Source organism: Paenarthrobacter sp. RAF54_2 (assembly GCF_052113945.1).
Classification (GTDB): Bacteria; Actinomycetota; Actinomycetes; order Actinomycetales; family Micrococcaceae; genus Arthrobacter.
The window spans coordinates 168,939-225,634 of sequence record NZ_JBFRDV010000004.1 but is presented as its reverse complement, the minus strand read 5'-3'; the positions used below and the strand labels follow the sequence as shown (position 1 = coordinate 225,634).

Below are 56,696 nucleotides of genomic sequence, written 5' to 3'. Positions count from 1 at the left end.
GTTGGCTGAAGATCGCGGGCGGCCTGTACTTGCTGTACCTCGGCGTTTCTTCGTTCATCAAGTCCCGTAAAGCTGCCACGGCAGGCGGACCATCTGAGGAGGCGCCCCTCCCGTACAGCCGGCTTGCGGCACTGGGGGCAGGAGCGCTCTCCACCCTGCTCAACCCCAAGGTGGGCCTGTTCTACCTGGCTGTCGTCCCGCAGTTCATCCCGCACGGCGGTGACACTATGGGCACGTCACTCATCCTGGGCATCGTGGTTGCCGTCATTGCCTTTGCCTACCTCTCGATGATCGCAGTGGTGGCGTTCAAGGCGATGCGGTGGCTCAAGCGCCCCAAGGTGAGTACCGCCGTCGAGCGTGTCAGCAGCGGGGTTATCGCCGGACTGGGCGTCGGCGTGGTGGCATCAGGCGCCACCAGTTAGCTAGCCAGCCAGCAACCTCAGATAGTTGTCCAGCTGCCCTTCAAGGTCCTGGGCAAAGTGCTCTCCGGGCGAAAGTGCTGCCACGATCTGGGCGCCCAGCATCATGTTGAGCAGATGATCGGCGACGGCGGCGTCCCCAATGGGGGCGGCAATCTCGCCGGCCGCGCGGGCTGCTGCCGTATGTGCCTTGATGGTGGTGTGCCACTGGTTCATGGACTCGCTGTGCAGGACCGCCATCTCGGCGTCGTTGAGTGCCTTCTGCCAAAACGGAATAACGATGCGGGCTTCGTTGACGCGTTCCTCGTCCAGTGGCAGGACTTCGGCGCAGAAGGCGCGGAGGGCGGCGATGCCGGATAAGCCCGAGGTCATGGCTGCGATGCGCTGGTTGGTGCGGTTGAAAACGTGCCCGAAAGCTGATGTCAGCAGCAGATCCTTCGTGGGAAAGTAGGGTTTAAGGGCGCCATTGGCGAAGCCGGCTTCTTCGGCAATTTCCCGCATGGTGGCGCCTTCAATGCCCAGCCTTGCAATGATCCGCCAGGTTGCGTCCACCAGTTCGAGGCGTCGTTGATCGTGGTCCACAATCTTTGGCACTTTACGGGGCTCCCGGAGAAATATATGGCAGACAGGTCTTGGGTCTCATCTTACGTTTCAGGCGGGCGCCCACTGAGCGTCAAAGGTGCGTCTGTATTCCGTGGGTGTGATGGCAAATGCGCTGGCGAAGTTCTGTCGGAGGGTCACGGGGCTGCCGAATCCGCAGTCACCAGCAATCTGATCTACGGACAAGTCTGTGGTTTCCAATAATCGCCGGGCAGCATCGAGTCGTCGTGTGCGTATCCATGCCGACGGTGTCGTTCCTGTTGATGCACGGAAAGTGCGGACGAATGTTCGGCGACTCATGTGGGCCTGGGCTGCGAGACGATCGACGCTGAGGTCCTCGCCGAGTCGGCCCAGGGCCCACTCCAGCAGGCGCGCCATGGGATCACCCGATGAGCGTGGTGGAAGGGGATGCTCAATGTACTGCGCCTGTCCGCCCTCACGGTGTGGGGCGATGACCAGGCTGCGCGCAATTCGATTCGCTGCCTCCGCCCCCAGACGGCCCCGAACCAGGTGGAGGCAAGCATCCAATCCGGATGCTGTCCCCGCGGAAGTCAACACGTCTCCGTGATCGATGTAGAGCACTCTTTGATCGAGGAAGACATCTGGGTGCCGGTTGGCGAGGGTGTCAAAGGCCTGCCAATGTGTGACGGCAGAACGTCCGCTGAGGAGGCCGGCATCCGCGACGGGGATCGTGCCAAGGCAAAGCCCCAGGATAGTTACGCCGCGCTCGTGAGCCTGTTGAAGGATCTTGCGTAGAGTCTCGCTGGTTTCACGTCCGTCCGCGAACCACGACGGCACAACCACAACGTCTGCCTGCTCTGCGGCATCCGGCCCCTGGATTTCCCCTAATTGATAACCCTCGGTGGTTCGAATATGACCCGCCTCGTCCGAGAAGAGCACTGTGTCCCACTCAGCCAGGCCTTGCCGTGTGACTTCGTCGAAAACCATCTGCGGAACCGCCAGATGAAACATTGTGACGTCATCGAATGCGTAGACAGCGATCCGCATGCAGCCCTCCTTAGTACTTTGGCCCAATTCCATCGTATATGGGCATTTGTGCCACTGGTGGTTACTGACTGGGGCGCCAATGATGGAAGGGTCGCCGGTTGGCGAGCAACGATCCGCTATTTGGGAGAAAAGTATGAGCACCCCCCGCCGCGCCCTTGTCCTTGTCGATGTCCAGCAGCAGTACTTCAGCGGACCCCTTGAGATCCAGTACCCGAAGCACCAGGAATCACTTCCGAAGATTGTGAAGGCCATCGATGCCGCGGCCGCCGCAGGGATTCCCATCGCGGCGATACGGCACAGCGAAGGAGAAGGCGCGCCGGTCTTCGCCCCTGGAACGCCTGAATTTGATCTCCACCCGGACGTCGAAGCGCGCCGGACTCCTTCATGGAAAGAAGTCATCAAGCGTTACGGCTCTGTTTACGCTGGCACGGACGTCGCTGGCTGGCTGCGGGAGCACGACGTCGATACCGTCACCTTGGTGGGTTACATGACGAACAACTGCATCCTTGCCTCGGCCGTTGAAGCCGAGTTCCTTGGCTTCACCACTGAAGTCCTCTCAGATGCCACTGGCGCCATCAACCTCGTCAATGATGCAGGTGCGGCGGACGCGAAAACCGTGCACACCACGCTTATGGCGCTGTTGAACTCCAACTGGGCCGCTGTTGCATCGACGGATGTATGGGCAGAGGCACTCCAAGCCGGGCGGGCACTGGAAATGAGTGATCTGGGGACGTCGGCGACGGCGGGGAGTGCTGCAGTTTCTTAGAAACAATATGTGGACCAGGCCTTGTGACTGAGCTAACACGTCAGTTATTCTCTACACCTATAGAAAATAAATCCTGACCCATCACAGGTCCCTGACAAGAGGCAGCTATGACGCCCACATCAACCCAGACAGCAACTGACGCAGCCGCCGTCGAGGAAACCCAGTACCGCCTGGCCAAGGGCGCTGAAATTTCCGAGGTGAAGCATGTTCTGCAAGCCGCCGGTCACCTCGGAGACACCAATCGGATCGCCTACCTGGGCCTTGTGGATCCGTCCCGTGGGCAAGAAAAAGAAGACCGCCGTTTCCGGGTTTTCATCCATGACATCTCCGGCGGGGCTCCCACAGACGTCCTCGTCTCCGTGACTCGCGGCGAGATCCTGTCCGCAACAGAACTGGACACCAAAGTGTCCGGGGAACTTCCCGTGCTGGAGGAAGAGTTCGAGGTTGTTGAGACGCTGCTTGCTACGGATGAACGGTGGCTCGCCGCCCTGGCAGCACGGGACTTGGATGTGGCCAAGGTGCGGGTCGCTCCGCTGTCCGCCGGCGTGTTTGAGTACGACGACGAGAGGGGCCGCCGCATCCTCCGTGGCCTGGCATTTGTGCAGGAGTTCCCTGAGGACAGCGCTTGGGCGCACCCGGTGGACGGTCTGGTGGCGTATGTGGATGTGGTCAACAAGGAAGTCACCCAGGTGATTGATCTTCGCGTCATGCCGATTCCGGAAGAGCACGGAAACTACACCGATCCCGAACTCACAGGCCCGCTCCGGACTACTCAAAAGCCCATCAGCATTACCCAACCCGAAGGCCCGAGCTTCATCGTCACCGGCGGTAATCATGTGGAGTGGGAAAAGTGGAGCGTGGACGTCGGCTTCGATGTGCGCGAAGGAGTGGTCCTCCACAACCTTGCCTTCAAGGACGGAGACCGCCTTAGGCCCATCATCAATCGTGCCTCCATCGCCGAAATGGTGGTGCCGTACGGCGATCCATCACCTATCCGGTCCTGGCAGAACTACTTCGACACCGGCGAATACCTCGTGGGCCAGTACGCCAACTCCCTGGAACTCGGTTGCGATTGCCTTGGTGACATCACGTACCTCAGCCCGGTCATCAGCGACGCCTTCGGCAACCCGCGGGAAATCCGCAATGGCATCTGCATGCACGAGGAAGACTGGGGCATCCTCTCCAAGCACTCGGACCTCTGGACCGGGATCAACTACACCCGCCGCAACCGTCGCCTGGTGATCTCCTTCTTCACCACCATCGGCAACTACGACTACGGCTTCTACTGGTACCTCTACCTCGACGGCACCATCGAGTTCGAAGCCAAGGCCACCGGCATCGTGTTCACCAGCGCCTTCCCCGAGGGTGGCTCTGACAACATCTCGCAGTTGGCTCCAGGACTCGGAGCCCCGTTCCACCAGCACCTCTTCAGCGCTCGCCTGGACATGGCAATCGACGGCTTCACCAACCGCGTCGAGGAAGAGGACGTAGTCCGTCAAGCCATGGGTGTGGGGAATGAGCGCGGCAACGCCTTCTCCCGCAAGCGGACGCTCCTTACTAAGGAGTCCGAAGCCGTCCGGGAAGCCGACGCTCGTGCAGGCCGGACATGGATCATCTCCAACCCCGAGTCCCGGAACCGACTCGGCGAGCCGGTTGGCTACAAGCTTCACGCCGAAAATCAGCCCACGCTGCTGGCCGATCCAGGTTCCTCCATAGCGAAGCGTGCCGCTTTCGCCACGAAGGACCTCTGGGTTACGCGTTACTCCGACGAGGAGCGGTACCCCACTGGCGACTTCGTGAACCAGCACTCCGGGGGAGCAGGCTTACCGGCCTACGTTGCCCAGGATCGCGACATCGACGGCCAGGACATCGTTCTCTGGCACACGTTCGGCCTCACGCACTTCCCCCGCGTGGAGGACTGGCCGATCATGCCGGTGGACACGGTCGGCTTCAAGCTGCGCCCCGAGGGCTTCTTCGACCGCAGCCCCGTACTGGATGTGCCCGCCAACTCTTCAGGTTCGAGCTGCCACAGCCCGGCCACCGCCACTACGGATGAACACGGCGAAAGCCACCATGAGCACGGACACTGCCACTAAACGGACATCCGGGCACATGACCACGACGACGGGAGGGGTCCAGTCAGTCGGGCCCGTCCTCCATCCCCGGATCTGCGCAGCCCTCACGGCTGTCTCGTGCCTGGTCCACCTTTGGGTGGCGGCGTGGGGACACCATGGCGCATGGCTCGGCGTCCTCATGGTTGCTTTGGCGGCAATCTGCATCCCCTGCACCTTTCACATCTGGCGCCACAGCCGCGTGGGGGCGCTCCACCAAGTCACGGTTTCGGCTGTGGCAATGATTGAACTTCATTCCGTCCTGCTGCTGGGAGCGGGAGGTGCCGGACACGCGCACGGTGGGGGACCGGCGTCGAGCGTTGTTGATACTTCCGGCGCTGTTTTTTCATCCGGGGCTGCCGGACTGCTGTTGGTGATCGGACTGGAAATCACGACGGCGCTACTCGCCGCTACCTTGGTGGCACGGCTGCGGCGTCGGGTACAAATGGCCGCTGCTTCCTGACCCTGTTTGGCGTCCGCCAAGTGGATAATCAGCCCTTTTGGGTTGCACAGCGCCCGCCCAAAGTCCAAAGAAGGTCAGGAACCACGAGCCCAACAGGAATTCGGCAGGATATTGCCCCGAGCAGGCAGTTTTCCCGCTTGTTGCATCTGACCCGAACACTGTTCAGTAGAAGGGTGGGTAAAGCTGTTAGTAATTCGGGTCTTGGCTTATTCAGGGCCACAGGAATTTATGTAGGTGCCATTTTGGGCTCCGGCGTGCTGGTTCTGCCGGCCATCGCCGCCCAAGTTGCCGGACCGGCGTCGTTATTGGCCTGGGCGTTGCTGTTGGTCTTCTGCACCCCGGTGGCGTTCAGTTTTGCTGAAATGTCCAGACAACAGCCCGACGCCGGCGGGATCGCCACATTCGTGACCCGCGCTTTCGGGCAGCGAGCCTCAGTTGTGGCCGGCTACCTCTTCTACTTCGCCATCCCGTTCGGGGCGCCCGCCACCGCAGTGATCGGCGGGGAGTACATCGCGCACGCCATGGGCGGTGGGCGTGAAACAGCCCTGATCGCGGCGGGGCTGATCCTTGCGGCAGGTTTCCTGAGCAACGCGGTGGGGATCCGCGTCTCGAGCAAACTCCAACTCCTCCTCATGGTGTTGCTCGTGGCGTTGCTTGCGCTCGCCGTAGCCGTTGCAGCGCCCTACGCCAAGGCAGAAAACTTCGTGCCCTTCGCCCCGAACGGCTACTGGGCAGTGGGCGGTGCAGCGAGCCTGCTCTTCTTCTGTTTCGCCGGGTGGGAAGCCGTAACGCATCTGGCCGGCGAGTTCCGCCACCCTGAACGCGACCTGAAGCGGGCCACTTGGCTGACGCTCGTGGTCGTGGGTGTTGTCTACATCGGCTTGGTGGCGGCGTGCGTCGCCGTCCTCGGTCCCGAACTCGCGGGCAGCAGCGTCCCGGTGGCCGAACTGCTGGCGAAAGGACTGGGACCAGCCGCGGCTCCCGTGACGGCTGTTGCGGCAGCCGTGTTGACGTTCGGACCACTCAATACGTTCGTGGCCGGGGCCAGCAAGCTTGGCGCCAGGTTGGCGTCCGACGGCGTGCTGCCGCGGACTTTGGCGCGTGGCGTGGCTGCAGGGGAGGTGCCTTGCGTGAGCCTGGCGGCACTCGCTGTCATGACTTTCCTTTCCTTTGCTCTCGCAGCTGTGGGGTTCCTCAGCATGGAATTCCAGATCGGCGCCGCCTCGGCCTGCTTCACCGCCGTGACCGCTTTTGGTCTGGCCGCCGGGGTACTCCTGTTGCCCCGCAGAACCGCGGCCTGGTACGGAGTCATCGTGGCCGCCGTCGTGATGCTCGTGGTCTTGCTCTACAGCGGCTGGGCGCTGCTGGTCCCGGCCGTGCTGGGTGCTGCGGCATTGTTGGTGGGGCGCTTGTATTTGAAACCCCCGGTGCCACAATTGAGCCATGGCCGCAGCGTGGTCAATTCGTGAGGGGTTCCGCCGCGGGCCTGACCCTGATGCCCTGCGCCGCCCCTTCTTCATTGCCGCGGTGGTTGTCTTTGCCCTGGTCGTCCTGGCCGAGGTGGGTATGTCGCTCCTGCTGGGGCAGACCGCCGTCGACCCCGTCTCCGCAAGCGATGCCAACAACCTTGGCGTTCCGCTGGATGTATTCCTCAAGACGCAGCGAGCCGATGCCGAACCGCCGGGCGCGGGCATTGGATTCCTCGCGTTCCTGGATGGCTTGCTGTTGTTCACGGCGGTCATGCTGGGGCTAAGTCTGATCATCGATCTGCGGACATATGGCCGTATCCAGGGCCTTACGACGTTCATCGTGACGCTGCTGTGGGTTGTCGCGGCCTTCCTCACGGCGATGTTGGCCTTGGCGAAGCTGTTCCTGATGATCGGGTTGTTCGTAGCCACCCCGTTTGGAACCATCGCGTATCTGGCCCTGTGGGGGAGCTTTCCGAAAGGGCAGGCGGCGGCAATCCTGGGTTTGCTGCTGGTCCTGAAAATCGTGTTCGCGGTGTTGCTCATTCTCAGTCAGCCCAAGTTCCTCAAAGTCACGGGACTGGTGGTGCTGCTGGCGGTGTCCGTGCTGCTTCAGGTGATCCTTGGATTGATCCACGGGTTCGTGCCAGGTCCGCTGGTGTCCATTGGAGATCAGTTCTGGGCGTTGATCACCGTGGTGGTGGCGCTCGTGTGGGCGCTGATTATGCTGATTGCGTCCATTCCGGCGATCATCAATGCCCTGCGTGTGAGTGGTTCGGCGGGAGACTGAGTCAGCTGCGACTTAACAACGCGGCGCCTTACGGTTCGCCCAGCGAAAGCCGGGTCAGCTTTTCCGGATTGGCAACCTGCCGCAGCTCCCTCACGCGCCCGTCGAGGCCGCCGTCGATCAACAGAACGTCGCTGCGGCCCTGATGCCATAGCAACACGGCAGCTTCGCCGTTGACCTCGATGATCCGGGTCCGGACGGGCTGTACGGGATCGAAGGTGGCTGCTTTGCCGAGGATGCCCGCGAAGAACCGCCCGATCCGCTCCGCCCCGAATACAGGATTCATGGCGCTCTTGACCTTGCCACCGCCGTCGGCCCACAGCACTGCGTCCCGATCGAGCATCGCCACTACCGTGTCAATGTCACCCTGTTCGATGGCGCGAACCAGCTTCTCCAAGGCCGCGCCATCCTTGGTCCTGGGAGCGGGAGCGTCCGGGTCTATGTCCAAGCGGCGCTCAGCCCTGGAAATCATTTGGCGTACGGCTGCAGGGGTCTTTTCCAGGATGTCCGCGATTTCCGGCGCGGACATCCCAAAAGCGCGGTGGAGCACCAGTGCGGCCCTCGCCTCCGGCGCCAGTTGCTCAGCCAAATGAAGCAAAGTCAAGGACAGCAGCTCACGGTTGGCCACGGTTTCCTCCGGAAGCCTGGAGGTGTCTACCGGCTCCGGCAACCAAGGCCCGGTGTAGTCCTCGCGCACAGCGGCGAGTTGGCGCACCCGGTCAACCGAGCGCCGCACGCACACTGTGGTCAGCCAAGCCGGCCAGGATTCCACGCGGTGGCCATCGGCCTTGCGTTCCTGCCGGACGGCATCGATGGCAACCTCGGAGACGACGTCCTCGGCATGGCCGAAATCTCCCAACATCCGGTAGGCGATTCCCAGCAAACGATTCCGTTCGCTCTGCCACGCAGCAGTGGCCGATACCGCAAGACTCATGCCCTCCACGCTACCCCTCAGACGATCGGGTTCTTCTCATCCACCGGCGGCTCCATCTGCGTGCTGATGGCGATCCTGTTCCACACATTGATCGTGGAGATGGCCAGGACCAGGCCTCCCATCTGGCTGTCGTCGAAATGGGTGGCAGCCGCATTCCAGATCTCATCGGTAACTGTGTCCGGTCCCAACTGGGTTATTGCGTCGGTCAGGGCGAGTACGGCCTGCTCGCGGGCATCGAAGAACACTTTGGAGTGTTGCCAGGCGGCGACAGCATGCAGCTTTCGTTCCGGGATGCCGCGCTTCCGGCCGTCAGTCGCGTGCATGTCCACGCAGAAACCGCAGCCGTTAAGGATGGAGGCGCGGAGCTTGATGAGCTCGTACAAGTCGGGATCCACCGACTTGCGGGCGTAGCCTTCCAGCCCGATGACAGCGGCATAGCCGAGTTTGTTGCTGTGGCCGATATTGATGCGGGTCATGCTGTTTCCCTTCTGTGGTGGTTCCTTACATCAGGGATGTCGTAAGCGGGGATGGAAGTGTGACAGCTTTCAGGACCTTGCTAGAGTCGGTGCGTGCGAGCAGTGATATTTGATGACGTCCGGGCCCAGCCTGAAGTGCGGGAAGTAACTAGGCCGGAGGCCCCAGCCGGTGGAGTGGTGGTGAAGGTCGAGGCCACGGGCATGTGCCGCAGCGACTGGCATGCCTGGGCGGGACACGACGACATCGCTTTTCCCCACGTGCCCGGCCACGAGCTCGCCGGCGTCATTGCAGCAGTGGGCGAAGGTGTCCATGGCTGGAAAATCGGCGACCGGGTAACTGTTCCGTTCGTCTGCGGATGCGGCAAGTGCGAGTGGTGCCTGGCGGGTGAAGCCCAAGTCTGCCCGGAACAGCAACAACCCGGCTTCACCCATTGGGGATCGTTCGCCGAATACGTGGCCCTGCACGCTGCCGACAGCAACCTGGTTGCCCTCCCGGAAAGCGTCGAATTTACGACGGCGGCAAGCCTCGGCTGCCGCTTCGCCACCGCATACCGCGCGTTGGCAGCCCGTGCGCAGGTGAAAGCCGGTGAGTGGGTGACAGTTGTAGGTGCCGGAGGCGTCGGGCTGAGCGCTGTGATGATCGCCAAAGCCATGGGCGCCAGGGTCATCGTCGTGGACCGGAACCCGGAGGCCCTGGCTGTGGCTGCACGGTTGGGTGCGGATCACACAGTGCTCGCCGACGGCGCGGACATCCCCGCCGCAGTCAACGTCCTCTCCGGCGGGGGCAGCCACGTGGCGGTGGACGCCGTCGGAAGTGAACAGACCTGCGCCGACGCCATCCTCAGCCTTCGTCGTCGTGGAAGGCATGTCCAGATCGGTCTGCTGCCGGCCATCGACGGAAACCCGCAGGTGCCCATGGCCAGGGTCATCGGGTGGGAGCTCGATCTTCTCGGCGGCCATGGCATGGCCGCAGTTGATTACCCAGGCATGATGGCGCTCATCGAACAAGGCTTGCTGCAACCGCAGCTGCTGATTGAACGCACCATCGGCCTGGAAGAAGCAGCGTTATTGTTGCCGGGATTCGACAAGGCAGCCCCTGCAGGCATGACGATGATAGACCCGAACCGCTAAGGGCACCTTGCTGGGTCAGTTCAACGGGACATTAGTCCACCGGGCGGTTCCTGTAGGCGGCGAGGAAGTGTTCGATCCTGCGCACGGCTTCCTCGATGTCCTCCACGGTTGGCAGGATCACGAAGCGGAAGTGGTCCGGCGTGGGCCAGTTGAAGGCCGTTCCGTGCGAGACGAGGATCTTCTGTTCCTGCAGGAGCTGCAGGACGAACTTCTCGTCGCTCTCGATGGGGTAGATCTCTGGGTCCAACCGAGGGAACAGGTACATTGCGCCGGCCGCGGGAACACACGAAACGCCTGGGATTGCCGTCAACAATTTCAACGCCAGATCCCGTTGTTCACGCAAGCGCCCGCCGGGACGGATGAGGGCCTCGATGCTCTGGTATCCGCCCAGACAGGTTTGGATGGCGTGCTGCGCGGGAACGTTGGAGCACAACCTCAGCGAAGCCAGCAGCTCCAAGGATTCCCGATAGGCAGCTGTGGCGGTCAATGGCCCCGTCACGGCAACCCAACCAGCCCGGTAGCCGGGCATGCGGTAAGCCTTGGAAAGTCCGCTGAACGTCAGCACCGGGATGTCGTCTGCCACGGACGCGGTATGGATGTGCGGCGCGTCGACGTAGCGGATCTTCTCGTAAATCTCATCGGAGAACAGGACCAGATCGTGCTTCCGCGCCAGCGCTGCGAACTGCTCAAGGATGTGCCGGGGGTAAACGGCGCCCGTGGGATTGTTCGGGTTGATGATCACGATGCCCCGTGTCCGCGCGGTGATCTTCGCTTCGACGTCGGACATGTCCGGCCACCAATTCTCGTCCTCATCGCAGAGGTAGTGCACGGCTTTGCCACCCGTGAGTGTCACGGTCGCGGTCCAGAGCGGATAGTCGGGAGCCGGGACGAGGATCTCGTCACCGTTTTCCATGAAGGCCTGCAGGGTCATGGAAATGAGTTCGCTGACGCCGTTGCCAATGAAGACATCCTCGACGCCGATCGTCATCAGCCCGCGCGTCTGGTAGTACTGCGAGATCGCGGTCCGGGCGGAGAAGATGCCCTTGGAATCGCTGTAGCCCTGGGCCCCACGGATGTGGTGGATCATGTCAACCACCACGGACTCCGGCGCTTCCAACCCGAACGGCGCCGTGTCCCCAAGGTTCATCTTGAGGATGCGGTGTCCCTCGGCTTCCATGGCCTTGGCGGCCTGGAGGATGGGACCACGGAGTTCGTAGCGGACATTCTGGAGTTTGCTGGAGTGCTGCATGGGACGCATGGTTGATCTTTTCATGGCAGCTGCCCAGGCAGGCAAACGTGTCCGGAAATAGTCACGGGTTCAGCCGCACCTCGCAGAGTTGGGGGTTGCTCAGGCAGATGTTTACCGGATCAAGGATGATGCTCGACCTCAACTCGGTTCGCACCAAAACGAGTGCGTTGACGTTAACTTTCGTGCCGACGTCGGGATTGACGCCCACCACTACGCACCTCATCAGGGAGAGGGGAGGCGAGCTTTGGCAGGCGGAACCCTGAGTGAAGTCCAATTGCAGTTGTGCGGCTTGGAAGGCGTTGCGGGCCGTTTCAATCCGCGAGCCCAGGACACTGGGCACGGTGGCCTTCACGGGCACGGCAATTTCCAGGTTGACCGTGCTGCCGCGCCCTACTTTCTCGCCGCCGGCGGGACTCTGGTTGACTACGGTTCCTTCAGGCGAGGCGCTCTCGATTTCCGTCGTAGCCGCTTTGAAACCGGCGTCCGTCACGATCTTGACCGCTTCAGCCTGCGGTTTGGTTTTCACGTCCGGAACGTTGGCGTCCTTGAACATGAAGTACAGGATCACGCCGATAACCGCCAGCAGCACCACACCTCCGATGATCACCCACAACCACGGGAATCCTGGCTTGGGCTTCGGCTGCTCGGCCGCCGGAACAGTCAGCGTGACCACATGCGCCTGGTCCGCGTAGTCCTCGGGTGCGTCGTCGGCAGAGTAGGCGATCAACTTCACCGGGTAGCTGCCCGCGGAAGCCCCGTCGGTGTCGAAATTGACCACATACTGTTCGGTGGCCCCCGCGGCGATGGTCCGCAACGGGTTGGGGATGGTGGTGTACGTTTTCGACGGCGGATTGGTCACCTGCCCGGGAAACGCGCCGAGCACTACGCGTTCCGAAGTGGTGGAGCCGTTAGTGACGGACGCTGTCAGCGATCCCTTCCCTTCTTTAAGGACCACGTCCGGGGAGCTCAACGTCATGGTGATGGCAGTCATGGCACAACAACTCCTGGGATCGCGGTTTGTAGTTTCAGCGCACAGCAGCACATCTCAGCCTCCGGCTTCCTGGATCAGCAACACACAAGTCCCCAGGCCGGGACACAAGATTCCCAGCTGTCCACCCGAGGTCCCGAAGGTCAGGTCCACGGTTTTCCCCGGGCCTGAATTCTGTTCAGCCCGCGTGCCCTGCACCAACAGGGAGACGGTGACCGCCTGCTGCGGTGCAAGCCTTGCCCGCTTGGTGGGAGGTCCGAAATAGAACAAACCCCCGCCGAATTCCTTCACATCGAACACGCACGCACCCGTAACCACCAGCTGGGTATCCGATGCCGAACACGAACCGCCCCGGGCAGACAGGTCTGCTGAAGTGAGTTTCGCGCCCGCTGCTGCGCCGGAGAATCCGCCCTGCCAGTCCCGTGCTGCATCGTTGTTCCCGCCGCCGCAACTGACGCCGAACACCAGCACTAACAGCGCGATCACCCCACAGGCAATCACCACAAGAATCGGCGTGCGGTTCTCCTTATTCATCTGCCCGCACCTCAAGCTCATCCGTCACGTGCGCGGGCTTCATGCCTTTGACGATCCGCCGGATCAACTCCAGCTGCCCACCCGCTTCCGCAGGAACCAGCACCTTGATATGGAAGGCGCCGGGCACGGATTCGACGTCGAAACCGGGCACCCCCGTGGCCAGGTGCAGGAAGCGGGTGAGCCCGTCCACAGTGCCACGGCGTGCAGAGAGCTGCGCGGCGGCTGCGATGAGGTCTCGCTGTCGGGATATGGGAATGGCGCCGGTCGCGGGCAGGCTGCCGGGCCCTGTACCACCGGATCCTGTACCACCGTATTGAGCGCCGCCCTCCGGACCGGGAAGCGTCAGCCAGTCCAGATCTACCCAGCGCGAGAGAAAGGGAATCAACGACGACGGCGCGCGGCCGGGATCGGGAACGGTATGGATGCGGTCCAAGACCTGCCGGACGGGCCCATGCATATCCTCGGCTACGGCAAGAAGGGCCTGCAGGGGAGAGCTGGTATCGGCGGCCACTTGGAACACTTCCGGCAGGACCTTCAGCAGCTTGGACTCGGACGGCCCCATGGACTCAGCCATTGCCATGGACCACCTCGATCCTGTGGTCGCCGGAGCAGAACAGCCAGGTGTCGGGCAGCGTCACAACGTCGTCCACCACGCGCCGGGTGCAGCTTTCCCATAGAACGGCGTTGTCTGTGCTGCGATAAACGCCTTTGGGACCGGCAGCCAGGACCAGAGGCTTGCCGTTAAGGATCGCCCCGGACACGGAACGAACGGGCTCGAACCGGGTACGGTCCCTCAGCGGCAGATTGCAGTTAACGTCCGGCACGCTCCACTGCGCCGACGCCTGGCCCAGCTGCAGCCGTAACACCCCGCCGCTCTGGGTAGCGGCGTAGGCAGCGTTACCCATCACGTGGACACCCCAGCAACTGCCCCCGGTCCAGCCACTACTGAACTCCTCCCACGAATTCATGAACGACTCATCAAGATCCGTGCGGCCCAACTCATCGATCTTCAGCCGCAGGCATCCCGTCCCGGTCCCTTCCGGCACTGCGCGGCCAAGCCACACATAGCTTGCACCGCCGTCGTACTGGATGGTCATGCAACGGATGTCCTCGCCGGAGGCCTTGACCTGCTTGAAGCTGTCGGCGGTACCGGCGTCGGGAGAGAGCCAGACGCCGGCCGAGGCCTCGGCGGCCACCACAACACCTGTTCGCCCGCGGACGTCCACCAAGGCGTCTACGGCGTAAAAACCACGATCCGGCTGGGACGTATCCACCACATTCTGTACGGGAATGGCACCCTGGCTCATGGGAAGTTCGTAGAGGCCGCGCTCGCCTGCAAGCAAGAGCAACGGCTCACCCTGGCGGTCCACCCAACACAAATCGGCGACGACGAACCCCAGTTCGGCTGCTTTGCGCCAGGATTCGCCGAGGTCCTCGCTGATATAAATGCGGGACCCCGTACCGGTCAACGTGCTGACAGCCACCATGCCTGGGTGCCGCTCTGGACCCACCCGGCCGGGTGCGGGGGAACGGAACGGGGCGATGGCGCGGACGGTTTCTTCCGCATCTCTGGAGGCACCGTCGTCGGAGGCATCTCCAAACTCCGCACAGGCTTCCCAGCCGTCGGCGGCGTTGGTGGTGCGGAACAGCGTGCCGCCCTGAGCCACGAACCACGTTCTGTCCTGGCCTTCAGCCTGTACCAAGGACACGGCATCACTGTCCGGAACTTTGTCCACTTCCAGCCTGAYCCGGTCCACATACTGAACGCCGGGCTCGGCCTCCTCCATGGCACGGTACAGGTTGGAGACACGCAGTGGCTTCCCAAAGCCGGATCCGTAACTGGACGAATCCGGGCTCAGAGGACTGATCCCTTCAGACAGGCGGCCCACGATCCTGGACTTCACGGCGTCGGCATCCTCATCGGGACGAACAACGATCCGCGCATCCACCAGCACCTGTTTGTAGAGGCCCCAGCGCACTACAGGCTCGGCGCCAACCGTGGACCGCCTGCGGAGATATTGTTCCACTTCAATCCGCACTTCGTCGCGTGCGTGTGACATAAGGTCCGCTGCGCGTAATGGTTCGGCCGCCCCTGCTCTGCCCCCGGGAATGAACGGCACCAGCACAATTTCCACTTCCCCCGGCCGGGCAAACGCCCACAGATCCTTGCGCGTGAACGCGCGCGCACGGCCCACGCCGCCGTGCCGACGCGCCAGCACCTCGTAGTCCCGGACAGTAACGGCGCGGTCGCGGGCTTGAAAATCCTGGGGCGCGCGCCTCAGAGCGTTCTCCAACGACTCGCCATCGCGGCCCCCCGTTGCCGGCTCCGGATTAGTGACCTTGGCCCCCGGAACAGGGGAACGCAGCACCGTGAGCTGACCCGCGCCGACATTACCGCCCGAACCGCCACCGCTGCGGTACCAAGCGCGGACTTCGGCGCCCGCTCCCGGTACTAATGGCCCTTGTCCCGTTTCAGTCCGCGTTCTGGACTCTTCGTCCCACCAGGCGAACATTGCGACGCCGGCACTTCGGTCGATCCGCACCGGCATCTCACCCGGCCTTGCGTCGGCGAACGCCTCCACTTCCTTGCAGTACCGGAACGGCTTTCCGTCTACGAGCACTGCCTCGCCGCTGCTCAGCCGCGTCCCTGCCGGAACTTCGACGGCGATCGCCAGCCCTGCGCCCGAGACGATCGGCGCGTTGGGGATCACGAAGCTCTGGCCTGGTCTTCCAGTCCCGGTACCAATCGGTACGGCGTCGTACATGGTGACATCGGCTGCGGGGACCAGGACGCTGCTCATGCCGGGAGCCAAAGTGGCTGCCGCCGTCGTCGTAAATACAGGCTGGGGTGAACCGGGAACGCCGGGTGGGCAGCTGACCTGCGTGCCGCGGGGGATCCGGATCTCCTGATCGCCCACACTTGAGCGACTGAATTCCAGCATCGTTTCGGCCGTGCTCGGCGGGTACAGCGACGTGCCCAGAAGGTTCAAGTAGACGGCGTAAAGCTTGTCCGGCACGCGGTTCAGCCGGTACATGAGCGTGTCCGTGAGGTAGGCGAAGGCCTCCACGATGGTGATGCCGGGATCGTGGACCGAGAGGTCAGTCCATTCAGGTGCGATTTGTTGGATGCGCTCGCGGGCGCCGGTCACGAGGTCCGCGAAGCTGCGATCATCCAGGTTGGGCACGGGGATACTCATAGTGCACCTCCGGATTCCACGGGCAAGGCGATGGCGATCTCGTCCTCAAGCTGGGTGGTCCGGACGCGGTATCTCAGCCGGACCTCGAGAACTTCGGGGTCCTCCGGCGAGCGTGACGCATCCAGGGAAAGGACTGTGATGCGCCGCTCCCACTGTTCCACCGCTCGGGCCACATAGTGGATGGCGAGCCCGGCGGTGGTGTCATCAGCCGGCGCGAATGCCAAACGGAACAAGTGGCAGCCGTACGTCGGTCGGTTCACGCGCTCGCCGGGCCTGGTGCTGAGCAGCAGGAGGAGGGCTTGGCGGATGGAGGCTGCGTCCGTAACAGTCGCCAGCCTCCCTGCGGGGGTGACTCGCAGACCCGGGACGCCGGCTGCGGCGTCGAAATCCGGATGGATGAAAGCGATCGATGTGTAGCGTGGCGCGCTCATGACTGTCCCCTTTTCATGAACCCGACCCCACGAACGTTTGCCCAGGCCGGCGCACGTTGTACTTCACGCCGCCCGGGGGGGTGCCGTCGGTGAAACCCTCCACACTGTCCAGGCAGACGGCCTTGCCCCCGATTCTGATGAAGGTGGAATAGCCCTTGGCCACCGGCAGCGTCTTATTGCACGGTTTGATGTTGATGCCAACATTCGGGCACATGCTGATATCCCTGCCCTGGGGATCGTTGTCCACGAGCACCGGCGATCCTTTGACACGGACCCACTCCTGCGATGGCACGTTCTTGACTTTGCCGTCGTGCCCGCAGCGCAGGATGGCCTCCTCGACCAGAATCCTCATGGCTTAGGCCTCCTCGAAGTCGACGGATTTCGCACGGATTTTCATGGCTTTGCCCGGGGCTTCCAGCACCAGGTCCGTGGCAGCGGTGATGCGGAGCTTGTCCGGCCCCAGCTCCACCGACGAGCCGTGGCCATCCGTGAAGCTCAACGTGCGGGCACCGCCGTCGAGCACTATTTGTTGGCCATCCGCACTGCGGAACGTGTAACGGCTCTCCCGGGGAGTGTTGACGCGGTTGTCGGGCGTCTGTTCGCTGCCGTACAGGCCGCCGAGGATGATGGCCTGGGCCGGATCCGTGGCGGGAAGAATCACCAGGACGTGATCGCCGGGAGCGGGCGGGGTGACCATCCCCTTGCCGGGACCGGCGGCCGCAGTAAGCACGGGAGCCCACGCTGTCTGGAGGTCCGGGTAAGCCGGTAGTTGCACACGGGCACGCCCCCTCGCCTCGGGATCGTCCACGTCAGTGATGATCCCGAGCGTGAAGACGTCCGGACGCCTTTCCGGCACCGGGCTGGGTGGGCGCGTGGTGAGGGTCGTTTCGTAGCCCGTGCTGTCCAAACGGTGAGAGGCGCTCGCGATCAGGTACGTTCCCTCGATGGACGGCGCTACCCCCTTGATTTTCACGCGCCCACCCGCCCTGAGCCCGGGATTGCCCTCGGCCACGAACACCGCCGTTACCTGCCCGGCCATCCGGACGTCCAGCTCGGACTGCGCCAATCCGTTCGCCTCCTGCGTGGATTCGAGAAGTTCGTTGTCTCGTCGGAGCTCGCCGCCTGCACCCACGCTGGCCAATGTTGGGTCGGCCGTGACGTGGGCTTTCGCGCCGCTGCTGCTCGTTTCGGCCTGATGGACTGAAGCGTCCTCGACACGCCAGCCGTTGATTGTTGCGGAGGCGTACGCCGGTTCCTGGCTGACCTCGATCTCCGCCGAATGAAGGGATGCCCCGAGGCTGAGCTCCAGGGGTTCGCCTTCGCCGTCGAGTCCTGTGAGCCTGAGGGCTCCATCATGGACCACGGGGTAGGCGCCCACGCGGGCGCTCTGTTCAACCAGGAGGCTCAGGTCCGTGCGGGCGCACTGATACACAAGCCCGAGTTTCTCCCCGCCGCCCACTACGTCCAGCCCGGTGCCTTCGCAGAGTGTCCTTGCCAATGCAGCGAGATCGACGTCCTCGTGCAGCCTGGTGAATTGGCGCTTCCTCAGGCGGTGCAGGGCATCGTAGGCCCTGATGCGGATTTCCTGACCAAGGTTCGCTCCGTAGCTGTACTCCACTACCGTCACCTCACCCACGAAGAGCGGGGTCCGATGACCGCCGAGCTCCACCCTCAGGGCATCACCGGGGGCCGGATCCACGCCACCCCTCGCCGCAGCAGTCCTGCCAGGACCGGGCCGCCAGCTGATCAGGCACTGGGCTGGGCGTGCGAGTGAAGTGATCACCTGGACTGAAACGATGGCCGCCGTTTCAGCCGTGCTTAATCTGCGCCGCCCCAAGGTGACGATGAGTTCGGGGAGGCCCTGGACTTGCCTCATGGTGCTTCACCAACCGGTGGGACGGCGAGCGGGCCGCTGAAGTGCGCCGGGTCGTCGATGTTGTTGTATTCCAAGAGAAGCTTCCACAGCAGGGGTGTCCCGAAGGCTTCCACGGAAAGTCGCCCCAACTCAGCCGGTGGCACCTCAGGAAGGAGCTCGCCGCCGTCGGGCATTGCTACGTCCCTGTCCGTGCTGCCATCGCCCGTGACCGCGAGCGTGTCCACGGGTGGGGCCGTCAGATCCACGGCAGGGAGGCGCTGGGCAAGCTCGTAATTCTCGCCGCCTTCCTCATCCGCGGACTGGCCCACACGCACGAATACCATCCGCATCCAGGACCTGAGCGGTGAACCGTCCGCGGCGAAGCGGTCAAAGCGTTCCGCCACCTCCGTCACGATGCCCGGCACATTCCACGCGCGGCCCCACACAAACCGGACCGACGGCGGCCTCCGCTGGCGCTCGACCTCCGCACTGTTCTCGGCGAGCGCCCAGATGGGCCTGGTCATTTGCCGAACGTCCTGCACATGGAGCGACGCCGGCGCGAGGTCGACGTCGAAGAGGAGATCCAGTCTCAGCTCCGTGTGGCCGCCTCCCGTGAAGAGCAGGGGGTCATCAGCCAGTCCGCTGCCGCTGAGTTTGCCGCCCGCACTTCTCCGGGGTTCCACACCGGCGGAGCGCTGCATCACGACCGTTTCCGGGTTGAGCAGGCAGCCAAGGTGTTCCCCGGTGTCCTCGATCAGGAAAGCGACACGTTCCATGTCAGACCGCCAAGTGTTCGTCGGTGAGGCGGGCTTGGCGGGCGATAGCTTCGGTTAGCGGGGTGGTTGCCGGGCTTGATTGGTTAGCGGTGGGGGTGGGCCGCGGGGCGAGCTCCGGCCAGTCCCCCTTGAGCGTTGGCGTGGGGGTACGGGGTGTGCTCGTGCTGGGGTGGCCCTGCGGTTGTGGGGTGTGTAGAGGGGCCTGCTTTGCGTCCCGATTTTGGGGTTTAGCAAGCAGAGTAGGCCCCGCAATGGGAGGCGTCGTGTTGGGGGTGTGTTGTGGGGCCCGCTCTGCGCCCGAGTCTTGGGTTTTTGCACGCACACCGGGCCCCGCAATGTGGGGTGTTTCGGGCCGATCGGTGCGAAGGGGGAGCATGGGTATGTGTTGTGGGGCCTGCTTTGCGCCCGAATCTTGGGTTTTGGCACGCACATCGGGCCCCACAATGTGGGGTGTCGTGTTGGGGGTGTGTTGTGGGGCCTGGTCTACGCCCCATGTTGGCTCCGAAGCACTCAGATCAGGCCTCCCAACGAGGGACGATTCAGATCGATCCGTGCGAAGACGCAGCCTAGGCGTTTGTTGTTGGACCCGTCCTGCGTCCCATGTTGGCCCGGAAGCGCGCATATCGGGTCCCGCCATACGAGTGGGCGTGCGTTGTGGGGTTTGCTCTGCGTCCCACATTGGCCTGGAAGCACGCACATCCGGCCCCTCAACGGGAGGTGTGGCTGAGCGATCAGGGCGAAGGCGCAGCATGGGGGTATGTTGTGGGGCCTGCTTTGCGCCCCAGTTTTGCCCCGAAGCACGCACATCGGGCCCCGCAACGGGAGGTGTCGCCGGGCGATCCGTGCGAAGGCGCAGCATGGGTGTGGCGTGTTGTGGAGCCTGCCTTGCGCGCCAAGAGCGCCCCCAGGCACGAAGAGTGGGCCTCACAACGGGAGGGGTGTTGGTGGCAGCGGCGGGAGGAACCAACCCGGCGTCGCGCAGCAACTGAACCCAGTGCTCGGGTGCGCCTTCCACGTTCAGGCCTCGCACCGTCGTCGAACTTTCCGACGAATCAGGTTCCGAAGCCGAAGGCGGCAACGCGCCTGCTCCCGGAGAACCCGCGCCCGGAGAAGCCGACCCGCGATCCAGCCACGCAGCCACGTCCCTCAATCGCCGGGCAGCTGCCCGCCGCCACGAAAACCCAGGCTCAGGCGACGGGAGCGCGGGCATCGTCGAGCTCCAGGCGGTCGTACGCGATGCTGAGGGATTCGATGGCGAGATCCTTGCCCAAAGCGTCAAGGGGTGCGCCGAACCAGTCGCACGGCCAGGCTCCCAGGAGGTTCCAGCGGCGGACTTCCACGGAGCCGGCGTCGTTGAGCATCGCGATGGAGACGTTCCGGCGTTCCACCTTTCCGTCAACGGCCTTGAAGAGCCATTGCAGCATTTCGGTGGAGTCGGTGAGCCCATACTTCAAGGTCACTGGCGTGTATTCCACTTGCCCGGGTATGACGCGGACTGTGCTGTTTTCGCCGCCGGAGCGGTAGAGGATCCGGTCGATTTTCAGGCCGAGGCCCTCCACTTTGGTGAAGTGGCCCTGAACCACTCCTTGGATCACGAGCTTGAAGTTGTAGGCCCGGTACGGGTCCACCACGTTGCCCGGCTGGGCGGCAGGTGTTGGGGTTGTCATGTCAGGCTCCTGCGCTCTCTGTCTCGCTGGTGTTGTCCGCCGACTGCATGAGCTTGAAGATCACAAACTCGGCCGGTTTCACGGGTGCGATTCCGATCAGCGTGACCACTTGCCCCGCGTCGCGGACCTCTGGAGGGTTGGTTTCTTCGTCGCACTTCACGAAAAATGCCTGTTGAGGAGTGGTCCCCAGCAGGGCGCCGTCCCGCCACACGTTGGTCAGGAACGCGCCGATGTCGCGCCGGATCGACTTCCACAGCGTGTGATCATTGGGCTCGAACACCACCCAGCGCGTCCCGTCCGCCACCGACTCCTTGATCATGTTGGTCAGGCGCCGCACATTCACGTACCGGTATTCGCTCGCCTCGGGAGCTTTGGTTCGGGCGCCCCAAATCCGGATGCCCTCGCCGGGGAAATACCGGATGCAGTTCACGCCGGCCGGGTTCAGGACCTCCTGCTCACCGCGGCTCACCCGCCGCACAAGGTCGATCGCGCCCTGGATGGGCTCGTTGGCAGGCGCCTTATGGACGCCGCGAGTCGCGTCGACACGCGCCCACACGCCTGCAATATGGCCCGACGGCGGCTGCGTCACCTTTTTCCCGGACACGGGATCGATCATCACGATCCACGGGAAATACAGGGCTGTGTAACCGCCGGGGGATTGCGGGGCGCCGAGGTCCTGCTGGTCGCCGGCTTCCGTATCCGGATCCGCCGAGCGGGCCGCCGGGGGCCGGGTTGAGTCGGGCCAGTCCGGGTGGTCGGAGGACACCGAGGATGCAGACAACGGCGTGCTGTCGCTGGCTTCTGCGCCTAAAGGTTCGTCAGATGCGTCTTCGGCTTCGTCGGCGTCACCCGGGCCAGCATCCCCACCCGAGTCAGCGTCCGCCGTCGTCCGCTCCTCTTCCGGGCCCGCATCCCGCGCACCCTCCGGAACGCCCGACGTCGCGGCCCTGGTGAGTGCCCCGACGTCGTCCACTTTTTCCACCGTGTCCATGATGGCCATACGATCCTGGCGGAGCGGGTGCTCCACATGCGCCGCCAGTGCCGCGTAGGATTCAGCATCTGCAAATCCGGGCGCTGCCACCATGGAGATGTCGTCCACGGCCTCGAAAAGCGTCAGGCCGGTGGGCTTGGTCGCCGTGCCCGTGAGGCTGCCGTTGGCCCCAATGTTCACCACATAACAACGGCTTCCTCCGTTTGAGAAGAAGCCGTAAACAGCGTTGGAGAGCGGTGTACCCGCTGTCGCGTTGCCGACATATTGGTCCACGAACTGCGTCCAGTTGTCCAGCACACGGAGCTCATCCACCAAGGCGTCCCGGTCCGGAGCCACGCCTACGAACGCTGCGATACTGGTGTTGACCTGCCCGATGGCACGCGCGCCGCTGGGCACTTCCTGAACATAAACGCCTGGCGCCTGATAGTTCGCCATGGTGCGCTCCCTTTCCTGCCCGCGGTTGTCCGCGGATTCACACCCACCGGATGATGACCGGCAGGCTGCTGGTGCTGGCCGAGACTTCCCTTTCGGTGCCGCGTACTGCTACGGCAAAGTGCTGGAGTTCATCCGCCGAGGCCAGGACCTCGAAGTGGCCGGTCGCATCGCTGACGACTGCCGTGGCGGAAGAATGGGCATGGATGTAAGCGTCGGGGATACCTTTGTTGTGGACGTCCACGAGCCGTCCGTGGATCCGGCGGGCAACGCCGGTCTTGGCAATGAGCGGCTCAAGGACAGGCGGTCCAGAGGGCTCTTCGAAGCGCAGCGCCACGGGGATCCGGACCAGGAACCCGAGCCCTTGCCGGATGGCTCCGGAGTACTCCTCGGGACGGAACTCGCCGGTGGAAACTACCGAGTATTGGCTGTGGCGTTCCACTGCCAGGAGCAGCTGCTCCATGTTGTCCAGTTGTTCGGGGCCATGGCATTCCACTGCCACCCGCAGTTCGAGGTCCAGGACCGGGCCATCACGACGGGATCTTCCCACGCGGTTGAGCGTGACTGCATGGACGGTGACCGGAGCGTCCGGGGTGGGAATGACGGCTTCGGGGGAGCCGTCGTCGAACCTTACGCGCTGGGGAGCCACGGCGTCGGAAAGTACCCCCAGGAGGTCGGTCAACGACGAACGCACATAGCCCACGGCAGAACCCAGAACTCGAAAGGTGACCAGAATTGCAACTGGGACTAGGTTACTCCCGCTGTTGCGTGTAGTCACTGGGGAATCAGGAGTAACTCCATTCGATTGAATCTGCAGGTGGGCGCCCGCCGTCGAACGCTTACGGTTCCTTTCGCGCAAGGTAGCGCCGGACTAGGATTTTGCGAAACGAAGCGGAGGTCCTGAAGATGCATGAGCAAGCGACGGCGGCCCTTGAGACCGGATTTGCCCCGGTTAACGGACTGCACATGTACTACGAGTTGTATGGCGACGGCGGAACTCCGCTCTTGCTCCTGCACGGCGGGTTGTTCGATATTCAGCAGCAATTTGGCGCTTTGATCCCGGGCCTGTCCGAAGGCCGCAGGGTTATCGCCACGGATTTCCAAGGCCATGGAAGAACCAACGACATCGACCGTCCCCTGAAAACTGCGGACCTTGCATCCGATGTCGTTGGCCTCCTTGAACATCTGGGCGTCCGCGAGGCTGATGTATTCGGCTTCAGTGTTGGCGGAGCAGTGGCGTTGCACCTGGCGATCAAACACCCGGAACTTGTTCGCAAACTCATCGTCTCTTCCGTGTCGTTCACGCCCGACGGCGATCGCGGCGGAAACGCCGAAGCTGTGGCCTCCATGACCGTGGATATGATCGCCGGCACCCCGATGGAGCAGCGTTATCTGGCTGTTTCACCGCATCCGGACCGAGAGCACCTGCAAGGACTTTTGGACAAACTCGGACGCTTTGATGCAGGCTCCAGCGGATGGAGTGACGACGAAATCCGCGGAATCGCTGCCCCAACGTTGATCACAGTGGGAGATTGCGACATGGTCAAGCTCGAGCACGCCGTGCGGTTCCTCCAGCTGCGGGGAGGAGACGTGAACGGCGACTTCGAAGGAGTGCCCGCATCGCAGCTCGCCGTGTTTCCCGGCACCACGCATTTCTTCGGGTTGGCGAGGACCGCGCTGGTGCAGGACGTCGTCACAACCTTCCTGGACGCTCCACCGCCGGGCGCGTGGAAGGACCAGTGATTGGTCGGAGTTACTCGCTGCTTGCTCCGAGTGGCCTGCTCCGAACAGAACGTTCCCTGCGCTCGGACGATCTAGTGGCAATGGTTGCAACTGCTTCGGCAGATGCCCGGGTGTGCTTTACTGTCGGCTTAGCGGTAAGCGTCCGTCCCTCAATGGCCATGGAAGCACTCACCTGTTCAACGAGAACGTCGGCAGGAACGCGGATGGCTGTTCGCTTCTTCGCCATGGCCGCGGTAAGTGCAGGTGAGTAGCTGACCTTTTTCATGAGTGGCTCCTTGCGGATGATTTCTCAAACCATTGTGTCACCGCTGCTGCCTACCTCATCTGCGACACAGCGTCCCGCCACCACGCCACTGTTGCCGCCGCAGCTTCCGGCAGGGGCGTCGGTTCGAAGCCCAGGAGGCGCTGGCTTCGCGAGGAATCCATCACGAACGGCCGCTCGAACTGGTAGAGCATCTCGGCAAGCTCGCGCATGTCGGTCGAAAACAGGCCAGCCGTCCTCAGCACCCACCCGGGCACAGCACTCACCTTCGGAACAGAAACGCCGGCAGCGTCAGCGAACGCCGCGGCAAGTTCGCGTTGGGTCAGCGCAGGACCGGTCGGCGCGTGGAGCACGGTGTTCCAGAGCTTAGGATTCCGGGCCGCCATGGTCATTGCCGCCGCCAGATCAGGGACAAACGTGAACGAGTGCGGTTGCCGAGCGCTGCCGATCACCTGGACCGACTTTCCCTCCACAACCAGTGGAACCATTCGTTCGCCTGCATGCGCCGTACGCACCAGCGGGCCGAAGAAGTCGCCGGCCACCACGCTCACAGTATTTGCGGCGTGCACGTGCCGCGCGTTCAGCAGTTGGGTTCTAATGCCTCTTTTTCCGCCCGACGCCGCCCGTGGACCCGCCTCAGTCATCACGTTCTCCCGTTCGCTGTAGGCGTAGAGGCTCTCTGGAAATACGACGACGGCGCCCGCGGCTGCCGCTGCATCCATCACCACTTGTTCGGCTTGCGGGAGTTCGGCCGCCCATGCCGCCGCACGATAAGCGGATCCGTGAATGCAGTGGAATACCGCGGCGGCGCCGTTGAGCGCCTCGCCCAATTGCCTGGGATCAGAGGCGTCCACGCGCATTCGTTCAATGCGGGGATGGTCCGGGCCGCTGCCGGAACGCGTCAGAATGCGAACGTCTTCTCCCTGCTCAGCGAGTTGTTCGGCGACGGTCCAACCAACAGGTCCTGCTCCGGTCACGACGTACATGCTGATCTCTTTCCTCGAAGTCCACTTGAATTTGAAGAGAGAGCAGTGCTCTCTGAATTCAGGATGTCCCTCATCAACGCCAAAGTCAAGAGCACCGCTCTCTTTTGTTGATGGTGCTCTTTCTTGTGGCAAGCTGGTGTCATGTCTTCCACTGCGCCAGGCGTCGAAGCTGCGCCAAAAGCCCAGCCCAAAGCCAAGCCGCCAACTCCCCGTGAGCGTGCGCGGGCACAAACCATCGCCGACATAGTGCGACTCGGCCGGGAGCACCTCGCGGTCCACGGTGCGGCGGGGCTGTCGCTGCGGGCTGTTGCCCGGGACCTTGGCGTCGTTTCTTCGGCCGTTTATCGCTACGTGGAAAGCCGGGACGAACTCCTCACGCTCTTGCTCATCGACGGCTACAACGAGCTCGGCGACGAAGTGGATGCAGCCGTAGCGGCTGTCCCGGAAGATGATTTCGCGGGCCAGTTCCGTGCCCTGGGCAAGGCGGTTCGTGCTTGGGCGCTCAAAGAACCGGCCAGCTACGCCCTGCTTTTCGGCAGCCCCGTTCCCGGCTATCAGGCACCAGGTGAGCGAACCACGGTTCCCGGAACACGTGTCATCTTTCGCCTCGTAAGCATCTTTGACGCAGCCCATCGCGCGGGCGCCCTGGAGACGGAGGCGAGTCCCGCCGTCGTCATCACACCGGCCTTGGCGGCAGACATGCGGAACATCCGGGCTGAACTTGGGATCACGGTGCCCGAGTCAGCGCTCGCGCGGGGCGTGCTGGCGTGGACGTCCGTCTTCGGGGCTGTGAGCTTCGAAGTGTTTGGCCAGTACGGGCGGGATACGTTTGCCGCGCGCGATGAATTGTTCGAGCACCAACTGCTCGTCCTCCAGGGCATGGCGGGGCTGTGACGAGCGGGCCTGTGACGAGCAGCAGACGGTAAAGTATCAAGATGGTTCGAGGGCTTGCTGATATCGGCGCGGAGGGCATACTGCTCGCCGGTGCCGGGCGCGCCATTCTCCTTCAGATTGCGGATCCCAGGGTGGGCCATGGAGTCGCCGATCACAGTGACTTTGCCCAACGGCCGCAGGACCGTCTTCGGGCCACGCTGACGTACGTTTATGCGATTGTTTATGGCACGGACGAGCAAGTCGCCGCGGTTCGCCGGGCAGTTAACCGCGCCCATGCTCCAGTGCGGCGGAACCCTGATGATGCAACAAAGGGCTACAACGCTTTCGACCCCGAGTCCCAGCTTTGGGTTGTCGCCACTCTGTATGACACTGCCGTCACCGTTTACGAGCAAGTGCATGGACCGCTCGACGACGAGACCGCCGACCGCATGTACCGCGACTATGCGCGCATTGGGACGGCGCTGCAGCTTCCGGTGAACATGTGGCCGCCCGATCGTGGGGCCTTCGCCGAATATTGGTCCGCGCACGTGGGCCGGCTTCGACCTGATGAAAAAGCCCGCAACATCGCCAAGGACCTGCTCTATCCGGCAGGTGGGCCGGCACTCATGCGCCTGGCCATGCCGCTTGCCCGCTTCCTGACCGCCGGCCTGCTTCCGGATCACTTGCGCGAAGGCTTCGGCTTGCAGTGGACTCCCCGTGATGACCGCCGTTTCGAGCGGACGATGCGTTGGCTTGGACGCGTCTATCCCCGGCTCCCGCAGCGGATACGGCACTGGCCCAGGGATTACTACCTGGGCCGGCTGCAAACCACCCCTTCCAGGACGAGGGGCAGGTCAAGGAATGCGTAATTCGACCTCGGTGGAGCAAGCCATCGATGACCTCGCGAATCGTTATCTGCGGCACGCCCAAGGCGGGCGACTCCGCATGCGGCTGACCGAGTTCGTGGTGTTCGGACTGAAGCAGGCGTGGGCTTGCGTCTTTGGTGCAGCACTGCTCGCGGTGATCATCGCCGCCCGCCTCTGGTATCCGGACGACGCCGGCTTGGCCCGGAATGACTTCCTGACCATCGCCGCAGTCGTCATTCAGATCCTGATGATCAGCTTCAAGCTGGAAACACTGCGCGAGTTGCGGGTGATCCTGCTGTTCCATGCAGTGGGAACAGTCATGGAGCTGTTCAAGACGGACGTGGGCTCGTGGTCTTACGAGGCCGAGGGCTTCCTCCGGATCGGTGCTGTTCCGCTGTTCAGTGGCTTCATGTATGCGGCCGTTGGCTCGTACATGGTGCGCGTCTTCCGGCTATTTGACCTCCACTTCGACCACTACCCCTGGCGGTGGATCACTGCCCTTGTAGCGGCCGGGATATACATTAATTTCTTCTCGCACCACTACGTCTTCGACGCGCGCTGGGTGCTGCTGGCCGCAGTCGTGCTTGTCTACGGGCGGTGCATGATGCACTTCCGGGTGTTCCGTAAGCGCTTCCGGATGCCCATCCTGGTGTCTTTCCTCTTGGTGGCACTGTTCATTTGGTTCGCCGAGAACATTGGCACGTGGTCCCACGCATGGCTCTACCCCAACCAGGTGAATGGCTGGCAGGCGGTCTCGATCGAGAAGCTCCTTGCCTGGTTCCTGCTGATGATCATCTCCGTGGTGCTCGTGGCGTGGGTGTACAAACCTGGGCCGCCGCCGGCCAGCGCCACACAAACGGCTGGCGCCACCCAAACCCCTGGCGCCACCCACATTCGCCAGCGACAGCCGGATATCAGTGTCGCCCGCCCGCCGGAGTGACGCCGGGCCGTTTGCGCGTCGTCAGGCTTCGCCGCGGGCGGCGGCCTTGAGCGCCGCTCGCCTGGCTTGGAGTGAAGGCCCGACGCCGGGAACCCGAGTTCACGCAGGGCGAAACCAGCCCCTGAACCGCGTACTTCCGGGGGAAATTTCGCCGCGAAAGCCAAACTTGAGCGTACTTCACTCAACTTTGGATTGACATTGAAACAAGGCTGAGTACAGTTGAGTGCAGAACGCTCAACTAGCCGATTGTTGAGTGGGCTCCCGATAACCCAACCGCCCAGCGGACCGGTGCCGGGGGCAATCTCGAACATCGGCCATTGAAAGGAAACAAGATATGTCACGTGCAGTAGGTATCGACCTCGGAACCACTAACTCCGTGGTCTCTGTCCTTGAAGGTGGCGAGCCCACCGTCATCGCCAACGCAGAAGGCGGCCGCACCACGCCGTCGGTCGTTGCGTTCTCGAAGTCCGGCGAAGTCCTGGTTGGCGAAATCGCCAAGCGCCAGGCCGTCAACAACATCGACCGCACCATCGCTTCCGTCAAGCGCCACATGGGCACCGACTGGTCTGTCGCCATCGATGACAAGAAGTACACGCCGCAGGAAATCTCCGCGCGTATCCTCATGAAGCTCAAGAACGACGCCGAGAGCTACCTGGGTGAAAAGGTCACCGACGCCGTCATCACCGTTCCGGCATACTTCAACGACGCCGAGCGCCAGTCCACCAAGGAAGCCGGCGAAATCGCAGGCCTCAACGTCCTCCGCATCGTCAACGAGCCCACCGCGGCTGCACTGGCCTACGGTCTGGACAAGGGCAAGGAAGACGAACTCATCCTGGTCTTCGACCTCGGTGGCGGTACCTTCGACGTCTCCCTCCTCGAGGTCGGCAAGGACGAAGACAACTTCTCCACCATCCAGGTCCGCGCAACCGCAGGTGACAACCGCCTCGGTGGCGACGACTGGGACAACCGCGTCGTCGAGTGGCTGCTGAACCAGCTCAAGATCAAGGGCATCGATCTCTCCAAGGACAAGATCGCCCTCCAGCGTCTCCGCGAAGCTTCAGAGCAGGCAAAGAAGGAACTCTCCTCCTCCACCAGCACCAACATCTCCCTCCAGTACCTGTCCGTCACCCCCGACGGCCCGGTCCACCTGGACGAGCAGCTGACCCGTGCCAAGTTCCAGGACCTCACCAAGGACCTGCTGGACCGCACCAAGAAGCCGTTCCACGACGTCATCGCTGAAGCCGGCATCAAGGTCTCCGACATCGATCACATCGTGCTCGTCGGTGGCTCCACGCGTATGCCCGCTGTCTCTGAGCTGGTGAAGGAACTTGCTGGCGGCAAGGAGCCCAACAAGGGCGTCAACCCGGACGAAGTTGTAGCCGTCGGTGCTGCACTCCAGGCCGGTGTCCTGAAGGGTGAGCGCAAGGACGTCCTCCTCATCGACGTCACGCCGCTGTCCCTCGGCATCGAAACCAAGGGTGGCGTCATGACGCACCTCATCGAGCGCAACACGGCTATCCCCACCAAGCGTTCCGAGACCTTCACGACCGCTGACGACAACCAGCCGTCCGTGGCCATCCAGGTCTTCCAGGGCGAGCGTGAATTCACCCGCGACAACAAGCCGCTGGGCACGTTCGAATTGACCGGTATCGCTCCGGCACCGCGTGGCGTCCCGCAGGTCGAGGTCACCTTCGACATCGACGCCAACGGCATCGTCCACGTGTCCGCCAAGGACAAGGGCACCGGCAAGGAACAGTCCATGACCATCACCGGTGGCACCGCACTCTCCAAGGAAGACATCGACCGCATGGTCCGTGAAGCCGAGGAGCACGCCGCAGAGGACAAGGCCCGCCGCGAAGCTACGGATACCCGCAACTCTGCCGAGCAGCTCGCCTACTCGGTGGACAAGCTGATCGCCGACAACGACGACAAGCTGCCGGAAGAGGTCAAGACCGAGGTCAAGGCCGACGTCGACGCCCTCAAGTCCGCGCTGGAAGGCACCGACGACGCCGCCGTGAAGACGGCCTTCGAGAAGCTCCAGGCTTCCCAGACGAAGCTCGGCGAAGCCATCTACTCGCAGGCAGCCGCAGCTGACGCTCCAGGTGCCGGTGCAGAAGGTGCCCCGGCCGGCGGCGCTGGTTCCGGTGCTGCCGACGAAGACATCGTCGACGCTGAAATCATCGACGAAGACGAAGCGAAGAAGTAGCCATGCCCCACCACGGCAACGAAGCAGAGCACTCTGAAGGAAACGAGCCGCGCAAGCCCGTAATCCGGGACAACCGCAAGGTTGACCCGGAAACCGGGGCTGCCCGCCACCCCGAAGGCGAAGCTGCTGCTCCCATCGAAGGCAACACCGCCCCCACGGAAGGTGACGCTCTCTCCCAGGCTGAGGAAATCCTCAACGGGGTAGAGGTGCCGGCCGAGGAGTCGGTAGCCTCCGGCGCCGCGGCTGAAGCCCAGGCAGCGGAGCTCCGCAATGACCTCCTTCGCCTTCAGGCTGAGTATGTCAACTACCGCAAGCGCGTCGAACGCGACCGCGCCGTAGCAGGGGAGATGGCCGTCATCGGCGTCCTGAACTCCCTGCTCCCGGTGCTGGACGACGTCGACGCCGCCCGCCAGCACGGTGACCTCGAAGACGGCCCCTTCGCCGCCATCGCCACCAAACTGGAGAACGCGCTGAAGACGTACGGACTGGAACGCATCGCGGAAACAGGTGTCGAATTCGACCCCACCATCCACGAAGCGCTCATCCAGCAGCCCGGCGAGGACATCGACGTGGACACGGTCAGCCAGGTGCTGCGCTCCGGATACCGCTCCGGTGAGCGGGTTCTGCGTGCGGCCCAAGTGATCGTCGCGGTTCCGGCGTAGGTTCACCGCGAAGCGAGACAAGGGGCCCCGCCCCTACGCCGGGTGGCTTGGGATCTTTGATCCAAAGCCACCCGGCTCCGGTAGGCCCGAAGCCACTCCCGGGCCCCTTGTCTCGCTCCGCTCCGGCGGTAATGTCGCCGTATCGCTCTGAATGAATTACGAAAGGAAACGCTCTTGGCCAGCCAGGACTGGGTTGAAAAGGATTTTTACGCGATCCTTGGTATTGCCAAGGACGCGTCTGACGCGGATATTAAGAAGGCTTACCGCAAGCTAGCCCGCGAGCATCACCCTGATACGAACTCGGGGAATGCAGCTGCGGAGAAGAAGTTCAAGGACATTTCCGAGGCCTACTCGGTGTTGTCCAACCCTGAGGACCGGCAGCAGTACGACGCTATCCGCGCCATGGGTGGTGCCCGGTTCGCTCCGGGTGCTGGGGCGGGACGTGGTGGTGCTGGCGCTAACGGTGGGTTCGAGGACCTGTTCGGTGGTTTGTTTGGTGGCGGCGCGCGTCAGCCTTCGGGGGCCGGTGGTATTCCTCCGGAGTTTGCTGACTTGTTTGGGGGTGGCTTCGGTGGTGGCCAGACCGGGTTCCAGCGGGCCCCGCAGAAGGGCTCGGATCGCACTGCGACGACGTCCATCTCCTTTGCGGGTTCCATCAAGGGCACTACTGTGAGCCTGCGTGAAAGCAACGGCCATGTGATCGACGTCAAGATTCCCGCGGGCATCAAGGACGGGCAGAAGGTGCGGCAACGCGGCAAGGGCAACGTTGGTCCCGCCGGAAACGGTGACCTCATCATCACCGTGAATGTGAAGCCCCACGAGTTTTTCCAGCGCGACGGCGACAACATCCGCATCCACGTGCCCGTTACCTTCGCAGAAGCTGCGCTCGGCGCGACTATCGATGTTCCAACGATCGACGGCGACACCGTCAAGGTACGCGTCCCGGCCGGGACGCCGTCCGGTCGCACCCTCCGGGTCAAGGGCCGCGGCGTGAAAACGTCCAAGGCGACCGGTGACCTGCTGGTGACTATCGACGTCGCCGTCCCCCAGAACCTGAACAAGGAAGCGGAGGAGGCCGTGAAGGCATTTGCCGCCGCGACCACTGACGCCAACCCGCGTCACGATTTGGCCGCGAAGGCCCGGTTATAAGGAGACGGTCATGGCAATCGACGTCAACCAGCCGATCTTTGTCATCTCCGTCGCCGCGGAGCTTGCCGACATGCATCCGCAGACGTTGCGCCAGTACGATCGTCTGGGCATTGTCTCGCCCAGCCGTGCCCCCGGGAAGTCCCGGCGGTACTCCCAGAACGACGTCGACAAGCTGCGGGAGGTCCAGCGCCTCTCCCAGTCCGGCGTCTCACTCGAAGGCATCAGGCGCATCCTGGACCTTGAAAACCAGGTAGCGGCGTTGCAGTACCGAGTCGCTGAGCTCACAGAAGAACTTACCCGCCGCCGTAGCCCGTTGGACACGCGTATTTTCGCGGCCGGAGCAGCGGGCGACGTCGTCAGTCTGGCCCGCGGTCAACGTCCCCGTGCGAGGTCGCAAGCCGTTGTGGTGTGGAGGCCGCGGCCAGAGCAGTAGGTCATCTCACTCCACGACCGTGTCGGCATGCCGGTGCGCAACCTTCCACTCGCCATCCTCGCGGCGGTACACCTGGGTGGCCCTCAGGACCTGGCTCGCCTGCTGCCCGGTGACCGAGATTGAGGATCGCTCCAAACCAGCGGTGTAGGCCAAGTCGCCAACGACGTCGTAGGCCTGCAGTTCGAATGAGTAGGCGGTGCAGTCGGAGAACCTGTTGCCAGATCTGTGAAAAGCCGGCCGACTTCTTCCTGCCCGACGGCGTTGCGCCAGGCGCCCAGGACGCTCACGGGCTCGTGGCTGGACCAAATGGCCCGACGCGGGGCGGAGTCTCCATTGAGGAGGGCCACCTCAGCCTGGTAAAGCGTGGTCCTGACCCAGGCAAGGAACTCATCGTTCTCGGTCATGTCCCCAGTATGCTCCCGCACGCGAAGGAGGCACTGCCGGAACCTGTAACAGTGGACTCTCCCGCGCCGTCATCAAAAGGAGTGTGATTAGTAGGAGAGCTCCTATGAAAGAGAGGCCCACGATGGCACCCAGCGAAACGGCACGACGGAATCACGACGAACTTTTCCCCGGTCAGCTTCCAGCCTTGGCGGTTACAGACCCCGAGCTCGTGGAGATTTTCAACAACTTCGCTTTCGACGAGGTTTTGAGTCACGGAAGACTGGATACCAGGACGAGGCTCATGGTTCAGCTCGCCTCTCTTATCGCTTCACAAGGAATGCGGGAGTACCGTGCGTTGCTCGGAGCGGCCCTTACGGTGGGCGTGACACCGGTGGAGGTGAAGGAGCTTGTCTACCAAGCAGTCCCCTACATCGGCATGGGCAAGGTTTCGGATTTCCTGCACGCCACCAATGAAATCCTCAAGGAGAACGGTGTGGAGCTACCTGTTCCAGGCCAGTCCACCACTACCCCGAAAGACCGAGGGGAGAAAGGCCTGGCTATCCAGAAGGAGATCATAGGCCCAGAACGGATCGACGATATGCGTGCAGCTGCTTCAGCTGATGAAAGGCACTTCCAGGAGTACCTTGCCGGGAACTGCTTCGGCGACTATCTGACACGCACCGGCATTGATGTTCCGAGACGTGAACTCCTCACGTTGTCCATGCTTGTCTCCCTTGGCGGCTGCGAGCCACAGGTGAAGGGGCACATTCTGGCGAATCTGAACGTAGGGAACAGCCGCGGCCTGATGCTGGACGTCATCACGCAATTGCTGCCCTACATTGGGTATCCCCGGACGCTCAATGCGTTGCGCACACTCAACGAGACGGTGCCGGCACCCAGCGCAGGGTAAGGCTGACTTCAGCTGTGGATCGTAGCCGGAAAAGGACGATAATAAAGTCATGGCACGGCAAGAAGGGCACGTGCTAGTGGTTGGCGTGTAGGCGCTGAAAAGCGTCCCATGCTCGTGTAGTGAGGGAAGATTCCGATGTCGTTGTCGGATGAAGAACGCAGGAGTTTGGAAGAGCTTGAGCGGGATCTCGCTTCATCGGATCCTGACTTGGACCTCCAGCTGAAGTCGGGGCGCCCGCGAGGTGCAGTGGCGCGCTCAGTTTTTGGTGTCCTGGCAGTTTTGGCCGGTTTCGCGATGGTCATTGCCGGGATCATCACACAACTCGTCCTTGTGGGTGTGGTCGGGTTCCTGCTCGCTGGAACAGGCGCCTACTTACTGTTCAGCAGGATGGTCCTCAGGAGACGGACTCGCCGACACGATGAGGGCAAGCCGGACTAGCCCGGCACCGGGCCAGCCGGTAGAAATCCGGCCAGCTTCAGTACGTCCGGGCAGCTTCAGTAGGTCTCCGGGGGCACATCCGTAGGCGAAGCAGCGAGGTCATTCGGCGTGGTCGGCTTGGCCGTCTGCGCGGCCGGTTTGGCAGGGACAGGCTCCCCGGGAGGCACCATCATTCGCCATGCGAGCACCAGGCCTGCGCCGACGCCAGCAACTGCGAGGGCAACCATCCATCCGGCACCCGGGGAACTCCGCTGACTGGTGCGGCGGCTCAAAGTTTGAGTTGTTCTCTTGACCGCTCTGGCCGCGGTGCGCTGAGCCCTTTTTGCGGCTTTACGGTTCCCGGTCAGCGTGAGCATCACGCCGTGCACCACAGACGGAACGTCGGCGTGATTGATCCGGGACAACGCCCACCCCACAACTGCATCCGCTTGCGACGACGTGCCCTCAGCAGCATGCTTCACCCACTCGGCGGCGAGGTCCTGGACTGCGGGAATGATGTTTTGTGCTTTGTACATGTGAACCCCTCACGGAGTAGATGGCCCCGTTGCCAGACTACGCCGAGGGCTGCGGGACCAACAGGTGCCCGAACACAACGCTCGTTCAGGTCCGGATTACCGCTGCCAGCTCCACAGGCTTCTCCAGTCCGGCCCACTTCCCGCTGAGGATCAACTCGCTGTGGAGCTCCGGAGATGCAGCAGCGCTGGCCGAAGAATCAACATCGACAACCCGCGATACCTTCAAGCGAAGATCACCAGCATCAATGATGGTCACGCCACTGCCCGATACCGGGGCCGAGGCACTCAAGGCGGGGACACCGACGTCGAGCGTTCCGCTTCCTTTCACGTTGACTGTGCTGGGCCGGGGCTCGCGTTCGCCGTCGACGATCAGTGCAGCCTCTTCCTGGCCGGTGAGGATGGCAGTGGCGAGGGCCTTGACGTAAACGGGGTCGGCGCAGGCGTCGTAGACCCACCGCTTGCCGAGGACGGAGTGGTCCATGGTGCCGATGAGCCATTCTTGGGCGCCGGCCAGTTCGTAGCCCCTGTAGCTCAGGGGGACCTGATAGATCCGCTCTCCCGCAGCGACGACATGTGTCTCGAGCCCGACCTCGCCGGCGGGGTCGTCAAAACGGTAGGCCCCAATGAGTTCCGGGGCGCCATCCTGCATGAACCAGGGCTGCGTCGGCAGGTATCCAGCGATGAGTTCGAGCTTGGACGGGGACAGGGTTGCCTTGTGAATGATCGCCATGTTCTCCAGCCTAGGCCAGGGCGCCGTGCTGTTCGATACGGGTCCCGATGCGCGGCCTCGCCCCTGCACTGTTTACAATCGAAGGGACGCGCCGACTATTGAGGGAATCATGAAGAAACTCACCACTGTCCTGATCGCTGCCGGGCTGCTTGCCACGGCTTCAGCTTGCTCTTCGCCGCAGCTGACCACCGCAGAAACGTGTGACCGGGTGGGTGTCGCCGTTGCCAGCCTCCCGAGCAACGCCAGCAAGACCGCAACCATTCGCGTCGCCAACGCCATCCGCCCGATTGAACCGGTTGCTTCCAACGAGATGAAGCCCGTGGTCACGGCCATCCTTGAATACTCGGATGAACTCGTGAAGGAATCCCCGGACGAGAACAAGATGGGTGAGCTTTCCGCCGCCTACCAGGAAGCCGGCACTAAGTACGGCGAGCTCTGCCGCGGCTAATGACGCCCACGGCCTAACGGCTACAACCCCCGATGTTCTCTCACACCACAGCCTTTAAACCCGGACGTTCTCTCACATGATGTGAGAGAACGTCCGGGAAAAGACGTCAGGATGTGAGAGAACATCCGGGGGCTAGGGCGCGCGGAGCGCCGCGTGGAACGCGAACGAAGCGTTGCTCCAGATCACGAACAGCAGGGGAGCAGGCGCCAACGCGATGCCCAGAACGGGCTGAAGTACGGCTGCAGAGGCAATGATTCCGAGCAGGACCAGCATGGCCAGGCTCAGATACCAGCGCTGGACGGCCAAATAGAGCGAGGCCTTGAGGATGCTTTTCAGCCTTGCCTCGGGCAGAAGCACGACGCCGGAAATCGCCGTCACGGTAAGGCTCACCGCCACGGCGGCTACTACGACGATCAGCGGCACGAGGACCGCAGCAGCCGGCATTGCGGAAACGATCGCGAGGTCCACACCGAGGAACATGAGCAGGCCAACAGCGCCCAGGCCCAATACGGCAGTCCTGCCAAAACTGCGCTTGTATCCCTGAAGGAAAGCAGCCACCGGCTTGACCGCGCCGCCGTCGTCGTTCAAGGCCTTGAAGGCAGCGAAGATGCCAGCCAGGGACGGCGCGATAGTTACCGAAAGCGCCAGGAAGAACGGCCACGCAGCGGCGGGGTCGGCCACCAACGACAGGCTGAGGACCAGCGGAGCGTTGGCTATGGCGAGCAGGACGTTGCCGACCAGGAACGTGTAAATGAAGCCGAAAATGCTCCCAAAGGTTTCGAACCCCGGCCCGGCCCACCGGCGTCGCTTCTGCTGCAAAGTCGTCGCACCCACAGCACTTATCCTTTCATCCCGCTGGTTGCGATGCCCTGGATGAAGTAGCGCTGCCCGATCAGGAAGATGATGAGGATCGGGATCACGGAGATCACTGAGCCGGTCATGATCATGGCGTACTCGGCGTCGAACTGGCCAACGAAGGAACGCAGGCCCAGCTGGACAGTCCAGAGGCGGTTGGACGTGAGGTAGATGAACGGGCCCATGTAGTCGTTCCACGTGTTGACGAAGGTCAGCAATGCCAGGCTTGCGAGGGCCGGCTTGGACAAGGGCACTATCACGCGGGCCCAGATACCGTACTCGCTCAAGCCGTCGATGCGGGCGGCTTCGCACAGCTCGTCCGGGATGGTCATGTAGTACTGGCGCATCAAGAACACCCCGAACGCACCGAAAGCCTGAAGCAGGATCAGGGCGTTGAAGCTGTTGGTCAGTCCGAGCTGCTGCATCATGATGTACTGCGGAACCATGTAGGCCTGCCACGGAACGGCGATGGTGCCGATGTAGCAGAGAAAGAGCACATCGCGGCCCGGGAAACGGACCTTGGAGAAGCCGTAAGCGGCCAGCGAACCCGTCAGCACCTGGAGGCACGTGATGACCACCGCAAGGTACAGGGAGTTCTGGAGATAGCCCATCATGGGGATGCGGGTCCAGATGTCGGCGTAGTTGCTCCAAACGAATTCTTTGGGAATCCACTGGATGGGGACGGTGAGGACCTGGTTGTTCTCCTTCAGGGAAGAGGAAAGCATCCAGATGAACGGCACCATGAGCGCCACCACCAGCACCACTAGAACGCCGTAGATGACGTAGTTCGCGGTCCGCTTCTTCTGCTCGCGGGGCGAGCGCTTTCGGTCCGTACGACGGCGGTCTTCCGCGCTGGGTGCGCCTTCCTGTACGGGCGACGCATGGACGTTGAGTTCCAGGGCTTTGAGGTCTTCAGCCATGTTGGTCATCAGCGTTCCCTCCGCTGTTGGATCTTGAATTGCAGGACGGTGATCGTCAGCACGATGATGAACAGGACCAGTGAAATGGCCGAGGAGTAGCCGAACTTACCTTCGCCGATGCCCTCCTGGTAGATGAGCTGGGACAGCACCGTGGTGGATCGGCCAGGGCCACCATTGGTCATAACCACAATGAGGTCGAACACCTTGAAGCTGGAGACCGTCAGCATGACCACCACGAAGAACGTGGTGGGCCGAAGCGACGGGATGGTGACGTTCCAGAAACGCTGCCAGGCGCTGGCCCCATCCACTTCCGCGGCTTCGTACAGCTCCGTCGGAATGGCCTGTAGCCCGGCCAAATACAGCACCATGTAGTAGCCCATGTCACGCCATACGCTGGTGATGATCACGGCGGGCAAGGCCCAGTCCGAGCTGGATGTCCAGCCCGGAGCCTCGGCGATGCCCACAGAGTGAAGGAACTGGTTGATCGGGCCGGTGTCCGGGCTGAACAGCATGTTCCAGACGACCGCTACGGCCACCAGGGACGTAATGTACGGAAAGAAGATCGCTACCCGGAAGAAGCCGATGCCCTTGAGCTTGCGGTTCAGGAGCATCGCGAGGATGAGAGCGAGCGCCATGGTGAGCGGGACATGGCCGAGTGCGTAGACAACCGTGTTCCGCAATGCGATCCAGAAGGAGTCGCTGGCGAACATGCGCTGGAAGTTGGCCAGGCCCACCCACTTGGGTGCGCTGAACGAGGTCCATTCCATGAAGGAGAGCGCGAACGCCGCCAGGACCGGAATGAGGGTGAAGGCCAGGAACCCAAGGAAGTTCGGAAGGATGAACGTCCAGCCGATCAACGTATTACGCCTGGCCTGCTTCCTGTTGCCCCGGCTGAGTGCCGGGGCAGGCGTCGGGGTGATGGTTTCTGTAGTCATGATGGTTCTTACTGGCCGAGAACTTCACTCTTGACGCGCTTGTCCATCTCAGCGATGCCGTCGGTGACGGACTTCTCGCCGACCATGATGAGCTCGTGCTCCTGGTTGAGGATTTTGTCCGTGGCTGCGGACTTATCGCTGACGGGCATTTCCAGGGCGGTGTCGTCCGGAGTGAAGGCCTTCTTGGACAGCTCGTCCGTGGGCATTCCGTCGAGCTTGAAGTATTCGGCTGTCACGGAATCGTTCTGCAGGGCAGGCACAACGCCGATCTTGGAGATAGCCTTTGCTCCTTCTTCGCCGGCTGCCCATTCGATGAACTTCTTGGCTTCATCGGAGTGCACTGCGTTCTTGTTCACAGCGAAAGCAGTGGGCGAACCGAACGTGGTGACCTTACCGTCGTCGTTCTTCTGAGGCATTGGAGCCAAGCCCCAATTTACGTTGGTTTTGCCGTCCTTCTTGGCCTGCAGAAGACTGGAAATGTACCAGGTGCCCATGGGCATCATGGCTGCCTGGCCGGACTCGAACATGGTGCGGTAGCTGGTTTTCTGGCTCTTGGCGGTGCCGAAGTCCAACGTGGCCCCGGATTTCTGCAAGTCCAGGGCGGTGTTGTACTGGTCCTGGAAGTAGCCGTACTCGCCGCTGTTCTGGTCAGCGCCGTTCTGCGCCGCTGAGATTGCCTGAACCACGGAACGCCAGATGTGGTGGTAGGTACCGTATACCTTCTTGCCGTCCGCTTCGCTGGTGAGCTTCTTGGCAAGCTCTGTGTACTTCTGCCACGTCAGGTCCTTGGGGTCTTCAACGCCGGCGGCCTTGAACAGGTCCTTGTTGTAGTACAGGAGCCAGAAGTCCTGACGGTAGGGTGCAGCGAAGTACTTTCCATTGATATCGAACGCATCGATGCTGGCCAGGTTGTCCTTGCCCACCTTGTCCACCACGCTGTTGATTTCCTGCAGCTGGCCGTTGTTGGCGTAGCGGGAGTAATCAATCACGTTCTTCATGGTGAGGACGTCGGTGGTGTCGCCACCCGCCAGCATGGTGGTGACCTTCTGGGGGTAATCGTCAGCCAGGATGTCTACGGGTTCAATGTCCACGTTGGGGTGGGAGGCCTCGTAGCCGTCAAAAAGGGCCTTGAACTCCGGAGTGCCCGCATAGTTCCATACCGAGACAGTCAGCTTGGTCTTGCCTTCGGCCGCCTGCGGTTCAGCGGGACCCGCAGCGCCGGCACAGCCGGTGAGTCCGAGTCCTGCAGTCACCGCAAGGGCGATTGCGGCGAGGGTTGTGCGCTTCATTGCGTTCTCCTTACTAAGGGTTTAAGTCTGCCGCAATTGCGGCTTCTTTGTGCTTGGGCTAGGCACTGAGGCCGAGGTCCTCGTGAACTACTTGGGCCAGGAGGTCCTTGCCGGCGAGGTACCGTTCCAGGTCGTCAAGGGCGGCATCGGACATCCGCCGGGTTTCGGTTCCGAGTGAGCCTGCGATGTGTGGGGTGATGATCACATTGGGGAGGTCGTACAGTGTGGAGTCAACGGGCAGTGGTTCAGGTTCCGTGACGTCCAGCAGGGCGGTGATTCGTCCGGTAGCGCACTCTTTTTCCAAGGCCGCGGTGTCAACCAGGGAACCACGTGCGGTGTTGATGAGGGTGGCGTGGTCTTTCATGGCTGTGAGCTGGGCCGTGCTGATCATGTGGCGCGTTTCTGGAAGCGCGGGTGCGTGAATGGTGACCACGTCAGATACCGGCAGGAGTTCTTCAAGCGTGACCAGTTTCCCTCCCGCAGCAGCCACTTCCAAAGGGTCGGCGTGCGGATCACTCACCAGGCAGGTTACGTCTTGGAGCTGCTGGACCAATTGGACCACCCGTCGTCCGATCCGCGAGAATCCGATCACGCCCACCACGCGGCCGATATTGCCCAGTTCGCCGCGCTCGCTGATGTAGCTCCAGTTTTCGCGGAAGGAGCGGGCATCGTTGGCCAGCACCTGGGCCTTCTTGCCAGCCAGGACAATCGAAGCGAAGGTGAATTCGGCGACGGGGATCGCGTTGGCGTCGGCACCGTTGGTGACAGTGATTCCGCGGTCCCAGAGTTCCTCGCTGACGAAGCTACGTACTGTTCCGGCACAGTGAAAAATTGCCCGGAGTTTGGGCATGCGCTCCAGGCGCTCGGCGTTGAGCCGGGGAACTCCCCAACTGGTGAGGAGGATTTCCACCTCTTCCAAGCGACCGTACAGCTCAGGATTGTCCAGGGAATCCGTCCACGGCTCATCACCAAGATCCACCAATTCTGCCAGCCGCTCCAGTCGCGTGGAATCGAACTGATCAGCAAAGGTTCCGCTATTCATGACCAGCATTGCCTGGGGCTTGAGCGACATTGAGGGGATCCTCCCTTCGGATTTCAGCCGGCCTGTTCGACCGGTTATTTATGTGTTGCATCACATCTAATAATCAGTACATACTCATGAACAAGACAGTTCATTCAACTCAATCGAGCTTGATCTTAAACGTTCACACTCGAACAAATGAGAGAAGAATTCCTATGGCAATCGGCACCGACGCCGTCGAAGCGCCACCATTGCTCACTTCATGGGGCTCCCAGGCTGAGGCTGGGTCCCTTGTTGAATCGCTTCGCGGCGCCCGCGATCGACTTACCATTCGTCCAGCGTCCGACGCCGGATGGCAGCGCGTTGCTGCATGCTCGCTCACGAAGCTACGCACCCAGGGCAAGGCGGAGAAGGGCAGTCCCTGGCCCCAACCGCTGGTGTCCCACTACGCCCGCTACTTTCGCGACGGCAATCGCACGGCCTACGAAGAACTCGTGGCGAGCCGGCAGCAGCGGTTGACGCGCGCCGTCGTGATGGCTGCGGTGGAGGGCTCGGACCAAGCCGGGTGGCTTGATGAAGTAATCGACGGCGCCTACCTCCTGTGCGAGCAGAGCTCCTGGAGTTGGGCCGCCCACGATGATGTTTTTACGCGCAACGGCGAAGTGGTTCCTGACCGCTCCCGCCCTTACCTGGACCTGGGCGCCGGTGAGGTAGTTGCCCAGCTCGCGTGGCTGGATCTCGTGCTAGGTGAGCAGCTGGATGAGCGCGCTCCTGGATTGCGCAAACGCATTCGCTTGGAGGCCGACCAGAGGGTAATCCGCCCGTTCCTGGACAGGCTGGACTGGCACTGGCTGGGCCTCAACGGGGACGTCCACAACTGGAATCCGTGGATCCACTCGAACATTATTGTGGCCGCGCTGTTGCTGGTCGATGATCCGGAACTACAGGCTCAAACAGTCGCCCGCTGCATCGAGGGCCTCGACCGTTTTCTTGCCTCGATTCCAGCTGATGGCGCTATTGACGAAGGCTTCGCCTATTGGTGGAACGGGGCCGGCCGCGCCCTGGAAGGCCTCGCCGTCCTGGAGCAAGCTACCGGTGGAATGCTCAACGTGGACCTGCCGGTGATCCGGGAACTCGTCGCCTTCCCGTACCGGATGCATCTGGGGCATCGTTGGTTCCTGAACGTCGCCGACGGTCCTGCCCGCGCGCCCGCAGGTCTCCCGTGGGACATGCTGCACCGTTGGGCCGTGCGACTCGGTGACTCCGAGGCAGCCCACCATGCCGCAACCTTTGCCGCCGTCGAACCCGAACCCGAACCGTGGGCTGGACTAGGCCGCGTCCTCACCTCCCTTACCCAACCAGGTAGCAGCACAGCGCGTTTTGAGCCCTCAAAACGCGCACAGCTGCGACCTAGTTGGGGGACGTACCTTCCTTCCGTCCAAATCATGATCGCCCGGCAAACTCCCGGCGCCACAGACGGGCTCACTCTCGCGGCCAAGGGCGGGCATAACGGTGAGCACCACAATCACCGCGACGTCGGCTCCGTGATGGTCGCCATGGACGGGGTCCCCTTGCTGGTCGACGCCGGCCAGCCCACCTACACCGCGCAGACGTTCGGCCCTGATCGGTATCAGATCCGGGCCATGCAAAGCGCGTGGCACAGCGTGCCGGCGCCGTTCGGCCTGGAGCAGGGGACCGGTTCGTCCTTCGCAGCTACGGTTCTCCAGGAGCCCACTCCCGAGGAGCCGACCCTCGCACTCGGACTTGGCTCCGCCTACGGGCTGGACCACGCCGAGCAGTGGATCCGGACCTCCATGCTGAACCGGGAACTTGGAACCGTGATGATAGATGACCGTTGGAACCTGCCGCCAGCGCCAGCGGAGGGAACGCCCGACGTCGACATCACCTATCTCGCGGCCGGCACCGTTCGCTTGGGTCATGACGCGACGGCGACGGTCACGCCCGACGGCATTCCCAACGTGGAAACCACCAGGGGAGTGCACCTCCGCTGGAAGCCGGCCACCGCCGTCGTGCTCGTGGACGAATGGCACCTCGACGATCCGCTCCTCAGTGGCGTTTGGGGCGAAAAGCTAACGCGCCTGCGATTCCGCATACCCGCCGAAACCTGCGCTTCGGGCGCATTCACCCTCACTGTGGAGACCATCGATGACTAACGAAACAAGTCCCGAGGGCAGCGGTAAGTCGCTGTTTTCGCTGCAACGGCGGGAGCGGTTGATGGAGGAACTGCGCGCCCACGGTGCTATCACGGTGCGCGACATCGCCTCCAAACTCGGTGTCAGCGAACTGACCATCCGGCGTGACGTGAACATTCTGGCCGATGAAGGACTCGTTTCCCGCGTGCATGGCGGCGCTACGCTTCCCAGTCCACTGGACCGCTCAGTTGCGGTGGGAAGGCCATCGGCGCACAGCTATTCCATCGGCATGGTGGTTCCCTCGCTGGACTACTACTGGCCGCAGGTCATCAGCGGAGCCCGCGGCGAGGCCGAACTGCAGAACCTCCGGATTCTGGTTCGCGGCTCAGCCTACGATGCTGCCGATAATCGTCGCCAAGTCCAGGCACTGCTGGATACCCAGAACATCGACGGGCTGATCGTGGCGCCGGATATGAGCGGTGAGCATGGCAAGGAGCTGCTGCGGTGGCTCAATGCTTTGCCCATCCCCGTGATCCTGACCGAGCGGCGTGCGCCGTCGGAGATCCCGGCCCACCGCCTTGAATGGGTGGCGACTGATCATGCATTCGGGGCGGGAATGGCTGTGCGGCACCTGTGGCAGGAGGGGCACAGGATGATCGGCTGCCTCACGGATTCCACCAGTCCCACCAGCCCGCACGTGGTCCGCGGCTGGAAGCAAGCCCTTGCCGCGCTCAAGATCCCACTGGACAAGTCCATCCACGAGGATTCGGCCAAGCTGGACAACGGCGAACGCGCAAAACACTTTGATCACGTCCTGGAGCTGTGCCGTTCTTCCGGGACCACGGCTATGTTGGTGCACTCAGATACCCAAGCCGTGGCGTTCGTGCAGCATTGCGTGGACCGCGGAGTGGATGTTCCCGGCAGCATGGCGATCGTGGGATACGACGACGAAGTTGCCTACCTTGCCGAGCCTGCGATCTCCGCGGTGCGGCCCCCCAAGAGCTACGTCGGCAAGGTTGCAGTGCAGCTCATGGCTGCCCGCCTGGCCGAAGGAAGGATGCGCCCAGTGCATCGAATTGACCTGAACCCTGAACTGATAGTGCGGGAGTCGTCCGTGGGTGCGCCCCGCGTCCGGACTGACGTTGTGCTGGAGGATTCGCTCTGATGGCTCTTGTGCTGCCTCCGATGGACTTTGCATTGTCCCCTTTTACAGGCCTGACCCGCGATCACTGGTGCTCTTATGCGGATTACTTGCTGCGCTCGGCCCACCAATTTGGGACCGAGGACCACGCGAACATTCACCTCCCGGGCGCAAACAGCCGATACGGCCCGAGGAGTGATTCGCTGGAAGCTTTCGCCCGGACGTTCCTGCTTGCTTCCTTCCGCATCGCCGGGGATTCTGCCACCACCGGCTGGATCGCCGAGTGGTACGCCGAGGGGCTCGACGCCGGAACCAACCCCGCAAATCCCAACCGGTGGCCGACGCCAGGGGAGCTGGGACAGGCGAAGGTAGAGGCGGCATCGTTGGCGGTTGGTCTGGCACTGACCCGCGATGTGCTGTGGGACAACCTCCCGCAGCGCGTGCAGGAGCAGCTCATAGCCTGGTTCGAGACCGTGATCGGCGAGGACTATCCGCCCATCAACTGGGTGTGGTTCCAGATTGTGGTGGAGACGTTCCTGGCTTCTGTTGGTGGGCGCTACTCGGACGAAGACATCGACGCCGGACTCGCCATCCACGACTCGCTCTACCGGGGCGGGGGCTGGTTTGCTGATGGTCCGGAGCGCGCATACGACCACTACGTCGGCTGGGCTTTCCAGGTGTACCCGCAGCTCTGGGCTCTGATGGCACCTTCCGATCCCCGGGTTTCTGCCCGCAAGAAGCTCGACGGCGATCGGCTGGCTGATTTCCTGGATGACGCTTCTTACCTGGTCGGGTCCAACGGGGCTCCTATGATTCAGGGGCGAAGCTTGATATACCGGTTCGCAGCCGCAGCGCCGTTCTGGGCAGGGGAGTTGTCCGGGCACACACGTCTGCAGCCGGGTTTGGCGCGCCGGACTGCCTCCGGAATGCTCGACTACTTTGCCAGGCACGGGTCCATCACTGAGGATGGGCTCCTGTCCATCGGCTGGCACGGCGAGTTCGCGGGTATGAAGCAGGCGTACTCCGGTGCCGGATCGCCGTACTGGGCTGCGAAGGGGATGCTCGGCTTGGCCCTTCCGGCGGATCACCCTGCGTGGACTGCGGTGGAAGCTCCCCTGCCTGTTGAGGTTTCTGACACCCAGCGCTTAATCGCGGCTCCGGGGTGGCAAGTGGATGGGACTGTTTCCGACGGGGTGGTACGGATCCGGAACCACGCGACCGACCACGCCGTGGTTGGGGCTTTGGTTGCCGACAGCCCTCTTTACGCCCGGGTTGGGTACTCGACCCACACATTCCCCGACCTCTCCGCCGAGTCCGTGGACAACGCGGTGTCGTTCGTTGACTCCTCTGGCCGGCTGACGCATCGGACGGGGTTCGAGTACCTTGGTTCGTTTTCCGAGGGCGGAGTCCAGGTGGGCGCCTCCCGGTTTACGGCTCACTGGATTACTCCTGATCCCGACGCCGGTCCTGATCACGGCAGCGGTGTTGCCGGAACTGCTGCCCCCGGGCCTTCCGTCACGGTGGTTTCGGTGACGCGCGGGGCCGTGGAGCTTCGGCTGGTTCGGGTGCGGGGTGCTTCTGGTTCGGGGGCTTCGCTGCGGATCGGCGGGTGGCCGGTGGATGCTGTGTCTTCCGTAGTGAGCTCTATCGGGGCCGTGCCTGGGTTTGGCCTGGCGTTGGATGCTTCCGGCACGTTTGTCCGGTCCGGCGCCCACCCGATGGGTTCGGAACTCGCTATTCCGTGGGTGGGTACCGCGGGCACCGTGCACGACGGCGACTATGCCGCCGTCGTGATTCTCGCCGGTGAGGGAGGTGCTTCGGAGGATGACGGTGTCGTGTACGTAGAAGCGCAGGAGTGCTTCACCTTCCAAGACGGCACGTCCATATCCCTCGAGCGGCTCGCCCATTTCGACGCGTAGCTGCCCACTCGACGTTGCGCCCGGCATGGTGCGCAGCTAGCCATCGAATCGGGCGACTCGCCGGGTTGCAGTAGGCTCGCGGAATGACTCAACGCGAGACGAAGGCCCGACTCCTCGCCGCCTATGATCAGCAGCTGCGTACCGATGCGGAAACTCCGAGTGCATTGGAGGTCACTGAGCACGGCCCCCTCCGTCTGGCGACGTTCCTTGGCGGACGCGGGTTCATCACGTACCGGGACCTCGGCGATGCGGATGAGCAAAGCGTCAGGCGGCTCGTCGAAGAGGCGGTCGGGTACTTCCAGGCCAAACCCGAAATCATCAAAGTCGAATGGAAAACCCGTGGCCACGATCATGCTCCTGGTTTGCACGAGGCTCTGTTGCACAATGGCTTCACTCAAGACGATCCGGAATCCATCATGATCGGCGAAGCCCGGGCGTTGAGCGTCGATGTGCCTCTTCCCGACGGCGTGACGCTGCGGCAGGTGACGGACGAAGCCGACGTGCGGGCGATGAGCGCGATGCAGGACGAGGTGTTCGGCGAACCGGTGTCGGATGAGATGGCTGATGCCTTGCTGCGCCGGCTTTCTCTGGACGACAGCATGGAGCTGTGGGTCGCGGAGGCGGAGGGTCATATCGTTAGCGCCGGACGTCTGGAACCCGTCCCCGGCACCGACTTCGCCGGAATCTGGGGTGGCGCGACCCGCCAAGAATGGCGTGGCCGCGGGATTTACCGGGCACTGACTGCCCGCCGTGCCCAGTCCGCGCTCGTTAAGGGAAAGACCCTCATCCACAGCGACTCCACTGAATTCTCGCGCCCAATTCTGGAGCGCTCCGGACTACTCAAGGTCTCGACGACGACCCCCTACCGTTGGGCGCGTGGCTGACGAATCAGTCTGTGGCCAACACGTTTAAGCACCCCGTGCCTCCTCCGGACGGATCTGGAGGAGGCACGGGTAGTGACAAATCGTGCCTACTTCCCCTCGGCGAAGTAGCTCACGCACTCGCCCTGGTCACCGAACACCGGCGATGGACTCGTCTTCCATCCATTGCTCTTGCACGCGCCCTTGCCAGTGGAGACAGTCACCCGGTACTCCTTCGTGGTCCCATTCGGCGCTGTCACGGTGACGACCGCCGTCGGGTTCTCAGCGGTGGGTTGCTGGACCGTAACCTTCGCGTTGGTGTCCAGCGGGTAGCCGACGACGGCGGGAGTCGCCGACGTCGACAAAACCCGATAGTCGCTGGTTCCGGCAGCAAAACCCACGACCGAGGCTTGGTTCACGAGGAGCCTGCCGAGATCGGCGAGCCCGGCATCAGCCAAACGCGACCCAGCGATGGCCACCTCGGCCACCTTCGTGTATGAACCCGTTGTCACGAACGAAACCCTGATCCCACGTGTGGTCACGGGGTCGAAGCGGACGGTCACCGGCGCCGTCGTCGAGAGTCCCGTGATGGTTCCCGCCGACGTATCCTTCCACATGCCAGCAGCGTCCTGGTACTGGACCTTGAGGCTCTGCGCCGCCTTTTCGGCAGACGTCACGGCCACAGAGGAAACGGTGTAGTCGCGGCTGAACGCGTAGCTCAGGCTGTCCCCGTTGCGGCCGCCGCTCACCCAGTTGGACCAGCGCGTGGAGGAGTTGGCGTCGCACGTGTTTTTCGCGATGTAGGAGCCCTCGGTGTAGCTGGCGGTTGCTGTGGTGGTGGGGTCGTCCTTGCAGATGTTGCTGCTCGGGACCCAGTCCACCACCACGACGGTGAGCGCTGCGGGCAGGGAGCCGGCTTTACCCGCCACGGTCATTGAACCAACTGACTGCAGCGCTGAGGCATCCAACGAAGACCAGTCCCACGCCACGGGCAGGGGATTGCGGGCAGGACCGTCAGCGATCTGGCCGGGGACCGTGGCCGGTGCGGCGGATTGGACCGAGGCCAAAGTCGAGCCGACACCAACAGTCACAGACGCCGGATCCGTTGCTACGTACTGCCCCACGGTCACCGTCAAAAGAGCATCACTGAACGTCTGGCCATAGGGATCAACACCCGAACCGCGGAGTACAACCTTTCCTTCCTTCTGCCACACCGCTGGATCTACATCGGACCACGTGACGGCGAGCGGCTTACCCGGGCCAGCCTTGTACAGCGGAGTCACCGTGCTGGGGAGGGCAGGTGCGACGCCGGTGAGCGTGCTGAGTTCCACGGGCTGGGTGCCCAGAAGTTTCAAGTGCGCGATGTCCGTGAATGCCCAGGACTGGTGCGGGTTTCCAGTTGCTGTAGCTGTGGTTCCTGAGGAAGAGGCCAATGCCACAGACGTTCCAACCGCTGTCTGATTGCCCGAAACCTGCAGGGCAATTGCTGCGCCAGCGTTCACAAGTGACCACTGCTTGCCGTTTTCCGTGGTCACTATCCACTGTGCAGAAGGAGTCGCCTTGGCTTGCTCCAAGGTGAGGGAAGCAAGAGACATGGCGCCCGACTGGCTCCCATTCAGCACACCACCATTGCCCGTCAGCACCCGGCCGTCCTTGTTCGTAAGAACCCAACGGCGATCATTCGCAAACTCGTCCTCAGCGTTCACTGCGTTGAACGTCCAGATCTGCGGAGCCACGCCCGCAGCATCGGCGCCCAGTTCCTCGATCGACGCAGTCCCGTCCGCACGAGCCGTCAGGTACTTGCCGCTTGCCTTACCCGTGAGGTGATAGCTATGGCCGTCCTGCACCGGCGCGGCGTCGTCCGAAACTCCACTGACACCGTCGACGACGAAGGTCACCACTGACGCGGCAGGAACCTCAAGCGTGGCGGACTTAGCTGCGGTGTCGATCGCGACAGGCGCACCTTTTACCAGTGCGTTCTTCTCGATGTCGTCCAGCGGGGACTTTGTGGTGACCACAGGCGTCACCTTGGCTCCGGGCGCGATGCTGCCGAAGCGGCTCAGATCGATGGTGACCTTTTCCGGCGTCGGGGTGTCATTGAAGTGGACAAGGGTGGCGCCGTTGCCGTCCGCGCGGAGGGCGCTGGCGGTCTTGGCGTTGTCGTTCTGGATGAGGAAGTCGCCCGGGCGGATGTAGTGGGTGAAGTTGCGGGTGGTGTTGTACTTCTGGTTGGTCAGGACCTTGCACTTGGCTTGGTCCTGCGAAGCGCCGTCATTGAGCCGACGGTTTGAGAAGCCTTCGCGGCCCTCGTAATTGCAGTCGAAGTCAACGTAGATGGAACCCCAACCCTTGTCCGCCTTCTCCTGTTTGTACGTGTCCTCCACCGGCTGCCAGAAGACCCACGCGTCCGGTTCGAGTTCGCGGAGGTCGTTGACCATGCGCCCTGCAATGCCCAGGCCGTTGGTGATGTTGGAACGGTCCCAGCCGCTGGTGGAGTCGCCGAGCGCCGGGTTGCCCGTCCAGAATCCGCCCACTTCGCTCATCCACAGCGGCTTGTCCGTGGAGTTGGCGAGGTCGCGGACCCTGCGGCGGTCGTTGGTGCCGTAAGTGTGGACGTTGAGCTGCCCGACCGCGTCCTTGGCCTCTTGGCTGTAGCCGTTCCAGTTGGTCATGAACTTGGTGGGATCCGTTTCGTCCATCGCGGAGATCACAGCATCGGTGCTGCCCTTCTCAAGCTCGGATGCCAGGAGTTTGGTGACGCGATCTTGCGCGGCAGGGTAGATCAGCGCACCCTCCTGCTTTTGCGTGTACGTCGTGGGCGGTTTGCCGGTTGCGGCGTTGATGTCCGTGCCCCAGTAACCGGAGTTCGGCTCGTTGAACGGATCAATGGTGTCCACCTTGATACCGCTGCCCGTTTCGAGAAGTTCGACGGCGTGCCTCATGTAAGAGGCGAACTTACCTTCAGCTTCGGGCAGCAGGTTTTCGCCCTTGCTGGTGTTGACCTGGCCCGATACGTAGCCGCTCTTGGTCATGAACCAGGGTGGGGAGTTGCTGAAGGCTTCCCAGTGGGTGATTTGTTGGTCGGCGGCGAGGCGCTCCACCCACCACCGTTGGTTCTGGTCGGCGTCGGGGTTGTACGACGCCGGGTCATCCGGGTTCCACTGGTTCAGGAATGCCAGCTTGTTGGCCTGGGTTTTGTCGACTGTCCCGTCGGGGTTGTAAAGGTTCGACAGCGCCTGGCCGGCTGGCCCTTCGGTGACCGGGTTCCACCATCCCTCCACAGCGCTGCCTTCGTTGAGATAGTTGGCTACGTCCGAGGCGTTGCCGCCGCCCACGTTGTAACGGGCGATGTTGAGGTTAAGGCCGTCCTCGCCGAAGACCTTCTGGTACAGCTCCTCACGCAGCTCGGGGGAGTAACCCGCCGTCGCATTCGCGAACCACACCAGACTGGTTCCCCACCCTTCAAAGGCTTTGCCCCGGCTAGCGGGGTTTGGGGTGATGGTTACGGCTGTTGCATCGTCGGCTGTTGCTTTCGGTGCTGTTGCGGGCATGAGTGCAAGGCTCGCTGCGGCAGTGACAGCTGCCGCCAACACAGCCACTGGCCTTCGGATTCTTCGCGCGGTAAACGCCATGGGTGGACCTCATCGTCGGGGTTGTCTCGGGTGATTGGCCCGGCTTCCGGGAACGCCAGGCAAGCCGACACTATGAGGCTCTTGAAGTGGCAACAAGGCACTCGAACAGGCTCGAACGGGGTTGGTCAGAAGTGGTCACCTCCATTCAAGCAACGCGGGGTCACATATGGCCCATGTTTGGCCTCAGAAGGGGCCATAAGTGACCCCGGGTTGCTTCCGGTTTGCTCACAATTCCCGCGAACTGTATAGATGTATACAAGTACACTTTTCCTGAGGCGGCACACGGCATGGCAGATCCACAATCACGGAATACAGGAGCGCATCTCGTCTATAGGGAGCTCAAAAGGCGCATCCTCAGTCTCGAACTCAAACCCGGAGAGCGCATCTACGAGCCAGCGATGGCCACTGAGCTCCAAGTCAGTCGAACGCCTCTGAGGGAAGCCATCCGGCGCCTGATTTCCGAGAGCCTCCTGGAACAGCAAGCCACTGGGGGAGTGGTGGTTCCGTTGCTGGACGCGACGGCAATTTCCGAACTGTACGATGTCCGGGCTGCCCTGGAATCGCTGATGGCCCGGGAAGCCTRTGCCAAGGCTACCGTGGAGGATATCGAGAAGTTGCAGGGGATCCTTGATCGCAATGCAGCCATGGTGGGATTCGCTGATGAAGCCATGAAGTATGGCGTGACACTGCACGCCACCATCGCAGCTATCGCCGGGAACTCGTGGGCTCAACGCTTCCATGACCAGATCTCCAGCCAGGTTGAGCGGTACCGGCATTTCACCAACAACTCCCCTGACCGTCGGGAAGAGGCCCTCGCCGACCACCGGGTACTTGTGGAAGCCATAGCCTCGAAGAAGCCGGACAACGCAGCGAAGATCGCGTTCGACCACGTCATCGCCGCCCGGGATGAGACGCTGCGCGCCATTTCAGGCGCCGGTCTCGTGAACGAATGATTGGCGAACTGGGGCGACGCTCGTCCATTGCACTTCTGATCCACTCGGCCCTCATCCAGGCCGTTACTTTCCTGGTCCGGCCAGCCACCAGCTACAGGGCGTTGGAACTCGATGTCCCCGGGTTTGCACTCGGTCTTCTCGCTGCCAGCTATGCCGTCTTCCCGCTTCTCCTGGCGCTGCCGATCGGCGGACTGGTGGACCGCCTTGGTGAACGTAGGCTCATGGCCATCGGGTCCGCCGTCGTGCTGGGTTGTTCCGCTTTTCTCCTGTTCTTCGGAACGTCGGTTCCTGCACTGGTGGCCGGCACTGCGCTTCTTGGCGCCGGGCAGCTCGCTTGTGTTGTGGGGCAGCAGGCGGTGGTTGCGAACAATGCAGAGTCGGCGCGCTTGGACTCCGCCTTCGGATATCTGACGTTCGCCGCGTCGCTGGGTCAGGCACTTGGGCCGTTGGCCATTTCCTTGGTGGGCGGCGCCTCTGTCCGACCGGATACGAACGCGATCTTCCTTCTCGCGACGGCCATGGGCTTGGTTCTCTTCGTGACTACTTTTGTGGTCTCGTCGAAGGTCAGCCGGAGAAGACGCATGTCCAAGGGATCCGCTGGCGCCAAGGGCGGCGCCATGGCACTGCTCAAAACGCCTGGTGTGGTCCGGGCGTTGGCAACCAGCGCCACCGTTCTGGCAGTGGTGGACCTGACCGTCGTCTACTTGCCAGCCCTTGGCGCAGAACGGGGCCTGAGCGCGGCAACTGTTGGTCTGATGCTGACTGTCCGCGCGGTGTTGTCCATGGTTTCCCGGCTGGGGCTTGGCAGCATGTCCCGGAAACTGGGACGGATGAGGCTGCTGGTCCTGAGCCTTGCAATTTCCACGGTGTCGCTGGCAGTAGCTGCCATTCCGATGCCCATGTGGTTGCTCTTCGTCGTCATGGCGTTCCTCGGCCTTGGCCTGGGAATCGGCCAGCCGCTGACCATGTCCTGGCTCTCAGCCCAGGCACCCGAAGGCCAACGCGGACGTGCGCTGGCCTTGAGGCTCGCCGGCAACAGGGTGGGCCAAGTAGTCCTGCCGAGCGCGATCGGAGTTGTGGCCGTCGGACTCGGCGCGGCAGGCGTCTTCCTGGCTTCCGCAGTGGCCGTTGGCGGAACGATGCTGTTGCTGCGCGGGGTGCGGCTGGACGACTGACCGCCGGCCCAACTGACTGGCATTAGTGGTTGTTCCCAGCGCTGGGAACAACCACTAATGCGAGCTAGTTTGGGGAGATTATTCCGCGAACAGCGCGGCCAGGTCATCCGCCGTCAACGAGCCACCAGCCAGCGCATCGCCTTCCATCACATCCGCGAACAGCTGCGACTTCTTGGCCTTCAGCGCCATGACCTTCTCTTCGATAGTGTCCTTCGCAACCAAGCGGTAGACCATGACGTTGCGGGCCTGTCCGATGCGGTGGGTACGGTCCACAGCCTGTGCTTCGGAGGCCGGGTTCCACCACGGATCCAGCAGGAACACGTAATCCGCCTCGGTCAGGTTGAGCCCGAAGCCACCGGCCTTCAGCGAAATCAGGAAGACCGGAGCAGCACCGTTCTTGAACTCGCTGACGACGTCGCCGCGGTTCCGGGTGCTGCCGTCGAGGTAGCAGTACTCCACGCCCTCAGCGTCCAAACGCTCACGCACCTTGCCCAGGAATCCCGTGAACTGGCTGAAGATCAGCGCCCTGTGGCCCTCGGAGATGAGGTCTTCCAGCTGCTCAAACAGTACATCGAGCTTGGACGACCGCACTCCTGACAGCGACGAATCCACCAACGACGCATCCAAACTCAGCTGCCGCAGCAAGGTCAGTGACTGGAAGATCGTGAACCGGTTCTTGTTCACGTCGTCGATCAGCCCCAGGATCTTCTGGCGTTCGCGCTGCAGATGCGTCTGGTAAACCTTTTGGTGCCGCGGGTTGAGCACCACTTCAAGGACCTGCTCTTGCTTGGGCGGCAGGTCCTTGATGACCTGTTCTTTGGTGCGACGCATCATGAGCGGACGGACACGACGCCGGAGCTTGGCCAGCTGCGCCGAGTCGCCGTTCTTCTCCACCGGCTTCTGATAGTTTTCCGCGAACCGCTTGGGACTCGGGAACAGCCCGGGCGCCACGATCGACGTCAGTGCCCAGAACTCCATGAGGTTGTTCTCCAGCGGGGTACCTGTGATGGCCAGTTTGAACCGGGCCGGCAGCTTGCGCGCGCACTGGTAGGCCTTGGACTGGTGGTTCTTCACGAACTGCGCTTCGTCCAGCATCAGGCCGGCCCACTGGAATGTTGCGTAGGCATCGTAATCAATGCGGAACAGGGCATAGGACGTAATAACGACGTCGGCACCCGCCAACGCGTCGACGGGTGACAGGCCGCTCTTGGCAAAAGTTTCACCCACGGTCCGCACCACAAGCCCGGGAGCGAAGCGCTGCGCTTCCGCGGCCCAGTTGCTGACCACACTGGTGGGGGCCACCACCAGGAAGGGAGCGCGCGTTGAGGAATCAGCCGTAGCAGCAGCCAACTCCTTCGCCGCACAGATCAGCGCGATCGCCTGCACAGTCTTTCCCAGGCCCATGTCATCGGCCAGCACGCCACCCAGGCTGTGCTTGAACAGGAAGCTGAGCCAGTTGAAACCTTCAAGCTGATACGGACGCAACTCAGCGTTAAGGCCTGCCGGCAGTGGAAGCCCGGTCACACCGTCGTCGAGCAATCCGCCCACGGCCTCGCGCCACGCGGCGGCCTGCTCGTCAACGATCCCGAGCTGCGCGAGCTCATCCCAGAGACCGGCCTGGAAACGGCTGATCTGCAGGGTGCCGTCCTTGTTGTCCGGGTTGTCCTGGAGGGACCTGGCTTCGTCGATCAGTGCGCGCAGTTGGTGCAGCTCAGGCAGGTCGAGGGAGAAGTAGGCGCCGCTGGGCAACAGCATGCGGCTCATTCCGGCAGCGAGGGCGGAGAACACGGCGGCGAACGAGACCGGTTCGCCTTCGAGGGTGATGACGATGCCGAGATCGAACCAGTCGCCGCTCGCCGTTTCCTTCGTGGAGATGGAGACAACGGGAGCTTCGGCGGCTTCGCGGTAATCAGCGATATCGCCGGACGTTTCGACCACCACATCGGGCAGGTCCTTGAGCGCCGGCAGGATCTCCTCAGTGAAAGCCAGCGTGTCCAGCCCGGAAAGCTCAGCCGAGGCCGCGAGTCGCGGAGCGCCCCAGCCGCCGGTAGCCGATTCCGCCAACGCCGGAACCACGTCCCACGGCCGACCGATCGAATCCAGGATCCGGGCTTCCTCGAGGTCATCGCGGTAGCCACGATCATCCGGATGCCGCCACAGGGGCTGCGCCGTGACCAACGTGCCGGACTTGTAGTGCCACTCCCAGTGCAGCCGCACCTTGTGATCGGTGCCGTAATTGGCCAGCAGGGAGAGCGTAGGGACCGCCAGAGTGGGCAACTCCACGGATTCATCCGCTGCCTTGACGGGCGTTGACTGCCGCAGCTTCGGGTAGAACGAGGTCAGGAACCGGCTCTCGTCCTCGGCCGGAATCTGAAGCGTTTCCCCCTCGGTGACAAACTCCAGCAGTTCATCACTGATACCGCCCTCAATCGGAGCGAGTGTGATCAGGTTGTTCTGCTGCGGCACCCCGGGCAGGGCTTCGGCGCCGGAATGCGTGAAGAAGATCCCATACGCGGGCTTGCCTATGAAGCCCACAGTTCCGGCATCAATCTGCTCGCCGCCTACCGTCACCGACGGCGCAAGCTGCAGGCCGCCGTCGGGCGTTTGCTTCCCGTCTTTGCCGCCCAGCGCTTCAAGGCGCGCCAAACTGAGTCCGACGACGGCCGGTTGGGTCTCGACGTGGACAGGCTCGCTACCAGCGGCGTGAATGAGCGGAATGCCGGCTTTAGTGGCGTCGGCGAGAAGGGTCCAGAGGTTCTTGGCAGCGAAATCATTCAGGCTCAACCACATGGCGCCGGACGGTTGCTGGCGACCATTGCTGGAACCATGCGCAGCGAGGAAAGTCTGAAGCCACTCAACGTGAGCCTCATTGAATTCACGGCGGAAACTGACGTAGCTGAGGTTGTTCCAGGAGACGTCGCCGCGGATCCATTTGCCCTTGGCGCCCATCATCACGGGCCGCGCCTTGAGTTGCCGGACACTGCGCATGGGGTCACGGCGGCCTGTGTAGGAGAAGTGGGCGGCCGGTTCCTCAACCTCGAACTGCAGGGCGAGCGGAATTCCGGCAGTGCTTGGCGCAGTGCCCGGCTTCGCGATCAGCCTGTTGAGGGCTTGCTCCCAAGCCGGCCGCGCGGAACCGCCCTGCTCGGAGGAACCGAGGCGCGAGGTCTGGATCCCGGGTGCCTGGGACAGGAGCTGGGCACGGATCGTGGGGTGGTCTTCAGCAGTGAAAAGCAACGCGGCTACATGCTTGCAATCCTTGCGGACAGGGCAGCTGCAAATACCTACTGTGCAGCTCCAGCCGCTGGGCTTGCGAACCAGCTTGGCCGACGTCGAATATGGTTGCGGCCCAGTGCCGCGGACCTTGCCAAGCAAGAGGCCGGTGGCCGAATCGAAAGAAATTCCGCTCACGCGGCTGCCCATGGCATAGGCCAATCCGGCCGCCAAAGAGCGGTCGTTAATGGCAGGAGTCTGAATGGCCAGTTCCCAGGTTTCGTCTGTGTGGGACGGCATGCGTCGGGCTACTTTCGGCAGGAGGTTATCTGCTCAATCTTAGTCAGCAGAAAACGGCTCCCAAACTTCGCCCTCCGTTAACCTCTACCTCGATTGCCGCGCCGCTCCCACGCGTACGTTGAAAGGGTCCGCAGCACCAACAGCTTTCAGCAGTGAGGATTTCCCATGACTACCAACGAGTACCCCGTCGTCCTGAACAAAACCAGCTTTGAAGCGGGCAATGCAGACGTAGTGGATTCCAACGTCAACGTCGTGAACCAGATGTACGCGGAGCTCCTCAACAGCGACGAAATCGCGCCCGCTGCGCTCAACAGCTACTTTGTCGATTTCTACATGACCCAGGCATTGGCCGGTGGATTCGCCCAGTACGTGTTCACCGCCCCGGAGCGTGAAGAGGTTGACGCCTACGTGCGTGCCGGTTTGGAAGGCATGGGCGCCACCCGGCACCTTGACCTGTTCAACCGCACCGCAGCAGCCTTTGATGCGTTGAGTGAGGACGACGCC

53 protein-coding genes (2 of these 53 cut by a window edge) are annotated in these 56,696 nt (G+C 62.7%); 25 read left to right on the top strand and 28 right to left on the bottom strand.

Annotated features, from left to right (window positions below):
• Positions 1–422: the 3' portion of a LysE family translocator gene (locus tag AB4Y87_RS05175; protein WP_442003359.1), read on the top strand. It extends 214 nt beyond the left edge of the window; 422 of the gene's 636 nt are visible here — the last part of the coding sequence; its start codon lies beyond the left edge, outside the window; the stop codon is at positions 420–422.
• On the opposite strand, the gene AB4Y87_RS05170 is transcribed toward AB4Y87_RS05175, so the two are convergent.
• Positions 423–1,013 carry a TetR/AcrR family transcriptional regulator gene (locus AB4Y87_RS05170; RefSeq protein WP_442003358.1) on the bottom strand — a complete coding sequence of 197 codons (591 nt, stop codon included), beginning with the start codon at positions 1,011–1,013 and terminating at the stop codon, positions 423–425.
• A gap of 57 nt (positions 1,014–1,070) precedes the next feature.
• Positions 1,071–2,027, bottom strand: coding sequence for a GlxA family transcriptional regulator (locus AB4Y87_RS05165; RefSeq protein WP_442003357.1), 957 nt, complete (start codon positions 2,025–2,027; stop codon positions 1,071–1,073).
• A gap of 133 nt (positions 2,028–2,160) precedes the next feature.
• Between AB4Y87_RS05165 and AB4Y87_RS05160 the strand changes: the two genes are divergently transcribed.
• The 5 genes from AB4Y87_RS05160 (at position 2,161) to AB4Y87_RS05140 (ending at position 7,623) form a co-directional block, all read left to right on the top strand.
• Positions 2,161–2,793, top strand: a complete 633-nt coding sequence (locus AB4Y87_RS05160) for an isochorismatase family protein (protein ID WP_442003356.1) — start codon at positions 2,161–2,163, stop codon at positions 2,791–2,793.
• Positions 2,794–2,900: 107 nt separating this feature from the next.
• Positions 2,901–4,889 carry a primary-amine oxidase gene (locus tag AB4Y87_RS05155; RefSeq protein ID WP_442003355.1) on the top strand — a complete coding sequence of 663 codons (1,989 nt, stop codon included), beginning with the start codon at positions 2,901–2,903 and terminating at the stop codon, positions 4,887–4,889.
• A 16-nt stretch (positions 4,890–4,905) separates the two neighbouring features.
• A complete protein-coding gene (locus AB4Y87_RS05150; RefSeq protein WP_442003406.1) occupies positions 4,906–5,367 on the top strand; it encodes a hypothetical protein in 462 nt (153 codons plus the stop codon).
• A gap of 173 nt (positions 5,368–5,540) precedes the next feature.
• Positions 5,541–6,836, top strand: a complete 1,296-nt coding sequence (locus AB4Y87_RS05145) for an APC family permease (RefSeq protein WP_442003354.1) — start codon at positions 5,541–5,543, stop codon at positions 6,834–6,836.
• The gene (locus tag AB4Y87_RS05140) at positions 6,811–7,623 is read left to right on the top strand and encodes a hypothetical protein (protein WP_442003353.1); all 813 of its coding nucleotides are present in this window, start codon (positions 6,811–6,813) and stop codon (positions 7,621–7,623) included. Before AB4Y87_RS05145 ends, AB4Y87_RS05140 begins: the two co-directional genes overlap by 26 nt.
• A gap of 28 nt (positions 7,624–7,651) precedes the next feature.
• On the opposite strand, the gene AB4Y87_RS05135 is transcribed toward AB4Y87_RS05140, so the two are convergent.
• Together AB4Y87_RS05135 and AB4Y87_RS05130 are read right to left on the bottom strand one after the other, a co-directional pair.
• Positions 7,652–8,554: a sigma-70 family RNA polymerase sigma factor gene (locus tag AB4Y87_RS05135; RefSeq protein ID WP_442003352.1), complete on the bottom strand. Its 903-nt coding sequence runs from the start codon at positions 8,552–8,554 to the stop codon at positions 7,652–7,654.
• Between the two features lie 17 nt (positions 8,555–8,571).
• On the bottom strand, positions 8,572–9,030 hold the full coding sequence (locus AB4Y87_RS05130; protein WP_431116834.1) for a carboxymuconolactone decarboxylase family protein: 459 nt from the start codon (positions 9,028–9,030) through the stop codon (positions 8,572–8,574).
• Positions 9,031–9,123: 93 nt separating this feature from the next.
• Between AB4Y87_RS05130 and AB4Y87_RS05125 the strand changes: the two genes are divergently transcribed.
• Positions 9,124–10,161 (top strand): zinc-dependent alcohol dehydrogenase family protein, encoded by a 1,038-nt coding sequence (locus tag AB4Y87_RS05125; RefSeq protein WP_442003351.1) that lies wholly within the window; start codon positions 9,124–9,126, stop codon positions 10,159–10,161.
• A 31-nt stretch (positions 10,162–10,192) separates the two neighbouring features.
• Here AB4Y87_RS05125 and AB4Y87_RS05120 read toward each other — a convergent pair whose 3' ends face one another.
• The 12 genes from AB4Y87_RS05120 to AB4Y87_RS05065 all read right to left on the bottom strand — a co-directional run bounded on the left by AB4Y87_RS05120 (position 10,193) and on the right by AB4Y87_RS05065 (position 23,059).
• Positions 10,193–11,419 carry a pyridoxal phosphate-dependent aminotransferase gene (locus AB4Y87_RS05120; protein WP_442003405.1) on the bottom strand — a complete coding sequence of 409 codons (1,227 nt, stop codon included), beginning with the start codon at positions 11,417–11,419 and terminating at the stop codon, positions 10,193–10,195.
• Positions 11,420–11,471: 52 nt separating this feature from the next.
• Positions 11,472–12,401, bottom strand: coding sequence for a PASTA domain-containing protein (locus tag AB4Y87_RS05115; protein ID WP_442003350.1), 930 nt, complete (start codon positions 12,399–12,401; stop codon positions 11,472–11,474).
• A 54-nt stretch (positions 12,402–12,455) separates the two neighbouring features.
• Positions 12,456–12,932: a hypothetical protein gene (locus tag AB4Y87_RS05110; protein ID WP_442003349.1), complete on the bottom strand. Its 477-nt coding sequence runs from the start codon at positions 12,930–12,932 to the stop codon at positions 12,456–12,458.
• Positions 12,925–13,512 carry a hypothetical protein gene (locus tag AB4Y87_RS05105; RefSeq protein ID WP_442003348.1) on the bottom strand — a complete coding sequence of 196 codons (588 nt, stop codon included), beginning with the start codon at positions 13,510–13,512 and terminating at the stop codon, positions 12,925–12,927. Before AB4Y87_RS05105 ends, AB4Y87_RS05110 begins: the two co-directional genes overlap by 8 nt.
• Positions 13,499–16,129, bottom strand: a complete 2,631-nt coding sequence (locus AB4Y87_RS05100; protein ID WP_442003347.1) for a baseplate J/gp47 family protein — start codon at positions 16,127–16,129, stop codon at positions 13,499–13,501. Before AB4Y87_RS05100 ends, AB4Y87_RS05105 begins: the two co-directional genes overlap by 14 nt.
• Complete coding sequence (locus AB4Y87_RS05095; RefSeq protein WP_442003346.1) at positions 16,126–16,560, bottom strand: GPW/gp25 family protein; 435 nt, start codon at positions 16,558–16,560, stop codon at positions 16,126–16,128. The genes AB4Y87_RS05100 and AB4Y87_RS05095 overlap by 4 nt, the downstream gene beginning before the upstream one ends.
• A gap of 13 nt (positions 16,561–16,573) precedes the next feature.
• Positions 16,574–16,912, bottom strand: coding sequence for a hypothetical protein (locus tag AB4Y87_RS05090; protein ID WP_442003345.1), 339 nt, complete (start codon positions 16,910–16,912; stop codon positions 16,574–16,576).
• A 3-nt stretch (positions 16,913–16,915) separates the two neighbouring features.
• Positions 16,916–18,436 (bottom strand): phage baseplate assembly protein V, encoded by a 1,521-nt coding sequence (locus AB4Y87_RS05085; RefSeq protein WP_442003344.1) that lies wholly within the window; start codon positions 18,434–18,436, stop codon positions 16,916–16,918.
• Positions 18,433–19,191, bottom strand: coding sequence for a CIS tube protein (locus tag AB4Y87_RS05080; protein ID WP_442003343.1), 759 nt, complete (start codon positions 19,189–19,191; stop codon positions 18,433–18,435). Before AB4Y87_RS05080 ends, AB4Y87_RS05085 begins: the two co-directional genes overlap by 4 nt.
• Before the next feature lie 1,187 nt (positions 19,192–20,378).
• Positions 20,379–20,858 carry a phage tail protein gene (locus AB4Y87_RS05075; RefSeq protein WP_159708998.1) on the bottom strand — a complete coding sequence of 160 codons (480 nt, stop codon included), beginning with the start codon at positions 20,856–20,858 and terminating at the stop codon, positions 20,379–20,381.
• 1 nt (position 20,859) lies between these two features.
• Positions 20,860–22,284, bottom strand: a complete 1,425-nt coding sequence (locus AB4Y87_RS05070) for a phage tail sheath subtilisin-like domain-containing protein (RefSeq protein ID WP_442003342.1) — start codon at positions 22,282–22,284, stop codon at positions 20,860–20,862.
• A 37-nt stretch (positions 22,285–22,321) separates the two neighbouring features.
• Entirely contained in the window at positions 22,322–23,059 is a 738-nt protein-coding gene (locus tag AB4Y87_RS05065) for a hypothetical protein (protein WP_442003341.1), read from the bottom strand.
• Positions 23,060–23,160: 101 nt separating this feature from the next.
• Here AB4Y87_RS05065 and AB4Y87_RS05060 point away from each other — a divergent pair, with 101 nt between their 5' ends.
• Positions 23,161–24,024, top strand: a complete 864-nt coding sequence (locus tag AB4Y87_RS05060; protein WP_442003340.1) for an alpha/beta fold hydrolase — start codon at positions 23,161–23,163, stop codon at positions 24,022–24,024.
• Between the two features lie 10 nt (positions 24,025–24,034).
• Here AB4Y87_RS05060 and AB4Y87_RS05055 read toward each other — a convergent pair whose 3' ends face one another.
• Complete coding sequence (locus AB4Y87_RS05055; RefSeq protein ID WP_442003339.1) at positions 24,035–24,289, bottom strand: hypothetical protein; 255 nt, start codon at positions 24,287–24,289, stop codon at positions 24,035–24,037.
• A gap of 50 nt (positions 24,290–24,339) precedes the next feature.
• Positions 24,340–25,272: an NAD-dependent epimerase/dehydratase family protein gene (locus AB4Y87_RS05050; RefSeq protein WP_442003338.1), complete on the bottom strand. Its 933-nt coding sequence runs from the start codon at positions 25,270–25,272 to the stop codon at positions 24,340–24,342.
• Between the two features lie 141 nt (positions 25,273–25,413).
• Between AB4Y87_RS05050 and AB4Y87_RS05045 the strand changes: the two genes are divergently transcribed.
• The 7 genes from AB4Y87_RS05045 to AB4Y87_RS05015 all read left to right on the top strand — a co-directional run bounded on the left by AB4Y87_RS05045 (position 25,414) and on the right by AB4Y87_RS05015 (position 32,401).
• Positions 25,414–26,166: a TetR/AcrR family transcriptional regulator gene (locus tag AB4Y87_RS05045; RefSeq protein ID WP_442003337.1), complete on the top strand. Its 753-nt coding sequence runs from the start codon at positions 25,414–25,416 to the stop codon at positions 26,164–26,166.
• Positions 26,167–26,207: 41 nt separating this feature from the next.
• Positions 26,208–27,014, top strand: a complete 807-nt coding sequence (locus tag AB4Y87_RS05040; RefSeq protein ID WP_442003336.1) for an oxygenase MpaB family protein — start codon at positions 26,208–26,210, stop codon at positions 27,012–27,014.
• On the top strand, positions 27,007–27,951 hold the full coding sequence (locus AB4Y87_RS05035) for a DUF817 domain-containing protein (RefSeq protein WP_442003335.1): 945 nt from the start codon (positions 27,007–27,009) through the stop codon (positions 27,949–27,951). Before AB4Y87_RS05040 ends, AB4Y87_RS05035 begins: the two co-directional genes overlap by 8 nt.
• 334 nt (positions 27,952–28,285) lie before the next feature.
• Positions 28,286–30,157, top strand: a complete 1,872-nt coding sequence (gene dnaK, locus AB4Y87_RS05030) for a molecular chaperone DnaK (protein WP_442003334.1) — start codon at positions 28,286–28,288, stop codon at positions 30,155–30,157.
• A gap of 2 nt (positions 30,158–30,159) precedes the next feature.
• Positions 30,160–30,819, top strand: coding sequence for a nucleotide exchange factor GrpE (locus tag AB4Y87_RS05025; protein WP_442003333.1), 660 nt, complete (start codon positions 30,160–30,162; stop codon positions 30,817–30,819).
• Between the two features lie 174 nt (positions 30,820–30,993).
• Complete coding sequence (locus AB4Y87_RS05020; protein ID WP_442003332.1) at positions 30,994–31,968, top strand: DnaJ C-terminal domain-containing protein; 975 nt, start codon at positions 30,994–30,996, stop codon at positions 31,966–31,968.
• A gap of 10 nt (positions 31,969–31,978) precedes the next feature.
• Entirely contained in the window at positions 31,979–32,401 is a 423-nt protein-coding gene (locus AB4Y87_RS05015; RefSeq protein WP_442003331.1) for a heat shock protein transcriptional repressor HspR, read from the top strand.
• Between the two features lie 6 nt (positions 32,402–32,407).
• Here AB4Y87_RS05015 and AB4Y87_RS05010 read toward each other — a convergent pair whose 3' ends face one another.
• Positions 32,408–32,707 (bottom strand): nuclear transport factor 2 family protein, encoded by a 300-nt coding sequence (locus tag AB4Y87_RS05010; RefSeq protein WP_442003330.1) that lies wholly within the window; start codon positions 32,705–32,707, stop codon positions 32,408–32,410.
• 202 nt (positions 32,708–32,909) lie between these two features.
• Between AB4Y87_RS05010 and AB4Y87_RS05005 the strand changes: the two genes are divergently transcribed.
• Positions 32,910–33,695 (top strand): carboxymuconolactone decarboxylase family protein, encoded by a 786-nt coding sequence (locus tag AB4Y87_RS05005; RefSeq protein ID WP_442003329.1) that lies wholly within the window; start codon positions 32,910–32,912, stop codon positions 33,693–33,695.
• A gap of 135 nt (positions 33,696–33,830) precedes the next feature.
• Complete coding sequence (locus AB4Y87_RS05000; RefSeq protein ID WP_442003328.1) at positions 33,831–34,133, top strand: DUF3040 domain-containing protein; 303 nt, start codon at positions 33,831–33,833, stop codon at positions 34,131–34,133.
• Between the two features lie 56 nt (positions 34,134–34,189).
• Here the strand turns inward: AB4Y87_RS05000 and AB4Y87_RS04995 are convergent, their stop codons facing one another.
• Both AB4Y87_RS04995 and AB4Y87_RS04990 read right to left on the bottom strand, forming a co-directional pair.
• Positions 34,190–34,648: a hypothetical protein gene (locus tag AB4Y87_RS04995; protein ID WP_442003327.1), complete on the bottom strand. Its 459-nt coding sequence runs from the start codon at positions 34,646–34,648 to the stop codon at positions 34,190–34,192.
• Positions 34,649–34,733: 85 nt separating this feature from the next.
• Positions 34,734–35,378, bottom strand: a complete 645-nt coding sequence (locus AB4Y87_RS04990) for a CG0192-related protein (protein WP_442003326.1) — start codon at positions 35,376–35,378, stop codon at positions 34,734–34,736.
• A 109-nt stretch (positions 35,379–35,487) separates the two neighbouring features.
• Here AB4Y87_RS04990 and AB4Y87_RS04985 point away from each other — a divergent pair, with 109 nt between their 5' ends.
• Positions 35,488–35,826, top strand: a complete 339-nt coding sequence (locus AB4Y87_RS04985) for a hypothetical protein (protein ID WP_216926732.1) — start codon at positions 35,488–35,490, stop codon at positions 35,824–35,826.
• 132 nt (positions 35,827–35,958) lie between these two features.
• Here AB4Y87_RS04985 and AB4Y87_RS04980 read toward each other — a convergent pair whose 3' ends face one another.
• From AB4Y87_RS04980 to AB4Y87_RS04960, 5 genes are read right to left on the bottom strand one after another with little or no spacing between them, the layout of a single operon-like run.
• On the bottom strand, positions 35,959–36,660 hold the full coding sequence (locus AB4Y87_RS04980; protein ID WP_442003325.1) for a DUF624 domain-containing protein: 702 nt from the start codon (positions 36,658–36,660) through the stop codon (positions 35,959–35,961).
• 5 nt (positions 36,661–36,665) lie between these two features.
• A complete protein-coding gene (locus AB4Y87_RS04975) occupies positions 36,666–37,610 on the bottom strand; it encodes a carbohydrate ABC transporter permease (RefSeq protein WP_442003324.1) in 945 nt (314 codons plus the stop codon).
• Positions 37,610–38,536 (bottom strand): carbohydrate ABC transporter permease, encoded by a 927-nt coding sequence (locus AB4Y87_RS04970; RefSeq protein ID WP_442003323.1) that lies wholly within the window; start codon positions 38,534–38,536, stop codon positions 37,610–37,612. The genes AB4Y87_RS04975 and AB4Y87_RS04970 overlap by 1 nt, the downstream gene beginning before the upstream one ends.
• An 8-nt stretch (positions 38,537–38,544) precedes the next feature.
• Positions 38,545–39,825, bottom strand: a complete 1,281-nt coding sequence (locus AB4Y87_RS04965; protein WP_442003322.1) for an ABC transporter substrate-binding protein — start codon at positions 39,823–39,825, stop codon at positions 38,545–38,547.
• Positions 39,826–39,883: 58 nt separating this feature from the next.
• Positions 39,884–40,897, bottom strand: a complete 1,014-nt coding sequence (locus AB4Y87_RS04960; RefSeq protein WP_442003321.1) for a hydroxyacid dehydrogenase — start codon at positions 40,895–40,897, stop codon at positions 39,884–39,886.
• Positions 40,898–41,061: 164 nt separating this feature from the next.
• On the opposite strand from AB4Y87_RS04960, the gene AB4Y87_RS04955 reads away from it, so the two are divergent.
• The 4 genes from AB4Y87_RS04955 (at position 41,062) to AB4Y87_RS04940 (ending at position 46,943) form a co-directional block, all read left to right on the top strand.
• The gene (locus tag AB4Y87_RS04955) at positions 41,062–43,020 is read left to right on the top strand and encodes a heparinase (protein WP_442003320.1); all 1,959 of its coding nucleotides are present in this window, start codon (positions 41,062–41,064) and stop codon (positions 43,018–43,020) included.
• Positions 43,013–44,164 carry a LacI family DNA-binding transcriptional regulator gene (locus tag AB4Y87_RS04950; RefSeq protein WP_442003319.1) on the top strand — a complete coding sequence of 384 codons (1,152 nt, stop codon included), beginning with the start codon at positions 43,013–43,015 and terminating at the stop codon, positions 44,162–44,164. The genes AB4Y87_RS04955 and AB4Y87_RS04950 overlap by 8 nt, the downstream gene beginning before the upstream one ends.
• Complete coding sequence (locus AB4Y87_RS04945) at positions 44,164–46,059, top strand: DUF2264 domain-containing protein (RefSeq protein WP_442003318.1); 1,896 nt, start codon at positions 44,164–44,166, stop codon at positions 46,057–46,059. The genes AB4Y87_RS04950 and AB4Y87_RS04945 overlap by 1 nt, the downstream gene beginning before the upstream one ends.
• 83 nt (positions 46,060–46,142) lie before the next feature.
• Entirely contained in the window at positions 46,143–46,943 is an 801-nt protein-coding gene (locus AB4Y87_RS04940; RefSeq protein ID WP_442003317.1) for a GNAT family N-acetyltransferase, read from the top strand.
• Between the two features lie 86 nt (positions 46,944–47,029).
• On the opposite strand, the gene AB4Y87_RS04935 is transcribed toward AB4Y87_RS04940, so the two are convergent.
• Entirely contained in the window at positions 47,030–50,551 is a 3,522-nt protein-coding gene (locus AB4Y87_RS04935; protein ID WP_442003316.1) for a discoidin domain-containing protein, read from the bottom strand.
• Positions 50,552–50,838: 287 nt separating this feature from the next.
• On the opposite strand from AB4Y87_RS04935, the gene AB4Y87_RS04930 reads away from it, so the two are divergent.
• Both AB4Y87_RS04930 and AB4Y87_RS04925 read left to right on the top strand, forming a co-directional pair.
• A complete protein-coding gene (locus tag AB4Y87_RS04930; protein ID WP_442003315.1) occupies positions 50,839–51,504 on the top strand; it encodes a GntR family transcriptional regulator in 666 nt (221 codons plus the stop codon).
• Positions 51,501–52,679: an MFS transporter gene (locus tag AB4Y87_RS04925; protein WP_442003314.1), complete on the top strand. Its 1,179-nt coding sequence runs from the start codon at positions 51,501–51,503 to the stop codon at positions 52,677–52,679. The genes AB4Y87_RS04930 and AB4Y87_RS04925 overlap by 4 nt, the downstream gene beginning before the upstream one ends.
• A 78-nt stretch (positions 52,680–52,757) precedes the next feature.
• Here the strand turns inward: AB4Y87_RS04925 and AB4Y87_RS04920 are convergent, their stop codons facing one another.
• Positions 52,758–56,192: a DEAD/DEAH box helicase gene (locus AB4Y87_RS04920; protein WP_442003313.1), complete on the bottom strand. Its 3,435-nt coding sequence runs from the start codon at positions 56,190–56,192 to the stop codon at positions 52,758–52,760.
• Positions 56,193–56,357: 165 nt separating this feature from the next.
• Here AB4Y87_RS04920 and AB4Y87_RS04915 point away from each other — a divergent pair, with 165 nt between their 5' ends.
• A protein-coding gene (locus AB4Y87_RS04915; RefSeq protein ID WP_442003312.1) for a DMP19 family protein crosses the window boundary here: on the top strand, positions 56,358–56,696 show its 5' end (the start). Its footprint extends 510 nt past the window's final position; only the first 339 of its 849 coding nucleotides appear in the window; its start codon is at positions 56,358–56,360; the stop codon falls past the right edge of the window.

Coding starts and splice junctions, on each gene's coding strand:
- AB4Y87_RS05005 (WP_442003329.1), top strand. CDS start 32,910: ATGAAAGAGAGGCCCACGATGGCACCCAGCGAAACGGCACGACGGAAT.
- dnaK (WP_442003334.1), top strand. CDS start 28,286: ATGTCACGTGCAGTAGGTATCGACCTCGGAACCACTAACTCCGTGGTC.
- AB4Y87_RS05080 (WP_442003343.1), bottom strand. CDS start 19,191: ATGGAACGTGTCGCTTTCCTGATCGAGGACACCGGGGAACACCTTGGC.
- AB4Y87_RS05165 (WP_442003357.1), bottom strand. CDS start 2,027: ATGCGGATCGCTGTCTACGCATTCGATGACGTCACAATGTTTCATCTG.
- AB4Y87_RS04950 (WP_442003319.1), top strand. CDS start 43,013: ATGACTAACGAAACAAGTCCCGAGGGCAGCGGTAAGTCGCTGTTTTCG.
- AB4Y87_RS04975 (WP_442003324.1), bottom strand. CDS start 37,610: ATGACCAACATGGCTGAAGACCTCAAAGCCCTGGAACTCAACGTCCAT.
- AB4Y87_RS05105 (WP_442003348.1), bottom strand. CDS start 13,512: ATGGCAATGGCTGAGTCCATGGGGCCGTCCGAGTCCAAGCTGCTGAAG.
- AB4Y87_RS05045 (WP_442003337.1), top strand. CDS start 25,414: ATGTCTTCCACTGCGCCAGGCGTCGAAGCTGCGCCAAAAGCCCAGCCC.
- AB4Y87_RS04940 (WP_442003317.1), top strand. CDS start 46,143: ATGACTCAACGCGAGACGAAGGCCCGACTCCTCGCCGCCTATGATCAG.
- AB4Y87_RS04985 (WP_216926732.1), top strand. CDS start 35,488: ATGAAGAAACTCACCACTGTCCTGATCGCTGCCGGGCTGCTTGCCACG.
- AB4Y87_RS05115 (WP_442003350.1), bottom strand. CDS start 12,401: ATGACTGCCATCACCATGACGTTGAGCTCCCCGGACGTGGTCCTTAAA.
- AB4Y87_RS05055 (WP_442003339.1), bottom strand. CDS start 24,289: ATGAAAAAGGTCAGCTACTCACCTGCACTTACCGCGGCCATGGCGAAG.
- AB4Y87_RS05150 (WP_442003406.1), top strand. CDS start 4,906: ATGACCACGACGACGGGAGGGGTCCAGTCAGTCGGGCCCGTCCTCCAT.
- AB4Y87_RS04920 (WP_442003313.1), bottom strand. CDS start 56,192: ATGCCGTCCCACACAGACGAAACCTGGGAACTGGCCATTCAGACTCCT.
- AB4Y87_RS05085 (WP_442003344.1), bottom strand. CDS start 18,436: ATGAGGCAAGTCCAGGGCCTCCCCGAACTCATCGTCACCTTGGGGCGG.
- AB4Y87_RS05110 (WP_442003349.1), bottom strand. CDS start 12,932: ATGAATAAGGAGAACCGCACGCCGATTCTTGTGGTGATTGCCTGTGGG.
- AB4Y87_RS05025 (WP_442003333.1), top strand. CDS start 30,160: ATGCCCCACCACGGCAACGAAGCAGAGCACTCTGAAGGAAACGAGCCG.
- AB4Y87_RS04955 (WP_442003320.1), top strand. CDS start 41,062: ATGGCAATCGGCACCGACGCCGTCGAAGCGCCACCATTGCTCACTTCA.
- AB4Y87_RS05090 (WP_442003345.1), bottom strand. CDS start 16,912: ATGAGGATTCTGGTCGAGGAGGCCATCCTGCGCTGCGGGCACGACGGC.
- AB4Y87_RS04935 (WP_442003316.1), bottom strand. CDS start 50,551: ATGGCGTTTACCGCGCGAAGAATCCGAAGGCCAGTGGCTGTGTTGGCG.
- AB4Y87_RS05120 (WP_442003405.1), bottom strand. CDS start 11,419: ATGCGTCCCATGCAGCACTCCAGCAAACTCCAGAATGTCCGCTACGAA.
- AB4Y87_RS04970 (WP_442003323.1), bottom strand. CDS start 38,536: ATGACTACAGAAACCATCACCCCGACGCCTGCCCCGGCACTCAGCCGG.
- AB4Y87_RS05155 (WP_442003355.1), top strand. CDS start 2,901: ATGACGCCCACATCAACCCAGACAGCAACTGACGCAGCCGCCGTCGAG.
- AB4Y87_RS04945 (WP_442003318.1), top strand. CDS start 44,164: ATGGCTCTTGTGCTGCCTCCGATGGACTTTGCATTGTCCCCTTTTACA.
- AB4Y87_RS05070 (WP_442003342.1), bottom strand. CDS start 22,284: ATGGCGAACTATCAGGCGCCAGGCGTTTATGTTCAGGAAGTGCCCAGC.
- AB4Y87_RS05040 (WP_442003336.1), top strand. CDS start 26,208: ATGGTTCGAGGGCTTGCTGATATCGGCGCGGAGGGCATACTGCTCGCC.
- AB4Y87_RS05160 (WP_442003356.1), top strand. CDS start 2,161: ATGAGCACCCCCCGCCGCGCCCTTGTCCTTGTCGATGTCCAGCAGCAG.
- AB4Y87_RS05130 (WP_431116834.1), bottom strand. CDS start 9,030: ATGACCCGCATCAATATCGGCCACAGCAACAAACTCGGCTATGCCGCT.
- AB4Y87_RS05035 (WP_442003335.1), top strand. CDS start 27,007: ATGCGTAATTCGACCTCGGTGGAGCAAGCCATCGATGACCTCGCGAAT.
- AB4Y87_RS04925 (WP_442003314.1), top strand. CDS start 51,501: ATGATTGGCGAACTGGGGCGACGCTCGTCCATTGCACTTCTGATCCAC.
- AB4Y87_RS04990 (WP_442003326.1), bottom strand. CDS start 35,378: ATGGCGATCATTCACAAGGCAACCCTGTCCCCGTCCAAGCTCGAACTC.
- AB4Y87_RS04960 (WP_442003321.1), bottom strand. CDS start 40,897: ATGTCGCTCAAGCCCCAGGCAATGCTGGTCATGAATAGCGGAACCTTT.
- AB4Y87_RS04965 (WP_442003322.1), bottom strand. CDS start 39,825: ATGAAGCGCACAACCCTCGCCGCAATCGCCCTTGCGGTGACTGCAGGA.
- AB4Y87_RS05140 (WP_442003353.1), top strand. CDS start 6,811: ATGGCCGCAGCGTGGTCAATTCGTGAGGGGTTCCGCCGCGGGCCTGAC.
- AB4Y87_RS05015 (WP_442003331.1), top strand. CDS start 31,979: ATGGCAATCGACGTCAACCAGCCGATCTTTGTCATCTCCGTCGCCGCG.
- AB4Y87_RS05000 (WP_442003328.1), top strand. CDS start 33,831: ATGTCGTTGTCGGATGAAGAACGCAGGAGTTTGGAAGAGCTTGAGCGG.
- AB4Y87_RS05135 (WP_442003352.1), bottom strand. CDS start 8,554: ATGAGTCTTGCGGTATCGGCCACTGCTGCGTGGCAGAGCGAACGGAAT.
- AB4Y87_RS05075 (WP_159708998.1), bottom strand. CDS start 20,858: ATGACAACCCCAACACCTGCCGCCCAGCCGGGCAACGTGGTGGACCCG.
- AB4Y87_RS04995 (WP_442003327.1), bottom strand. CDS start 34,648: ATGTACAAAGCACAAAACATCATTCCCGCAGTCCAGGACCTCGCCGCC.
- AB4Y87_RS05095 (WP_442003346.1), bottom strand. CDS start 16,560: ATGAGCGCGCCACGCTACACATCGATCGCTTTCATCCATCCGGATTTC.
- AB4Y87_RS05050 (WP_442003338.1), bottom strand. CDS start 25,272: ATGTACGTCGTGACCGGAGCAGGACCTGTTGGTTGGACCGTCGCCGAA.